The organism is Clostridioides sp. ES-S-0001-03, assembly GCF_020676075.1.
GTDB lineage: Bacteria > Bacillota > Clostridia > Peptostreptococcales > Peptostreptococcaceae > Clostridioides.
The window spans coordinates 57672-115342 of record NZ_JACVWJ010000008.1 but is presented as its reverse complement, the minus strand read 5'-3'; the positions used below and the strand labels follow the sequence as shown (position 1 = coordinate 115342).

59 protein-coding genes, 1 pseudogene and 1 riboswitch (2 of these 61 cut by a window edge) are annotated in these 57671 nt (G+C 29.0%); of the genes and pseudogenes, 46 read left to right on the top strand and 14 right to left on the bottom strand.

Features of this window, described 5'->3' with window-relative positions:
• Positions 1–1942, bottom strand: the 5' portion of a protein-coding gene (locus IC174_RS16035; RefSeq protein ID WP_227483392.1) for an ABC transporter permease. It extends 635 nt beyond the left edge of the window; 1942 of the gene's 2577 nt are visible here — the first part of the coding sequence; the start codon lies at positions 1940–1942; its stop codon lies beyond the left edge, outside the window.
• Positions 1943–2150: 208 nt separating this feature from the next.
• On the opposite strand from IC174_RS16035, the gene IC174_RS16030 reads away from it, so the two are divergent.
• From IC174_RS16030 to IC174_RS16020, 3 genes are read left to right on the top strand one after another with little or no spacing between them, the layout of a single operon-like run.
• A complete protein-coding gene (locus tag IC174_RS16030; RefSeq protein WP_227483391.1) occupies positions 2151–3086 on the top strand; it encodes a GHKL domain-containing protein in 936 nt (311 codons plus the stop codon).
• Positions 3087–3104: 18 nt separating this feature from the next.
• Positions 3105–3677 (top strand): LytR/AlgR family response regulator transcription factor, encoded by a 573-nt coding sequence (locus IC174_RS16025; RefSeq protein WP_227483390.1) that lies wholly within the window; start codon positions 3105–3107, stop codon positions 3675–3677.
• Positions 3674–3841, top strand: a complete 168-nt coding sequence (locus IC174_RS16020) for a hypothetical protein (RefSeq protein WP_255625525.1) — start codon at positions 3674–3676, stop codon at positions 3839–3841. The genes IC174_RS16025 and IC174_RS16020 overlap by 4 nt, the downstream gene beginning before the upstream one ends.
• Positions 3842–4019: 178 nt before the next feature.
• On the opposite strand, the gene IC174_RS16015 is transcribed toward IC174_RS16020, so the two are convergent.
• The 3 genes from IC174_RS16015 to IC174_RS16005 all read right to left on the bottom strand — a co-directional run bounded on the left by IC174_RS16015 (position 4020) and on the right by IC174_RS16005 (position 10012).
• Complete coding sequence (locus IC174_RS16015; RefSeq protein WP_227483389.1) at positions 4020–9086, bottom strand: DUF4132 domain-containing protein; 5067 nt, start codon at positions 9084–9086, stop codon at positions 4020–4022.
• 24 nt (positions 9087–9110) lie between these two features.
• On the bottom strand, positions 9111–9530 hold the full coding sequence (locus IC174_RS16010; RefSeq protein WP_227483388.1) for a hypothetical protein: 420 nt from the start codon (positions 9528–9530) through the stop codon (positions 9111–9113).
• A gap of 230 nt (positions 9531–9760) precedes the next feature.
• Positions 9761–10012 carry a hypothetical protein gene (locus tag IC174_RS16005; protein ID WP_227435489.1) on the bottom strand — a complete coding sequence of 84 codons (252 nt, stop codon included), beginning with the start codon at positions 10010–10012 and terminating at the stop codon, positions 9761–9763.
• A gap of 88 nt (positions 10013–10100) precedes the next feature.
• Here IC174_RS16005 and IC174_RS16000 point away from each other — a divergent pair, with 88 nt between their 5' ends.
• From IC174_RS16000 to IC174_RS15950, 11 genes are all read left to right on the top strand, one after another.
• Entirely contained in the window at positions 10101–10847 is a 747-nt protein-coding gene (locus IC174_RS16000) for a YkgJ family cysteine cluster protein (protein WP_227435487.1), read from the top strand.
• 44 nt (positions 10848–10891) lie between these two features.
• Positions 10892–11803: an MBL fold metallo-hydrolase gene (locus tag IC174_RS15995; RefSeq protein WP_413927200.1), complete on the top strand. Its 912-nt coding sequence runs from the start codon at positions 10892–10894 to the stop codon at positions 11801–11803.
• A gap of 50 nt (positions 11804–11853) precedes the next feature.
• The gene (locus IC174_RS15990; protein ID WP_227435483.1) at positions 11854–12666 is read left to right on the top strand and encodes a GTP pyrophosphokinase family protein; all 813 of its coding nucleotides are present in this window, start codon (positions 11854–11856) and stop codon (positions 12664–12666) included.
• A 109-nt stretch (positions 12667–12775) separates the two neighbouring features.
• The gene (locus IC174_RS15985; protein WP_227483386.1) at positions 12776–13468 is read left to right on the top strand and encodes a metallophosphoesterase; all 693 of its coding nucleotides are present in this window, start codon (positions 12776–12778) and stop codon (positions 13466–13468) included.
• An 86-nt stretch (positions 13469–13554) separates the two neighbouring features.
• Positions 13555–14490 carry an MSCRAMM family adhesin SdrC gene (locus IC174_RS15980; RefSeq protein WP_227483385.1) on the top strand — a complete coding sequence of 312 codons (936 nt, stop codon included), beginning with the start codon at positions 13555–13557 and terminating at the stop codon, positions 14488–14490.
• A 33-nt stretch (positions 14491–14523) separates the two neighbouring features.
• A complete protein-coding gene (locus IC174_RS15975) occupies positions 14524–15681 on the top strand; it encodes a class I SAM-dependent methyltransferase (RefSeq protein WP_227435477.1) in 1158 nt (385 codons plus the stop codon).
• A 151-nt stretch (positions 15682–15832) separates the two neighbouring features.
• Positions 15833–16393, top strand: a complete 561-nt coding sequence (locus tag IC174_RS15970; RefSeq protein ID WP_227483384.1) for a 5' nucleotidase, NT5C type — start codon at positions 15833–15835, stop codon at positions 16391–16393.
• A gap of 28 nt (positions 16394–16421) precedes the next feature.
• Positions 16422–16913, top strand: a complete 492-nt coding sequence (locus tag IC174_RS15965; protein WP_054272357.1) for a hypothetical protein — start codon at positions 16422–16424, stop codon at positions 16911–16913.
• Positions 16914–17147: 234 nt separating this feature from the next.
• Positions 17148–17699, top strand: a complete 552-nt coding sequence (locus IC174_RS15960) for a helix-turn-helix domain-containing protein (protein ID WP_227435472.1) — start codon at positions 17148–17150, stop codon at positions 17697–17699.
• Positions 17700–17784: 85 nt separating this feature from the next.
• Complete coding sequence (locus IC174_RS15955; protein ID WP_227435470.1) at positions 17785–18717, top strand: D-aminoacyl-tRNA deacylase; 933 nt, start codon at positions 17785–17787, stop codon at positions 18715–18717.
• 71 nt (positions 18718–18788) lie between these two features.
• Positions 18789–19652: an EamA family transporter gene (locus IC174_RS15950; RefSeq protein ID WP_227435468.1), complete on the top strand. Its 864-nt coding sequence runs from the start codon at positions 18789–18791 to the stop codon at positions 19650–19652.
• A gap of 484 nt (positions 19653–20136) precedes the next feature.
• Here IC174_RS15950 and IC174_RS15945 read toward each other — a convergent pair whose 3' ends face one another.
• The 3 genes from IC174_RS15945 to IC174_RS15935 form a co-directional block, all read right to left on the bottom strand.
• A complete protein-coding gene (locus IC174_RS15945; protein ID WP_227435467.1) occupies positions 20137–20733 on the bottom strand; it encodes a TIGR04100 family radical SAM protein in 597 nt (198 codons plus the stop codon).
• A 26-nt stretch (positions 20734–20759) separates the two neighbouring features.
• Positions 20760–21287, bottom strand: coding sequence for a TIGR04002 family protein (locus tag IC174_RS15940; RefSeq protein WP_227435465.1), 528 nt, complete (start codon positions 21285–21287; stop codon positions 20760–20762).
• Positions 21288–21658: 371 nt separating this feature from the next.
• Complete coding sequence (locus tag IC174_RS15935) at positions 21659–22657, bottom strand: D-2-hydroxyacid dehydrogenase (RefSeq protein WP_227435461.1); 999 nt, start codon at positions 22655–22657, stop codon at positions 21659–21661.
• Positions 22658–23345: 688 nt separating this feature from the next.
• Between IC174_RS15935 and hadA the strand changes: the two genes are divergently transcribed.
• The 8 genes from hadA to IC174_RS15895 all read left to right on the top strand — a co-directional run bounded on the left by hadA (position 23346) and on the right by IC174_RS15895 (position 32916).
• A complete protein-coding gene (gene hadA, locus IC174_RS15930) occupies positions 23346–24545 on the top strand; it encodes an isocaprenoyl-CoA:2-hydroxyisocaproate CoA-transferase HadA (protein WP_227435459.1) in 1200 nt (399 codons plus the stop codon).
• A gap of 38 nt (positions 24546–24583) precedes the next feature.
• Positions 24584–25384, top strand: a complete 801-nt coding sequence (gene hadI, locus IC174_RS15925) for a 2-hydroxyisocaproyl-CoA dehydratase activator HadI (protein ID WP_227435457.1) — start codon at positions 24584–24586, stop codon at positions 25382–25384.
• 14 nt (positions 25385–25398) lie between these two features.
• A complete protein-coding gene (gene hadB / locus IC174_RS15920) occupies positions 25399–26625 on the top strand; it encodes a (R)-2-hydroxyisocaproyl-CoA dehydratase subunit HadB (RefSeq protein ID WP_169468259.1) in 1227 nt (408 codons plus the stop codon).
• Positions 26625–27752, top strand: a complete 1128-nt coding sequence (gene hadC / locus IC174_RS15915) for a (R)-2-hydroxyisocaproyl-CoA dehydratase subunit beta (protein WP_227483383.1) — start codon at positions 26625–26627, stop codon at positions 27750–27752. Before hadB ends, hadC begins: the two co-directional genes overlap by 1 nt.
• Positions 27753–27799: 47 nt before the next feature.
• Positions 27800–28933 carry a putative isocaproyl-CoA dehydrogenase AcdB gene (acdB, locus tag IC174_RS15910; protein ID WP_227435447.1) on the top strand — a complete coding sequence of 378 codons (1134 nt, stop codon included), beginning with the start codon at positions 27800–27802 and terminating at the stop codon, positions 28931–28933.
• A gap of 32 nt (positions 28934–28965) precedes the next feature.
• Complete coding sequence (gene etfB / locus IC174_RS15905) at positions 28966–29751, top strand: electron transfer flavoprotein subunit beta (RefSeq protein ID WP_227435445.1); 786 nt, start codon at positions 28966–28968, stop codon at positions 29749–29751.
• Positions 29752–29769: 18 nt separating this feature from the next.
• Entirely contained in the window at positions 29770–30807 is a 1038-nt protein-coding gene (locus tag IC174_RS15900) for an electron transfer flavoprotein subunit alpha/FixB family protein (RefSeq protein WP_227435443.1), read from the top strand.
• Positions 30808–31284: 477 nt separating this feature from the next.
• Positions 31285–32916, top strand: a complete 1632-nt coding sequence (locus IC174_RS15895; protein ID WP_227435441.1) for a sigma-54 interaction domain-containing protein — start codon at positions 31285–31287, stop codon at positions 32914–32916.
• 147 nt (positions 32917–33063) lie between these two features.
• Here IC174_RS15895 and fba read toward each other — a convergent pair whose 3' ends face one another.
• Positions 33064–33990, bottom strand: a complete 927-nt coding sequence (gene fba / locus IC174_RS15890; protein ID WP_227483382.1) for a class II fructose-1,6-bisphosphate aldolase — start codon at positions 33988–33990, stop codon at positions 33064–33066.
• 203 nt (positions 33991–34193) lie between these two features.
• Between fba and IC174_RS15885 the strand changes: the two genes are divergently transcribed.
• The 3 genes from IC174_RS15885 to rlmD are packed head-to-tail and all read left to right on the top strand — an operon-like array spanning position 34194 to position 36633.
• Entirely contained in the window at positions 34194–34523 is a 330-nt protein-coding gene (locus IC174_RS15885; protein WP_227435437.1) for a DUF1904 domain-containing protein, read from the top strand.
• Positions 34523–35245 carry a pseudouridine synthase gene (locus IC174_RS15880; protein WP_227435435.1) on the top strand — a complete coding sequence of 241 codons (723 nt, stop codon included), beginning with the start codon at positions 34523–34525 and terminating at the stop codon, positions 35243–35245. The genes IC174_RS15885 and IC174_RS15880 overlap by 1 nt, the downstream gene beginning before the upstream one ends.
• 32 nt (positions 35246–35277) lie before the next feature.
• Positions 35278–36633, top strand: coding sequence for a 23S rRNA (uracil(1939)-C(5))-methyltransferase RlmD (gene rlmD / locus IC174_RS15875; protein ID WP_227483381.1), 1356 nt, complete (start codon positions 35278–35280; stop codon positions 36631–36633).
• An 81-nt stretch (positions 36634–36714) separates the two neighbouring features.
• On the opposite strand, the gene IC174_RS21450 is transcribed toward rlmD, so the two are convergent.
• Together IC174_RS21450 and IC174_RS21445 are read right to left on the bottom strand one after the other, a co-directional pair.
• Entirely contained in the window at positions 36715–36969 is a 255-nt protein-coding gene (locus IC174_RS21450) for a tyrosine-type recombinase/integrase (protein WP_413927199.1), read from the bottom strand.
• Between the two features lie 113 nt (positions 36970–37082).
• On the bottom strand, positions 37083–37598 hold the full coding sequence (locus IC174_RS21445) for an Arm DNA-binding domain-containing protein (RefSeq protein WP_413927198.1): 516 nt from the start codon (positions 37596–37598) through the stop codon (positions 37083–37085).
• Positions 37599–37905: 307 nt separating this feature from the next.
• On the opposite strand from IC174_RS21445, the gene IC174_RS15865 reads away from it, so the two are divergent.
• From IC174_RS15865 to IC174_RS15830, 7 genes and pseudogenes are all read left to right on the top strand, one after another.
• Positions 37906–38148, top strand: a complete 243-nt coding sequence (locus tag IC174_RS15865) for a hemolysin XhlA family protein (RefSeq protein ID WP_227435432.1) — start codon at positions 37906–37908, stop codon at positions 38146–38148.
• Positions 38149–38151: 3 nt separating this feature from the next.
• Positions 38152–38965 (top strand): annotated as a pseudogene (locus tag IC174_RS21440) (N-acetylmuramoyl-L-alanine amidase).
• Positions 38966–39173: 208 nt separating this feature from the next.
• Entirely contained in the window at positions 39174–40013 is an 840-nt protein-coding gene (locus IC174_RS15850) for a DUF6765 family protein (protein WP_227483379.1), read from the top strand.
• Complete coding sequence (locus IC174_RS15845; RefSeq protein ID WP_227483378.1) at positions 39998–40486, top strand: hypothetical protein; 489 nt, start codon at positions 39998–40000, stop codon at positions 40484–40486. Before IC174_RS15850 ends, IC174_RS15845 begins: the two co-directional genes overlap by 16 nt.
• Positions 40487–40498: 12 nt before the next feature.
• The gene (locus tag IC174_RS15840; RefSeq protein WP_227483377.1) at positions 40499–40801 is read left to right on the top strand and encodes a hypothetical protein; all 303 of its coding nucleotides are present in this window, start codon (positions 40499–40501) and stop codon (positions 40799–40801) included.
• Positions 40802–41095: 294 nt separating this feature from the next.
• Positions 41096–41395: a hypothetical protein gene (locus IC174_RS15835; RefSeq protein WP_219674377.1), complete on the top strand. Its 300-nt coding sequence runs from the start codon at positions 41096–41098 to the stop codon at positions 41393–41395.
• A 32-nt stretch (positions 41396–41427) separates the two neighbouring features.
• Positions 41428–41727, top strand: coding sequence for a hypothetical protein (locus tag IC174_RS15830; protein WP_227435422.1), 300 nt, complete (start codon positions 41428–41430; stop codon positions 41725–41727).
• 245 nt (positions 41728–41972) lie between these two features.
• Here IC174_RS15830 and IC174_RS15825 read toward each other — a convergent pair whose 3' ends face one another.
• Positions 41973–42173, bottom strand: a complete 201-nt coding sequence (locus IC174_RS15825) for a cold-shock protein (protein WP_021384215.1) — start codon at positions 42171–42173, stop codon at positions 41973–41975.
• A gap of 226 nt (positions 42174–42399) precedes the next feature.
• Entirely contained in the window at positions 42400–42576 is a 177-nt protein-coding gene (locus IC174_RS15820) for a hypothetical protein (protein ID WP_227435413.1), read from the bottom strand.
• A 52-nt stretch (positions 42577–42628) separates the two neighbouring features.
• Positions 42629–42725, bottom strand: a riboswitch (cyclic di-GMP riboswitch).
• A gap of 208 nt (positions 42726–42933) precedes the next feature.
• On the opposite strand from IC174_RS15820, the gene IC174_RS15815 reads away from it, so the two are divergent.
• From IC174_RS15815 to IC174_RS15765, 11 genes are all read left to right on the top strand, one after another.
• Positions 42934–43311 (top strand): BlaI/MecI/CopY family transcriptional regulator, encoded by a 378-nt coding sequence (locus tag IC174_RS15815; RefSeq protein ID WP_227435410.1) that lies wholly within the window; start codon positions 42934–42936, stop codon positions 43309–43311.
• Positions 43312–43417: 106 nt separating this feature from the next.
• Complete coding sequence (locus IC174_RS15810; RefSeq protein WP_227435400.1) at positions 43418–43585, top strand: BlaI/MecI/CopY family transcriptional regulator; 168 nt, start codon at positions 43418–43420, stop codon at positions 43583–43585.
• A 661-nt stretch (positions 43586–44246) separates the two neighbouring features.
• Complete coding sequence (vanR, locus tag IC174_RS15805; protein ID WP_227435395.1) at positions 44247–44942, top strand: VanR-ABDEGLN family response regulator transcription factor; 696 nt, start codon at positions 44247–44249, stop codon at positions 44940–44942.
• A 35-nt stretch (positions 44943–44977) separates the two neighbouring features.
• A complete protein-coding gene (locus tag IC174_RS15800; RefSeq protein ID WP_227483376.1) occupies positions 44978–45493 on the top strand; it encodes a VanZ family protein in 516 nt (171 codons plus the stop codon).
• Between the two features lie 28 nt (positions 45494–45521).
• Complete coding sequence (locus IC174_RS15795; RefSeq protein WP_227435390.1) at positions 45522–46580, top strand: sensor histidine kinase; 1059 nt, start codon at positions 45522–45524, stop codon at positions 46578–46580.
• A 133-nt stretch (positions 46581–46713) separates the two neighbouring features.
• On the top strand, positions 46714–47601 hold the full coding sequence (locus IC174_RS15790; protein WP_227435388.1) for an ABC transporter ATP-binding protein: 888 nt from the start codon (positions 46714–46716) through the stop codon (positions 47599–47601).
• On the top strand, positions 47602–48849 hold the full coding sequence (locus IC174_RS15785) for an ABC transporter permease (RefSeq protein WP_255619087.1): 1248 nt from the start codon (positions 47602–47604) through the stop codon (positions 48847–48849).
• A 339-nt stretch (positions 48850–49188) separates the two neighbouring features.
• On the top strand, positions 49189–49560 hold the full coding sequence (locus IC174_RS15780; protein WP_227435386.1) for a DUF2089 domain-containing protein: 372 nt from the start codon (positions 49189–49191) through the stop codon (positions 49558–49560).
• Between the two features lie 61 nt (positions 49561–49621).
• The gene (locus IC174_RS15775; RefSeq protein ID WP_227435384.1) at positions 49622–50083 is read left to right on the top strand and encodes an SHOCT-like domain-containing protein; all 462 of its coding nucleotides are present in this window, start codon (positions 49622–49624) and stop codon (positions 50081–50083) included.
• An 18-nt stretch (positions 50084–50101) separates the two neighbouring features.
• Complete coding sequence (locus tag IC174_RS15770) at positions 50102–50365, top strand: hypothetical protein (RefSeq protein WP_227483375.1); 264 nt, start codon at positions 50102–50104, stop codon at positions 50363–50365.
• 163 nt (positions 50366–50528) lie between these two features.
• Positions 50529–50993, top strand: coding sequence for a VOC family protein (locus tag IC174_RS15765; RefSeq protein ID WP_227483374.1), 465 nt, complete (start codon positions 50529–50531; stop codon positions 50991–50993).
• A gap of 416 nt (positions 50994–51409) precedes the next feature.
• Here IC174_RS15765 and IC174_RS15760 read toward each other — a convergent pair whose 3' ends face one another.
• Positions 51410–52102, bottom strand: coding sequence for a FadR/GntR family transcriptional regulator (locus IC174_RS15760; RefSeq protein ID WP_227435378.1), 693 nt, complete (start codon positions 52100–52102; stop codon positions 51410–51412).
• Between the two features lie 24 nt (positions 52103–52126).
• Positions 52127–53314 (bottom strand): MFS transporter, encoded by a 1188-nt coding sequence (locus IC174_RS15755; RefSeq protein WP_227435376.1) that lies wholly within the window; start codon positions 53312–53314, stop codon positions 52127–52129.
• 341 nt (positions 53315–53655) lie between these two features.
• On the opposite strand from IC174_RS15755, the gene IC174_RS15750 reads away from it, so the two are divergent.
• The 3 genes from IC174_RS15750 to IC174_RS15740 all read left to right on the top strand — a co-directional run.
• Entirely contained in the window at positions 53656–55527 is a 1872-nt protein-coding gene (locus IC174_RS15750) for a beta-glucoside-specific PTS transporter subunit IIABC (protein ID WP_227483373.1), read from the top strand.
• Positions 55528–55612: 85 nt separating this feature from the next.
• On the top strand, positions 55613–57019 hold the full coding sequence (locus IC174_RS15745; protein WP_227483372.1) for a glycoside hydrolase family 1 protein: 1407 nt from the start codon (positions 55613–55615) through the stop codon (positions 57017–57019).
• 24 nt (positions 57020–57043) lie between these two features.
• Positions 57044–57671, top strand: partial view of a PRD domain-containing protein gene (locus IC174_RS15740; RefSeq protein ID WP_227483371.1) — the 5' portion only. 221 nt of this gene lie beyond the right edge of the window; 628 of the gene's 849 nt are visible here — the first part of the coding sequence; the start codon lies at positions 57044–57046; its stop codon lies off the right edge, out of view.

Genomic DNA, 57671 nt, shown 5'->3' with positions numbered 1-57671 from the left:
CAAAAGGATAACTTACAATAGCTCCAACTTTAAAGTCATATTCTAGATATTCATAATTATCTTTTTGACTTTCATAAAGTCCTGTATCTATTCCAACTTTTGGATATTTGACCTTTATAGTATCGCCTACTTTTATATCTACAGCTGGTGTGCCTGCGCCAGGAGTAAAAGTCTTTGAATATTTCTGTGTTTTAGAAATTTCTGGTACATATACTATAGACAAGTTTTCTTTTTTCATTTTTTTCAAATTTATACTTCCACTTACTAAGTATTTTTCTAATGATTTTATCATCTCATCATCATAACCTCTTAACTTTTGTTTTAGTGTATATTTTCCGGTAGTCTTATTTTTTGTGAATAGAGGAAATTTCTTATAATAAGGAGCTGAATTTATAGCTTCGTAGTAATCTAATCTATTTATTGTATCTACCTCTATTCTCGTGTTCAATATGCTAGCAGTTTTGATTTTGCCAATTCCATCTATATTTTTTATTTTGTCTATCTGATTATCATTAAAACCCTTTATATCCTTGAAAGAAGTGCTGTTGCCAGTTTCATTTAGAAAAACATTTGATAGAATAAAATCTGCATTCATATATGTTTGCTCTTGACTACTTTTGTTTTGGACATCTAAAAAAGAAGATTTATAATTGTCTTTTATGATGATTATACCTCCTATGCTCATAGATAATATAATTACAATGAAGCCCTTTTTATTTCTAAAGATGTTTTTCGCAGATATAGATTTTGTTACTGATATATTTAAAGTTAATTTGGATATTAAAGAATTAACTTTGGTTACATTTTTATCAGTTCCAAAAGTTTTTCTGATAGCATCAATAGGGGAAATTCTTCTTATTTTTAAGTATGTAAAGAAACTTATAATCAGTATTGTTAGTATTGTACATGCAATTGATAAGAGGATTATTTTATCTGGAATAACAAAAGGTGTAACATTTATATTTCCTTCAAATTTAATATTTCCTGCAGACCTATTAAATATTTGTGCTCCCCCCATACCTGTACATATACCTATAGGCATTGCTATCAAAGCAAGTATGAAAAGTTCATAAAACATAAATTTGAAAATCCTAAAATTAGTGGCTCCAATTGCTCTTAAGACACCATATTCCTGTACTCTTTGGTATATTGATATAACATAGATACTATATATTACAATACCAGCAAATAGACTCATAGCAATTGCAACGAATTTACTTGAATCATCTAAAATACCATTTTCCATAGTAGAGTCTATAAGCATTGAGTTTTTTCCTATACTATTCTCATTCAACATAGCATTTTTTGCTATATTGTCTATGTTTGTATTTATATCACTGCCCTCATTAAATTCAACATAAGCTGTAAACTTATCCAATTTTGATTGATTGAGATTCAAAAAAATTTCACATTTTCCCTTGCTTTTTTCTATATATCTATCTTCAAGTATTCCTACAACTTTAAAAGTCTCTGGATTTTCTTTTTGATATAATTTAAAAGTAAGGTCTTGATTTATCTCTGGTTTTAAACCCATACTATTTAAGACCCATTTCTCTACTACCACCTCATTGCTAGCTTTTGGAAAGCTACCTTTTATAAGTTTAGAATGGCTAGTCAAGTAATTTTTATTTGCATATTCTATGTTTATAGGTAATTTTTCATTAACATCTGTGGATGCATAGTAAGATGTTATACCCAAATTTTTAATATCTTTACTAGATTTTATGGATTCTAATTGATTTATCTTTATATCTTTAAAGTATGCATGGTCAGTTCCAAGTTCTCTTCTCAATCTATCTACATCTGCTTGCTGAGAACTTCTTGAGAGGGTACCAATACCGACAATGAGTGATGTGGCAAGAATTATACTCACAGCAATTGCTAAAGACCTAGCTTTATAACTTTTTATATACCTTAGTACTATTTTCAAATTATCTTTCATGTTTACCACCTTCCTTTCTTAACTAAATCAATTATATATTTATCTAAAATATATAGCAAAGTAAGTATTTTCAAATTTTAATCAGTTAATTGTACAAATTTATATGTGTTTTTACAAGTTTAGTTAATCTATATGTAAATTTTGACTTTTTACATAATTTTTTTAAAATGATATAATTTTCATATAAATTGTAGATGGGAGGGAAATTATGGAGAATAACTTTATATTTCCTATAGTAATACTAACCTTATTTATATTTAGTAACCTTATAATGAATAAGTATAGGTTTTACAAAGAATTAGACATATTAAAAAGAGGACTACTAACATTTTTTTTATCATGTTTTGTATGGATTTTATTCATGGAGAGTATTCAATATATACAATTAAGTTTAGGATATAATTCTTTACTTGAAGGAGTATTAAACATTATATTTTTTCTAATTTTAATTATTTTAAGTTGTTATATAGGTTTTAAATTTATAAGATTGATAAATAATAACAATGAACAAGAATCCAAGTTACAAAAGCTAGATAGTAAAATAAATCATAAGGATAATATAATCGTCAAATTAAGAAGTCAAAAACATGACTATTTGAAACATTTGCAAGTAGTGTATTCTCTATTAAATGCTGGGTTAGATGAAGATGCTAAAGGATATATAATGAATATATCAAATAACTTTAAATCAAAAAACTCAAGGTATGGGAAAGTATCTTATTTAGATGCTATAGCTTCATTAAAATATGAGGAATGCCTTGAAAAGAATATATCTTTTGATGTCTATATTCAAGATTTTATGGATAATTTAGAGATTGAACCTAACGACATGAGTTCAGTACTATTAAATATAATAGACAATGCAATAGAGTCTTTGTCTGCTATAAAAAAGGAAAAGAAGTATATAAGATTGCATGCATATGAAGATGAATTTCAGTATATTGTAGCCATAAAAAATAATGGTCCTAAAATACATAATGTTGAAAGTATATTTTTGGATGGGTTTAGCACTAAAGAAGGACAAGATAGAGGTTTTGGGTTATATCTAGTTAAAAATATATTAGATAAGTATGATTATAGTATACTTGTAAATAGTGATGATTTTTTAACTGAATTTGTAATCTTAATACCAAAATATTATTAGTTAGGAGGAGAGAAGTCTATGATAAAAGTTTTGATTTGTGATGATGATAAAATTGTAAGAGATGATATAGCAAATATAGTTAAAGAGTCTGGATATGTAGATTATGTTAAGAAAGTCAAGGATGGTATAGAAGCAATTAAATTTATAAAAAGTGAGAAAATAGACTTATTGATTATTGACATTGATATGCCATATAAAAATGGTATTGATTCTGCTAAAGAAATTCTTTCTATAGATAAAGATATACATATAGTTTTTGTAACAGGTTTTGCTGACTATAGTCTTGAGAGCTTTAAAGTACATCCTATAGATTTTATAGTTAAGCCGTTTAAAAAAGAAAAAATAATTGATTCAATTAATATAGCAATAGACCACATTAACTCTCATAAAATTGCAAAAAATAATTTTATAGAAGATACTCTTTTTGTATATAAAATAAGGAAACAGATACATATGATTAATTTTGATGATATAGTCATGTTTGAGAAAAATTCAAGAGCTATTAATTTATATACTAGAGATGAAGATACGATAAAATTTTATGAGAACTTTGATGATTTAAAAAACGCCTACCTCCTAATTTCTTTATGACTCATAAACAATACATAGTAAATTTAAGGCTTATACATAAGGTTATACCTATAAATAAATCTTCCTTGGAGATAAGGTTTATAAATTTTCAAGAAAATGCCATATTAAATAAATCTCTAGAAAAAGACTTTCTATATAGATTTTATAGAATTAAAAGATTCTAGTGAAAAGAGAGAAACAAATTCCATTATACAATAAGTATTATAAAGATGATATATAAGAAAAGTTTATATAAAAATTATTTATAATTATGAGTAAATTTATATAAGTTATAGTGTAAAATATATTGGACTTTCTTTAAAAAATTAGAAAGTCCAATATATTTTAGAGATAGTTTTATATTTATAAATTGCTTAAGATACTAGGGTCTTTAATCTTATTATCTTCAGCAAGTAATAATATTTTAGACATAATCTCAGCAGTCTTAGGGTCTTCATCAGCAAATGGAAGGAATATCTTACCTCTACTTTGAGAATGTACAGGAAGTATATTTAAAGCACCCATTCCTTTTTTATGTACAATACCAGAACCCATATGTACAGAATAATCACCTAAATTACCTGATATAAGAGCATGAGAGCCTTCAAAATTGACGTTCTTAATCTTTAATAGCAATAGTAGTTCTTTAGCAATAGCTATACGCATCTCTACAGTAGAGTGGCTTGTCTCAGGGTCAACACCACCAGCATGAGCAACACTTACAACAAGGTCTATATCACGCATAACTTCAGAGAAAAGAATTGGCGGTATATAAGCTAGCTCTAAGCTTTTATAAGTCTTTCTATTAAAGAATTCTACTGTTTCAATAGTTGGAGGTTCAATGTCTGCTGGTGAAAACCAATCTGCAAGTGCAAACATCTTTGCTACTATATTTTCTTTGTAGAATACTTTTTGTAAACCTTCCTCATAGTCAACAGTCCAAAGTTGATTTCTAAGAAGTGCTACAGTTTTCTTTGGCTGGATTTGATGGCCAGCATATCTACGAGATATAGTTTTTTCAGATAATTCGTCAGCATTTATTCTATAATATTCACGGAACACTTGCTTAAATGGTTGAACAATTTGCTTATCAAATAAGTCATGTTGGAATTCACTCCATTTACCAGATTCAAACAGATGAACTGGATGTGCAAGCTTTAATTTATTTTTTGCAGTTAATCTATAAGGTTCACCAGTTGTATCACAAATAAAGAACTTAGACTTATCATTATATATATATCCGATAGTATCATCACATAGCCAAACTAGATTTTTAACTAAAGGACAAATAACTGGGTTTTTATAAATATTGGAGATTTCCTTAACTGTAAATACTGTTTCATTTTTCATAGCTTGCTCTAAACTTTGTTTTGCACGAGAATACTGACTTTTTAAATCTCTTTGTACTGATTTAAGTTCAAGTACATATGGATGTTTTGCAAGAGCTTTTGGTACACTTTTTAAAGTCTTATCACCTTTTTGGACTTTTATAGATGTTTTTCCTTTTTCATCAACATCTATCCAAAGTGAAGTTCCATCAATATTCTTTGGTTTAAATATATGAGCAACCTCATTTAGTTTTTCCGTTTCAAGAGCCCACATCATACGATTGATATCTTCAAAACCAGCACTTCTAGCTAAGTTTTCCATTGCTATAGCACAAGCCTTTGATTCACTTTCACGACGTTGTGCACCAAATTGTTTACTTTCTTTAGCAAACTTTTGAATAAATTCATAACGGAAAGTTGCTTCTTTAAGGTCTCCTTTTTTCATAGGAAGTAAAGAGAAACTTCTCAATTTATCTTGATTTCTATTTGTTTCAATTTCTTTCATCAGCATATCTTTATCAAGTTTTCCAAGTGTAGCATCAGCATAAAGTTGTGCACGTCTGTGAGAGTTTCCACCACTAGTTATGTATTTAGCTGATTTGTAAAGGAGATTGAATCTTTCTTCTCCAATAGTTTTATATGAATCTAAAAACCAATCCACATCAAATGCTCCATCCATGAAACTCTGTGGTGATATAGGAGAGAATAGAGCAACTTCTGATTCTTTTTGAGCAGAGAAGCCTTCATTTATATGTGCATGGAAATACCAAATTGTACTCTTTAAACCTTTCCAGTTTAAACATTTTTCAATTATATTTACCCATTGAGGAGCATACATAGCAGCTTCTATTAATCTTAATTCAGTAATATCAGTAGTTTTAAGTAATTTTTTTAATTCTTTAGAATTATCTTCTTTAGTAGGATAACAATTTTTAAGTAGAGAACTCAAAACATCTTTTTTTGAATAATTACTACCATATGAATATCCTCTTTGGAAAGTTTCTTTACCAAGAGCAACTAAGATATTTACGAAATAATTCATACCCTCAAAATGTTGTATATTATCAGCTAGATGAGAAACTTCTGTTGGCATATCACCCCTACGTGATTCGATTTCTATAATTCTACTTGTAACTGTTTTTATATTGTTTTCAAGCCATGGATATTTTTCTAATGTATCACCACCCCATCTAGGATTTGTCAAAATTCGTATTATATTTGTTGCATTGTATCCAGTTACAATTTCTCGATTGATTTGTTCCTCAGTCATTAATCCCAATTCATATGCACGAGCAAATATATCTATATTAGTATAAAATGGGAATTTATATTCTAAAAGTTGATAATTTGCAAATGTAGTATAGAAGAACTTAGTAAAAGAAATATCATCATAAATAAATGAATGTGCTTTTCCAAGCCAATAGTTTAAAATTGGTGCATCTAAAGCAGGGCAGTATTCATTTTGTCTATAGTAGTTTTTAGTAAACTCAACTCTTTGCTTTTTACATTGTTCAGTAGTTAATAGGTTTCTAAGTTTGTAGTATGTATCTAAACAGTATTCAAACATTTCTTTCTGGTCAAATTCATTTAGTAATACTGCAAGTATTTTTCTTGTAAGAACATCAAATTTTAATTTATCTAATTTTGTATATAATTTTTTTTGTTTTTTTTCATCAAGGACATTTGAGTATATAGATGAAAACCAACTTTTTTCTATTTCATGATAAGAGCATGAGCGTATGCTATAAAATAAAATATCAAGGATTATTTTATAATCTAAATTAAGTTTCTTACTAGTTTCTCTCCAAAGTTCAGCTAATGGATAATTATCAATAGTATCCTTATTATTTCCAGTTATATGTTTAATAGGAGTTAGATTATATGTAGAGTAACCTAAAAGTATTTTATCCATATTACCTGACCATCTCTCAACCTCATACTCATAATCTGCATTTTCAATAATAAGTTCATCAAATTTTTCATATACTTTTAATATTTTATTTATATCTACATCGAGAATCTTCTTAGCTTCTTTTTTAGTTGATATAGAAACAGAATCCTCATTAGAAGATAAGCTTAAATTGGAAATAATCTTATTAAGTTTTGATGGAGTAGAGGAATCGTATTTAAAATCAAATTGTTTAGGAATTTGAACCTTATTTTCAGGATTGTATATCCCAAATCCATTTTCTTTACAATAATCATTTTTTGCTTTACCTAATAAATTATCAATTAATATCTGAACTTGAGATGTATTCTTTTTAGACTTATCAACACTTTCCACTAATGAAATAAGTTTATTGTATAGTTCTTGTCTATCAGTATTGTCTTTTAATAAGTTTACAATTTCAAGTCCTCCAAGACATTTTTGCGAATTTGAAGATTTTATTAGAGAAGAAGCAATATTTTCTAGTTTTAAATCATCTTGTTCAAGTAAAATCTTTATTACTGTTTGTCTGATAGAGCTTGTTTTTAAAGTAAGTAAGTTGTTTATTCTGTCTAACTCTACATCTGATAAGTCAAGTTCTTTAAGTAAACTTAATACAATTTCTCTATTAGAAACACTCTTATCGCTCAAACATTCTAATAAGAAACTACGTTGTTTATCTGTTTTTGGCTCATTTATAAAATTAGCTATAAATGAAGCTCTTAAATCAGAACTCATAAGAAGATAGTTGTCCATTAGAACATCCATAAATTGAGTATTCATATCATATGCTGTTAATGTCATCATGCATCTAAGGATACTGTAAGAAGAAATTTCGACCCAAGACCATGGAAATACACTGCCAGAAAATTCCTTAGTTTTTGAATTTAAAAGTTCTAAAGTATGTTTTAGATTTTCAAATTGTTCCTTTCTAGCATCAAAGTCCTCATCAATAGGAGAATTTGATAAGTCAAAATCAACTTTTTGGTTTTGCCAATTATAGTAGTAACCAACAGAACTTTCTACATAGAAATTTCTAACTACCCATGCAAGTATCTCTAAATCGTCGCCTTTAATATTTTTAGATGCAACAGAGTGTTTAAAATATGTACTTTCTGTATTTGATAAGAAGTAAAGAGCTACAAGTTTTTTGTACTTTTCATCATATGAAAGCAATTTTTCAATAAGAGTGTATGAATCATAGATATTGTAAGTTGCAGCTGCCCATAAACTAAAATAAATTTCAAGGTTATCCTTACTGTTAATTGATTCTATACGAAACTCTTCATCAGTCAATGATTTATATGAAAGTTCTAAGCACTTACTAATTATTCCAGGTTTTTGGTCTGAAAAACCAAGCCCTGTCCATGTATCTAAAGCTCTTATAACAGAACTAAATCTTTCTAAATTGTTGTCTAGGATAGTTTTTAACATATAGACAGATGCAGGAATTGTACCTTCATCTAGGCTTTCTACAATTTGTTGTCTAAGACCTTCTTGTTGCTTAGCAGCCAAAAGAAGTTTAGAAAGCATTTCATAGCATTTTTCACTATGACTTTTCATAATACCAATTATCATTTGTCTAGTAAGTAGGGCAGTTTGATTTTCTCCAAAAATTACTTCTTCTAAAGCATTGATTACATCATCATTTCCATTATCTATTTCTAATGCGATTTTATCACTCATTATATAATCATATTGAAGAACTTTATCTGGAAGTGTAAGATAATCTAATACAGAAAAATCGTAATATATCAAACTCACATAATGTGAAATAAGCCTAATTATACTTCTAAAATAATCTTTAAGTTTATTTGAGCGATACCCTTTACGATAGTATCCTCCTGAATATGTATAATTCATTTTTCTTTTAATTAATTGACAAAGTTCTTCTACTTGCTCAGAAGTAAACATTAATTCTAAAGCATTTTTTAAAGGGCCAGAAAGTAATGTGTCTACACTTTCAATTTCATAGTAATAACAATTATAGTATTTTTTTATCATATCTAAGAATTTATTTTCATCTTTTACATCATAATAGTATGATTCGTCTTTTACACAATCCCAAAGAGCTTCAGTTAAATCGTAATATGGTTTTGAAGAAGATTTAGTAAGATTGTTTTTAAAATCTTCAATTATTTTAGGATTTTTTTCTACTCTAGTACGTTCTGACATTTATGTACCTCCAATTTATTTATTTTAAAACATCCTTCCAGCAAGTAGAGTGAGTCTTATAAAAGTGAATATATCACTATCTTTTAAATTTATAGGAGAATTGAGTTCTTCAATAACATCTTCGTTTATAAGAACTTTATAGATTCCATCTTCAAATGCTTGTAGTGCAACTTCTATAGCTTTTTCTATAGATTGTTTGTTTTCATTGTAGATAGAGCCGAATCCAACTTTTCCAATAGTAGCTTGAGACTCAATATCTTCACTAGTTAAAAAGCTTATTATTGATTTTTCTGGGGTCTTTTCATTATATTCAAGAACATTTTTAGATACAATTTCAGAGATAGCCTCTTTTAGGCAATTGATGTTGTCAGATAAATCAAAGGGGGTAAGTTCTAGCATAGGTCTACGTTTGCTAACAGCTTTAACTCTAAAATAAATTTGCATAAAATCACCTCGCAAAATATTAAGTATTAAGAAACTTAAAAAATTTATCTATTTGTTATATTATATCATTTTGTGAAATATTAGTGTGTATTATGGAATTATTTTACAAAAAATAGAAAAAAAGCTATCTTAAAGTCTAAAAAAGAGATAAAAGATAACTTTTAATTATGAAAGCATATAATAATAACTTGTAGTTATTAAAATTTAATTTAGATGTTTAGTTTTAATAACTATCTTTTTTTATTTATAAATTTTACTCCTAAGTATTTTTTGATATCTTCTTCAGGAGAAAAATCGTCAATAAGGATTTCTTTGCCAGTATCTTCAAATACTACTAGAACTTCACAGTCACCTTGTAAGAAAAATTTTCTGACAGTATCCTCTTTAACTTCTCTAACTTTTATTACATTCTTTTTTTCTTTTTCAAAGTCTTTTGTATAGTAACTTCCCATCATATTAATGATTTTTGTATATCTATTCATAAAACGCCTCCTCATGCGATTAAATTTAAAAAATATGTTATAATAATTGTTTGTATTAACTTAATAATTATAACAAGGAGTAATAATAATGACTAGTATAAAAAATAAAGATATTTTAAATTGTATAGATTATTCCACTAAAAATAAGCTCTTTAATAAATTAAATGATGTATATGAATCTTTACCAACTGGAAATTGTTCTGGTTGTGGTAATTGTTGTATGGAATCGGTAGGTATAAATTTAATTGAGTTTTTGAATATATTTTGTTATCTTGAAGATAGAGCGGATTTAAGAAGAAGATGTATAATTAAAATAGTAGACTATTATTTTGAAGAGTATTCTAAAAAAAATTCATGTCCATTCAAAGATGATAATAATAGGTGTTTAATATATGAAGTCAGACCACTAAATTGTAGATTATTTGGACATTGGAAGAAAGAGGACTATAACAAAAATCTAGATAATGTGACTAAGAAAAATAATGCTTATAAAGACTTGATGAAGAGACAACATGGATTTGAAATAAATGATGAAGTGGTAAATTATAGAATAGATTATTGTGAAAGCTTTATTCCAAGTAAAGATTATTTGAGTAAATCTGAGAGATTAAGCTTTTTTGATGAACTTATGATACTAGATTCAAAACTATATTCTAATAGCATTATAGATATAGATTTTAAGGATAGAGGCATAGTTGAATATCTTATAGAATCGCTATTTTACAGAGATTTAGCATATAATGTAAAAATAAGGATATCTAAAGAACCGAAAATAAAAAAAAGAACTATTAATAGAATAAAAAGACTTATTCTACTAGAGTCTTATATTAAATAAATAATAACTTGTAGTATAAATATTGTCAAAATGAGGTGAAGATGGTGAATCTAACAAAAGTAAAAGGAAATACTTTTTTTATAAAAGGTGGTACAAATACAGGAATATATGTGTTTGAGGATAATACAGCACTTATGATAGACCCAGGATTATGTGGTTCGAGGCCAAGAAGAGTAACCAAAGTATTAGATGAAAATAAAATACAAGTTAGATATATTATAAACACTCATGGTCATGATGACCACTATGGGGCATGTAATCAATTTAAAGAATACTATAAAGATGTGTGCGTAATGTCATCAAAATACGATAAGTTATATATAGAAAACCCAGAATTATTTTCAAAGTATATTGTTGGGGGGAAAAGCAATATATTTATGGATAGTATTTTAAAAAGTAAAATGTTAGATGATATAGAAATAGATAAAACTATAGATGCAGGTAGGCTTGAATTAAATAATGAAATGTTTGATATAATTGAATTTCAGGGACATACACCTGGAAGTATAGCTGTTTTAACTAAAGATAAGGTGATTTTTGTGGGAGGCCTTTTGATAGGAGATGAAATTCTATCAAAATTCGATTTCTTATTTTTATATGATATACAAGAGCAAATGAACTCGTTAGAAAAGTTAAAAGGTATAGATTTTGAGTATTTGGTTTTGGGACATGGAAAACAAGTGATATCAAAAGAAGATGCTTATAAATTAATAGAAAAGCATTTGAATGCTTTAGAGAAATATTTATACCAAATAAGACAATTACTTGAAAAACCAAAATCTTTAGAAATTTTACTAAAAAATATTATAAATAACAATAATTTAAGCAATAATTATAAAGAGTATCATTTTTTTAAATCTTCATTGATATCTGTTATAAGTTACCTAATTGATTTAGACGAAATAGGGTATATCTTAGAAGATGGAGAATTGCTTTACTATACAAAAACAAAATAAATTATGATAAAATAAAGAAGGTCATAAAAAACAAATAAAGGGTGAGCAATATGGAATACGAAAAATGGAATGAAATACTAGCACCTTATGAACATGCAGTAGAAGAATTGAAAATAAAATTTAAAAATATAAGAAAAGAATACTTAGCAAAAGGCGAGTATTCTCCCATAGAATTTGTCACAGGAAGGACAAAAAAAATATCTTCCATAATATCTAAGTTAAAAAGGCTAAATGCGAAAGATATAGAAACTGAAATTGATGATATTGCTGGTATAAGAATAATGTGCCAGTTTGTTGAAGATATATATTATATAGTTGATTTGATAAAAGTAAGAAATGATATGACTATAATAGGAGAAAAAGATTATATTACAAACTACAAAGATAGTGGTTATAGAAGCTATCATGTTATAATAAAATATCCTATAAACTCAATTGCGGGCTCAAAAGAAATTATATGTGAAATACAAATAAGAACTCTTGCAATGAATTTCTGGGCTACAATAGAACATTCATTAAAATATAAATATGACCATTACATACCTGAGACTCTAGCAGAAAGACTTAGAAGAGCATCTGATGCTGCGTTTCTCTTAGACCAAGAAATGAGTGAAATAAGAGAGGATATAATGAAAGCTCAGGCTATGTATCAAATGAAGTCCATAGCAATTAGAGACACTCTAAATAGAATACAAGAGTTATATGACTTAGGTGATACACATAAAGCTATGCAGTATCAAAGAAAGTTGGATAGAACTGAAACAGACAAAAACATAACCGAAATTTTAGAATTAAAACAAGAAATAGATATGTTATTAGAGCAATATAAGGATAACAAGGTAGATGATAGAGTGGTTCAATAAAGCTACTTATAGAGAAAATTTACTAAATATTAATGGGGCTGCCTCTTAATGGAAAATAATTTCTAAGAAGAGACAGCCTATTTAGTTTAATCAAGGAAGGAATGATGTTATGAGTTTATATGCAATAGGTGATTTACATTTTTCAACATCAGTAAATAAGCCAATGAATATCTTTGGCAGTAATTGGGATGGTCATGAAAAAAAGATTATAGATAATTGGAAAGAGGTTGTTACAGAAGAAGATGTAGTATTAGTATTAGGAGATACATCTTGGGGAATTAATTTATCAGAAGCTAAAAAAGACTTAGATATAATAAATGAACTTCCAGGTAAAAAAATACTTATAAAGGGAAATCATGACTATTGGTGGACAACAGTTACAAGTTTGAATAAGCTATATGAAAATATGCGTTTTATTCAAACAAATTTCTATGAATATAGAGAGTATGCAATTTGTGGAGGTAGAGGTTGGATATGTCCCAATGATGTTAAATTTGATGAGACGGATGAAAAAGTTTATAGAAGAGAAGAAAATAGATTAAGGCTGTCATTAGAGTCTGCCCGTAAAAAAGGTTATTCCAAAATAATAGTAATCACTCATTATCCTCCTACAAATGATAGATTAGAGGAGTCTTTATTTACAAAATTATTTGAAGAATATAATGTTGAAAAGGTGATTTATGGTCACTTGCATGGTAAAGAGTCTTTTAAAATGGGTCTAAAAGGAATTCGAAATGGAATTGAATATATATTAGCATCTTGTGATTATACAGAATTTAATTTAATAAAAGTTCACGATTAAAAAACATAAATTGGTAAATACTATAAGATACATGATTAAAAATAAATATTTGAGGGATTTCGGTTTTGAGAAAGGAGACACGATTTATGAGGTGGATATTAGTTTTTATATTTTTATATCTTATTCCTTTGATAGTGATATTCAGAAATTACAAGAATTTTAAGAGGTCTTGTATCTACAGTAGTATTTATGTAGTATTAGCTACAACAATAATGATAAGTAACATCTATATGAGTGGACTTAATAAGATAAAAGAATCTATGTATTATCATAATTATATTTCTGATGAGACATATGATGAGAAATATGTATCAAATTTTAATGAAAAAGAAGAAGAAGATTTAAAACAAGATAAAAAAAATAGCAAAGAATCAAACAATAAAAAAGTAGATAATAAGCAAGAGAAAAATACACAAAGTACAGAAAATAATAAAGAAGAAAATCAAAAAGATGTAACAAAGAATAATGATTTAGAAAGAAATACTTCAACAAATAGTGAATCAGAAAAACAAGTAAATACTGGAGAAAACAAAGATACTTATACAAGTAAAGAAAATGATAGTGAAGATATAAAAAAAATAGACCTAGAAAGTATAGGAATTTTCAAGAAAGAAATTTATAATATAGAAAGAGTAGCTTTAGTACCAATGAGAGAATGTATACCTTATACTAAGGATATTGCAAAAAATATAACTAAATTATCTAGTATAAAAAAAGATGTTACAAATGCTAGAAATAAATGTAAAGAAGTTATAGAAGAATATGATAATATGCAAATCCCAGAACTTTCTAAGGATGAATATACAAAGGTATTAAGTAGTGCTAGAGATGATGTAAAAAAGGCGTATGAACTTAGACAAAAGTCCATGGATAGTGCCTTAAAATTAATAAATACTAAAAGTCCTAAATATATAGGCAAGATAACTGAGTATCTTGATTTATCAGATAAGCAGATAGAAAGTTTTAAAAATAGATTGAATGATTTAAATGAAGAAATAGATGGGTCAAATACTATTGATTAAGAGTTAAAGAGATAAGTTAAAAGGGAGATTGGTATGAATAAGCAGAGTATAGGAAAACTAAATATGTTTTTTATGGGGATTACTCAGAGAAACCTTGAAAATGAAGATTTTTTTATTGAATTAGAAGTAGTTTTTAAATCAGGAAGAAAAGAATTTAAAGGAATTGCAATAGAAGAAGAAGGTAAGTACAAATTTAATTTTAAAGGCAAGTCAGAGTTACATACATTTAGTGAATTGTTAAAAAATATATCTAAAGAAGCGGAAAATTATGATGGGCTAGTATTTAGATATATTGAAAGAGGTACTATTGTCGTAATAGAAGGAGACAATAAAAAAGTAAATGTAAAGTATCTAGATAATAAAGAAGAAGTACCGAAAATAGATGAATTTACAGCATCTCAAATAAAAAACAGAGAGTACTATGTAAAAGTAGGACAAGCAAATGCACTTTTAAAAGAAATTGGAGTACTTACAAAAGATGGTAAAATAAAAAATGATAAAATAAGAAAGTATAATCAAATAGACCACTTTGTGGAGCTTATAGACAATATTTTAAAAGAAATAAAAGACAAAGACTGTATAACAATATTAGATTGTGCTTGTGGTAAATCATATCTAAGTTTTGTACTAAATTTCTATATAAAAGAAGTATTAAAGAAAAACTGTTATTTTATAGGAATAGATTATTCAGATGTAGTTATAGAAGCGTCAAAGAAGATGGCTAAAAACTTAGGCTATAAAAATATGTCATTTATAAAAGAGGATTTAACTAATTATACACCTAATAGAGATGTTGACCTTGTAATAAGCTTACATGCTTGTGATACAGCAACAGATATGGCTATAGGATTAGGAATTAGAGCAAAATCAGAAGCTATAGTAGTAGTACCATGCTGTCATAAGGAGTTATTAGGACAATATAAATATGAAGCTATGGAACCAATATTAAAACATGGAGTATTTAAAGCTAGATTTGCAGACTTAATAACTGATGGTTTAAGAACGTTATTGCTAGAAGGAAATGGATACGATACTTCTGTGGTAGAATACATATCCCCATTAGATACACCAAAAAATTTAATGATAAGAGCAATAAAAACTAAAACAAATAATGAAAAAGCATTAAATGAATATAGAGAACTAAAAACACAATTTGGAGTAGAACCAACTTTAGAAAAACTTATATATTAGTTGAAAATGTAAAATTTACAAAAAGCTTGCTTAAATATGCAAGCTTTTTGGTATTATATAGGTATAGTCATATATATGATTTTGATTTATAATTAAAGCTGTGCTATAATATTTGATTAATAAAATCAATAAATGTTACATGGAGGTAAAAATGAACAAATTAAATATATGTATTGATATAGATGGAACAATAACTAGCCCTTATCATTTTCTTCCATACCTAAATGATATATTCAATAAAAACATTACAGAGTCAGAGTGTATAACTCACAATTGGGAAGAATTATATGGTTCAGGAATAAGGGATGTATATGCAGAATTTAATGATAAGTATGTACATTCATATGATGAAGCAGAAATTGTAGAAGGAGCTATTGAAGTAATAGAGGAATTATCTAAGGGGCATAATTTATCTTTTGTAACAGCTAGACATGAGTGTTTAACTGATGTAACTAAAAACTGGTTAATTAGACAAGGAATTTTAGATATAGATGTTTACTTATTAGGAAGTGATTATAAAGTTGAAAAGGCAAGAGAACTGAGTTGTGATATATTTATAGAAGATAACCCTTTAAACTCAGTCCAATTGGCTGATGCAGGTGTTAAAGTAATACTTTTAGATACTAACTATAATAAAGATATTGAACACCAAAACGTAATTAGAGTTAATAACTGGATAGATATTAAAAAGATTATAGAAGAAAGTAATTAAAAGACTTATAATTTGAAAGGGGGAGCATATGATAGATTTAAAACTAGAAAACAGAAAAGGAAAAATTCATGTAAAGAGTAGTGAGATAAAAGACATTTTAGAATTACGTCCAGACTTTGAATATGTACAAGATATATCAAATACTATAAATCAGGAGAATATATTGGTGTTTGATTGTCAATTGACAGGAAATTCTTTTGATATGGATGATTTAGATATAGAAGAAATATTAGAAGAATTGGGTGAGGAAATAGATGAGTCTTATTTCAATGTCTTATTTGAAGATGTAAGAGCATATTTAAAAGATGCTACTGATGAAATAGAAGCAGATTTGCAAGAAAATTACCTATTTGATAATTTGAGATGCTATTTTGATATATATAATATAAATCAAGAATTCACTGATTTTAAGTTTGTATTTTTAGTTTCTTTTAAGGATATAAAAATATCTTCATTAGCTAATCTAGCTAAGATTGTTTCCAAAAGACAACTGATAGGAGCATCTAAGTTTTATAGTTAAAATACAATTTTATGATAGCAAAAGCTAGTAGTCTTGTAAAAACATAGACTTCTAGCTTTTTTATTTGCTTATTTTTAAAGAAAACTTTAGAATAGTATTTACATTCTTAAAAAAGTATTATATATTAAACATAATGTACAGTATATTGTCTAGAATGTTTTAAAATAAGTTACTGTCTTTAGATAAAATAATTAAATATGCTTATGATTGTATAAGTATAGTCGAGGTGAATTTATGCAGAATTTAAATGAAATAATTGCTGAAAACTTAAAAAAAATAAGGAAAGAAAAACATCTTAGCTTAGATAAAATTTCTCAACTTAGTGGAGTAAGTAAGAGTATGTTGTCTCAAATTGAAAAATGTGAAGTGAATCCAACTATATCTACTATCAAGAAAATAACGAATGGATTAAAAATATCATTTACATCATTGATGGAAAGACAAGAAAGTGAGATAGAATTGGTTGATAAAAAGGATGTAGACCATTTTATTGAAGATGATGGAAAATATGTAAGTTATCCTATATTTCCATTTGATTCCAAGAGAAGATTTGAAATATTTATGATTGAGATAGAAGAGGGTGGAACGTTGGATTCAAATGCGGAACTTCCAGGAACTCAAGAGTTTATTACAGTTTTTAGTGGTGAAATAACTATTAAAATAAATGGAGAGGATTATATTGTATCTAGTGGGAATTCTATAAGATTTAAAGCTGATGTATCACATGTATATAGAAACTCAGGGAGAGGTGTAGCTAAAATAAGTATGGTAGTATATTATGTATAATAATTGAATGGAGTATATAGTAATATTTAGATGATTTTAAGTAGGAGAGTATATAATATTTAAATAATAGGAGTGTGATTTATAGATGAATAACAAAAAAGCAGTTTTCTTCTTTTGTAATAATTTAGATAAAGACCCAGTGGCTAAAAATGTAATTAACTGTTGTGAGGAAGTAATGGATTTAAAGCAGACTGATATTATTGTTGATGATAACTTTGTATTAGAATTTATAGATGAAAACAATAACTTATTCCAGTTTGTAAAAACGGAAAATGTAATAAGTCATGATTATAAATATTATCTGCCAATTTTAAATAAGTATTTCAAAGATTTTGATTTTGCAGGAGTTGTGAATTGGCATGAAGGAGAGAATGCTCCAGAAAATATTCTAACAGCTCATACTATTGGAGATGTACCAACAGGCGAGTTTGGAAATTCAAATCCAAAATATTTTAGAAACTTAATTAATGCAATTGAAGATATAAAAAATGAAAACTCCCTTGATGAATTCACTACATTAACAGAAGCAACTCACTGGTCTGGAACTACATATGGTGAAGTAGCTAAATTAATTACAGAATATTCTGTACCTATGTTAGATATTGAGATAGGAAGTAATAGTAATAGTTTTAATAATAAGACAGCAATACAAGTATTATCGAAGTCTCTAATTAGAGTATTTGATAGTGATGAGCCTATAAAAACTTTACTGTGTGTAGGAGGAGTTCACTTTGAAAATTCTTTTTCAGACATTATAAAAAATGGAGAATACAATATATCAATTGGGCATGTATTACCAAATCAATGGATTGTAAGTGGAATGTATGATAATGAAGATGGATTTGAAAAATTAGAAAAGTGTGTAGACAGTATTGATGGTGGAATTGATGGTATAGTTTTTCATGATAAATTAAAGGGGACTTATAAAGAACAATGTCGTAAGTTAGGGGAAAAGCTTAAGGTACCTGTATTTAAACATAAGATATTGAAAAACCCAAAAGATTTGCCTATATGGTAGATTTGATTTATAATAATGAGATTTAGTAAGTATATTCAGTAATTCAGATTAATTTTTAAGTGAGGTCAAAAATGATAATATCTTATTTTGCACTATTAATTAGAGTAGTGCTGTTAGCCTTTGAAAGAGTAGTTGTAAGATTATTAGGTGATGAGGAAGGCGATATTTATAAAAATATAGCTTCATCATTTTTATTTTTCTTTATAGGTGGAGTATGTTTACTACCATTTAGTATAATGAGTAAGGTTGGAGATTGGTCTTTTTTAATACCATGCTATATAAGTAGCTTAGTTTATTCGATTGGGTCAGTAGCATATGTAACATCTCTAGCAACTGGTGAAGTTTCACTTGTAACTCCAATAAACAGTTTAAACTCACTATTTCTATTGCTTTTATCAGTTGTATTTTTAGGCGAAAGTTTTAGTTTAGCAAAAGTTGCAGGAATTATAATTATGATAGGTGGAGTATTTATATTAAAAAATGTAAGTTCTTTATTAAAAAATGCATCTGCCATTCTAAATAATCTACCATGTAGATTGATGTTTTTGTACATATTTTTTCAATCAGTAGGAAGGGTATTAGATAAGGCATTTTATGTTCAAGTATCTCCTATACTATATTCAACGATACTTTACTTTTTTGTTGGATTAAATCTATTTGTCTTTTTAGCATTTAAAAAGAAACAAAGAGTAATCTATGAAATATTTAGTAATAAGAAGGGACTTTCAATTTTAAGTGGTGCTATTAATGGATATTCTTATCTAGCATTATTAATTGCTTTAAATAATTTAGAACTCAGTATAGCAGAACCATTTTCTCAAGTTTCTATGATAATAACCTTAATACTTGCTCACTTTATATTTAAAGAAAATATCAAGGAGAAAATACCAGGTTCAATTCTTATATTAATTGGTGGATGGTTGTTATTGCTTTAATTGATAAATCAGAGAGATGATGGAAGTCTATAAAGGGCTAGATAAACAGAAACATGATGGGGTAAAACATGTTGTAGCTGGTGCAGAGAATTTGCACCAGCTCAGACTTTAGACAAACTATATATTAATATTTTCTGACTTTTCATTGTGCTTATTATTCAATGCTTCAGACTATAATTTCCATACCATCATAGGGAAAGGAAATATTATCAAGTTTTTTCTCTAATTCACTACTTTCTATTTTTTCTATTTTTTATGTATTTTCTTAAAAAGTTTTCTGGTCTTGTTAGACATAGTCATATTTCTTCTGACTTACATGTGGGTTATAGCAAAGAATGATTCTGTTATCAAGAAAGGTATTAAAAGTAATAAAACATTAACTAAATAGATAATATTTTATTACGTTATTTTAAAGACCCACCTATAGTTAACTATTTTCATATGTCAACTTTGTATTAAGGTTTTAAATACTAATTTATAATTGTTAGTTTTTATGTCTAACTCTAAGTGGTATATCAAGTTCTTTTGCTAATTGTTTAGATTCTTCTATTTCCTCTGGAGATATTTCATCTACTACTGAAAAGGCAACTTCTTTTATATATTCTTTGCAATCTTTTGCAAAATCTAACATGTAGTCAAATGATTTTTCTCCAAACTTTGGTTGAGTAACTCTATTATAAGCTTCTTTATTTGGAGCATTAAGACTTATTGATACTGCATCTATCACATCTTTTAACATAATAGCAGTTTTTTTATTGTGTATTAAATCACTTAGACCATTTGTATTTATTCTTGTTTTGATATTACTTTTCCCTTTTACAAATTTAGCAACTTCTATTAATTCATTTATTCTCATTAGTGGTTCACCATATCCACAAAATACAATTTCATCATATTCATCTAAATTATATTTGTCAAAGGCTTCTTTTACTTCATTAATACTTGGTTCGTGTTCTAACCATAAGCTACCACTATTTGCTACTTCATCTTTTTCATTTCTTATGCAAAACACACAGCTACATGGACATGTATTAGTTATATTTACATAGATACTGTTTTCAATTGTATATAAGATATTCATAATTTTCCCTCCATAAATTTAAGTTTTTAGTTAAAATAACGTCTTTTAAAATCAAGTTTATCAAGTGCTATCCCTAGAAGTACAAACACAATAAAGCTTCCTATTGGCTGTAACAAACCAAGTAAACTCATTACAAAAGCACTTGTAAAGCTTCCAATAATTATTCCCTCAGCAAACATATATAAAACTAGACCTACTATGCCTGCTACAAATGAAGCAATTATATTTCGTTTATTTATTATCTTGTCACTTTTAGAAGTGAAAAATAATACGAGTATTGGCTTTATAATTATAGTTGGTATTACCCATATTGCAGCTCCTGTAGATAAATCAGCTAGACCAGCGCCTATTGCAGAGGCTGCTATAGCATAGTTTGTTGGTAAAATAGTTGCAGCTAGATAAATAAAGGCATCTCCTATATGAACATATCCATTGTTTCCACCAACTGGAATATGTAATATATAAGCTATTGTCAAACATATTATAGACGCAAATAGCGCTGAAGTGACGATACAGGTCGTCTTTTTAGAAGTAGCTTTATTCATTTTTTCCAATATAATCCCTCCTCAAAAATCCCAAACTAGTATTCTTGTAATGTTTTCTTATAAATATATTAATATTAATCATACAATTTTCATAGTTTGTTTGGTATTTTTCTGGTAAAAAGTGAATTGTACCCATTCAAAGTCTTTTGATGGAAAAGTAGATTGTAATTAGGATAATTTAATAGGATAATTAGAAAGGTTGTTGTAAATTTGATATAAAATATAACAAATAGTAGGTGTATACAAATAATATAAAATAAGAAAAATAATATAAGAGAGTCATACTCAATGTATATTGAATAGACTCTCTTATATTTGGGAAATTAAAGGCTATTTTGTTAGATAATAGCTAATTAATGAAAAAATATATTTATAAAATACTAATTTACTCTATTAGCAGCAGTTCCTGTGCTTATAACATCTACAGCACTACTTAAACTAGAATAAACTATATTTTCTATCGCTGTACTAGTGAAGAATCCAAGGTGATGAGTAAATATAACTTGCTCCATAGAAAGAAGTTTGTTGATTTCTGGGTCAGTTAATTCACCTGGGTTCATTTTTTTATTTAAGAATAATCCTTCAGTTTCAAATGTATCAAGGGCAGCAGCTCTTATTTTTCCAGCTTCTAGTGCTTCTATTAAGTCCCCTGTCTTAATTAAACCACCACGACCAGTATTTACTATGTAAGCGCCATCCTTCATTATAGCTAAAGTATCTTTATTTATCATATGTTTTGTTCCTTCAAGTAAAGGAGTATGTAATGTTATAAGGTCAGCTTCTTTAAGAAGGTCTTCTAAAGAATCTTTATAAGTTAATATATCATTTAAATCTTTATTTGGATATTGGTCAAATGCAATTACATTAGCTCCTAAGCCTTTGAATAATTTGGCAGAAGTAGCACCTATTTTTCCTGTACCTATAACACCAACTGTAATAGATCTAACTTCTGTTCCAAGAAGTTCAGCTATCCAACGATAGTCACCTTCACAGACTTTTTTCTTTACTAAAGGAGTCTTTCTTAAAAGGTTCATAGCTTGAGTAACAGCTAATTCAGCTATTGCATTAGGTGAATAAGAAGGAACATTTGTAACAATAAGTCCATTTTCATTAACTAAACCAAAATGTATCATGTCCATCCCTGCAGTTCTTGAAGCTATAACTTTAACCCCAGCATCTTTTAAAGTTTCATAAATATAAGGGTTATCTATATAGTTAGTTTGTTGTATAGATATACCATCATATCCTTTAGCTTTTACTACATTTTCTTCAGTCATGTTTTCAGGATAAATATCCACTTGAACATCCTTATGTTCTTCAGACCATTGTTTTATTACTGGTTCTTCATAATCGCGTGCTCCAAATACTAGTATTTTCATATCAATACCCTCCTGTAATTATTAAATTATATGGTAATTTTTCATTTAGAAATAATATGTAGCAATATAAGGTTATATTTTTATACAAAATTTTTAAGGTTAAAAATTTAGTTTTGAAATTGTTTTCCCTGTGTTATTTTGATATTTAGTTATTTTTTATTTAAGATAATAATTGCTCTAAACATTTATCAAAGAAATTGTTATTTTTTAGATTAAATATTATTAAAAAATTATCTAAGTTTTAAATTAGTTAACTAATCAATTGATTAATTACAATGATAGCATGTGTTTTTGAGTTTAGCAATGAAAATTTTTTTTGAAAAGTCAAGCTTTTTCATAAAAAAATATATAAAAAAAACTTTTAAAGGCATAAAAAAAATGGCAAAATGCTATGGAGAGTTGCATGATGCCACGATATGAAATTAATAATGCAATTGTATATTGTTAAAAAACATTCAAATCAAGCGATATTTTGCTTAAATATAAAGTTGGCACGATAAATGCTTAACAATATAGGTGTAAGACAATAAAAAATATAAAAAATAATCATTTATAACTTTTAATAATTTTATAAGTTATCTCAATAAGATTAGGAACTTTGACATCAAATAGTTAATATCAGAAAAAAGTACTTTATATGTGATTTAATTGAATTTTTATAATTGATACTATTAAGGAGGAAAACGTTATGCTTTTAGAAGGAGTTAAGGTAGTAGAACTTTCAAGTTTCATCGCAGCACCATGTTGTGCAAAAATGTTAGGTGACTGGGGTGCAGATGTTATTAAAGTTGAGCCTATAGAAGGTGATGGAATAAGAGTTATGGGTGGAACATTTAAATCTCCAGCATCAGATGATGAAAACCCTATGTTTGAATTAGAAAATGGAAATAAGAAGGGTGTAAGTATTAATATAAAATCAAAAGAAGGAATAGAAATATTACATAAATTAATATCAGAAGCAGACATATTTGTAACTAATGTTAGAGTTCAAGCATTAGAAAAAATGGGTATAGCTTATGACCAAATAAAAGATAAGTATCCAGGACTAATATTTGCTCAAATATTAGGATATGGTGAAAAAGGACCTTTAAAAGATAAACCAGGATTTGACTATACTGCATACTTTGCAAGAGGAGGAGTTAGCCAATCTGTAATGGAAAAAGGAACATCTCCAGCAAATACAGCAGCAGGATTTGGTGACCACTATGCAGGTCTAGCATTAGCAGCAGGAAGTTTAGCAGCATTACATAAAAAAGGAAAAACTGGTGTAGGTGAAAGAGTAACAGTAAGTCTTTTCCATACAGCTATATATGGAATGGGAACAATGATAACAACAGCACAATATGGAAATGAAATGCCTTTATCAAGAGAAAATCCAAACAGCCCATTAATGACTACATATAAATGTAAAGATGGAAGATGGATTCAATTAGCTTTAATACAATACAATAAGTGGTTAGGCAAATTCTGTAAGGTTATAAATAGAGAATATATATTAGAAGATGATAGATACAACAACATAGATTCAATGGTTAATCACATTGAAGATTTAGTTAAGATAGTTGGAGAAGCTATGTTAGAAAAAACATTAGATGAGTGGTCAGTTTTATTAGAAGAAGCAGACTTACCATTTGAAAAAATCCAAAGCTGTGAAGATTTACTAGATGATGAACAAGCTTGGGCAAATGACTTCTTATTTAAGAAGACATATGATAGTGGAAATACAGGTGTTTTAGTTAATACTCCAGTTATGTTTAGAAATGAAGGAATAAAAGATTATACACCAGCACCAAAAGTAGGGGAACATACTATAGAAGTATTAAAAACTTTAGGATATGACGAATCAAAAATAAATAACTTAAAAGAAGATAAAGTTGTAAGATACTAATTAGTATTTCTAGATTTTGGGAAAGGAGAATACTAAAGATGTATACAATGGGATTAGATATAGGTTCAACTGCATCAAAGGGAGTAATTTTAAAAGATGGAGAGGATATTGTGGCTTCAGCTACGATATCTTCTGGTACTGGGACTACTGGACCATCAAGAGTTTTGGAAAAATTATACAGTGAGTCAGGTCTTGGAAGAGAAGACATTGAAAAAATAGTAGTTACAGGATATGGGAGAATGAAATATTCTGATGCTGACAAACAGATAAGTGAGTTAAGTTGTCATGCTAGAGGAGTAAACTTCATAATTCCAGAAACAAGAACCATTATTGATATAGGTGGTCAAGATGCTAAAGTACTAAAGCTAGATAAGAATGGAAGATTACTAAACTTTCTTATGAATGACAAATGTGCTGCAGGTACAGGAAGATTTTTAGATGTAATGGCAAAAATAATAGAGGTTGATGTATCTGAACTCGGAAGTATATCCATGAATTCTCAAAATGAAGTATCAATAAGTAGTACATGCACAGTGTTTGCAGAATCTGAAGTTATATCACACTTATCAGAAAATGCAAAAATTGAAGATATAGTAGCAGGTATTCACACTTCAGTAGCAAAGAGAGTTTCTAGCCTAGCAAAAAGAATAGGAGTACAAAGAAACGTAGTAATGGTTGGTGGAGTTGCCAGAAATAGTGGAATTGTAAGAGCTATGGCAAGAGAAATCAATACAGAAATTATTGTACCTGATATACCTCAATTAACTGGTGCTTTAGGAGCAGCATTATATGCTTTTGATGAAGCAAAAGAATCACAAAAAGAAGTGAAAAATATATAAAAAGAGGGATGACAATGTCTGAAAAAAAAGAAGCTAGAGTAGTAATAAACGATTTATTAGCTGAACAATATGCAAATGCATTTAAAGCTAAAGAAGAAGGAAGACCTGTAGGTTGGTCAACATCAGTATTTCCTCAAGAGTTAGCAGAAGTATTTGACTTAAATGTATTATATCCAGAAAATCAAGCAGCTGGGGTAGCGGCTAAAAAAGGTTCTTTAGAATTATGTGAAATGGCTGAATCTAAAGGATATTCTATCGACCTATGTGCATATGCAAGAACAAACTTTGGTCTTTTAGAAAATGGTGGATGTGAAGCTTTAGATATGCCAGCTCCAGATTTCCTACTTTGCTGTAATAATATATGTAATCAAGTTATAAAATGGTATGAAAATATTTCAAGAGAATTAGATATACCTTTAATAATGATTGATACAACTTTCAATAATGAAGATGAAGTAACTCAATCTAGAATAGACTATATAAAAGCTCAATTTGAAGAGGCTATAAAACAGTTAGAAATTATATCAGGAAAGAAATTTGACCCTAAGAAATTTGAAGAAGTAATGAAAGTATCAGCTGAGAACGGAAGACTATGGAAATATTCTATGAGTTTACCAGCAGATTCTTCTCCTTCACCAATGAATGGATTTGATTTATTTACTTATATGGCTGTAATAGTTTGTGCTAGAGGTAAAAAAGAAACTACAGAAGCATTTAAATTACTTATAGAAGAGTTAGAAGATAATATGAAAACTGGAAAATCTTCTTTCAGAGGAGAAGAAAAGTATAGAATAATGATGGAAGGTATACCTTGCTGGCCATATATTGGATATAAAATGAAAACATTAGCTAAATTTGGAGTTAATATGACAGGTAGTGTTTATCCACATGCTTGGGCATTACAATATGAAGTTAATGATTTAGATGGAATGGCAGTAGCATACAGTACTATGTTTAACAATGTAAACTTAGACCGTATGACAAAATATAGAGTTGATTCTTTAGTAGAGGGTAAATGTGATGGAGCATTCTATCATATGAACAGAAGCTGTAAACTTATGAGTTTAATACAATATGAAATGCAAAGAAGAGCAGCTGAAGAAACTGGATTACCATATGCTGGATTTGATGGTGACCAAGCTGACCCTAGAGCCTTTACTAATGCTCAATTTGAAACAAGAATTCAAGGTTTAGTTGAAGTAATGGAAGAAAGAAAAAAACTTAATAGAGGTGAGATATAATGGAAGCTATTTTATCTAAAATGAAAGAAGTAGTTGAAAATCCAAATAAGGCTGTAAAAGAATATAAAAATGCAACTGGTAAAAAAGCTATAGGTTGTTTCCCAGTTTATTGCCCAGAAGAAATTATACATGCAGCTGGAATGCTTCCAGTTGGTATATGGGGAGGACAAACAGAATTAGATTTAGCTAAACAATATTTCCCTGCATTTGCATGTTCAATAATGCAATCATGTCTAGAGTATGGATTAAAAGGTGCATATGATGAATTATCTGGAGTTATCATACCAGGTATGTGTGACACATTAATTTGTTTAGGACAAAACTGGAAATCAGCAGTACCTCACATAAAATATATATCATTAGTACACCCACAAAACAGAAAACTTGAAGCTGGTGTAAAATACCTAATCAGTGAATACAAAGGTGTAAAAAGAGAACTTGAAGAAATATGTGGTTATGAAATAGAAGAAGCAAAAATTCATGAAAGTATAGAAATTTACAATGAACATAGAAAAACTATGAGAGACTTTGTTGAAGTAGTTTATAAACATTCTAATACTATAAAACCATCAATAAGAAGCTTAGTAATTAAAAGTGGATTCTTTATGAGAAAAGAAGAACACACTAAATTAGTAAAAGATTTAATAGCAAAATTAAACACAATGCCAGAAGAAGTCTGTTCTGGAAAGAAAGTTTTATTGACAGGTATATTAGCAGATTCTAAAGATATATTAGATATTTTAGAAGACAATAATATAGCAGTAGTAGCTGATGATTTAGCTCAAGAAACAAGACAATTCAGAACAGATGTGCCTGCAGGTGATGATGCATTAGAAAGATTAGCAAGACAATGGTCAAACATAGAAGGTTGTTCATTAGCTTATGACCCTAAGAAAAAACGTGGGTCACTTATAGTAGATGAAGTTAAAAAGAAAGATGTAGATGGTGTTATCTTCTGTATGATGAAATTCTGTGACCCAGAAGAATACGATTATCCTTTAGTTAAGAAAGATATAGAAGATAGTGGAATACCTACTTTATATGTTGAAATCGACCAACAAACTCAGAATAATGAACAAGCAAGAACTCGTATTCAAACTTTTGCTGAGATGATGAGTTTAGCTTAAGTTCATTAAAATAAATTTACTATAAAATATGAAAATTGGAGGAAGCTATGTTATATAACAAAGAGCAAGAACTTTTAAGAAAAGCAGTAAGAGATTTTGTTAGTAAAGAATTAGATACTTTACCAGCAGAAATGGATAAAACAGGTGTAATGCCTAAGGAATTAATCAAAAAATTAGCTGAAACAAAATTTATAAGCAGTAATATCCCAGAAGAATATGGTGGTGGGGGAGCAGGATATGTTTCTTACGCTATCATAATGGAAGAAATAGCTAGAAGATGTGCTTCAACAGCTACTTTCGTTACAGCTGGTTCTTCTCTTGCTACATTACCAATACTTTACAATGGTACTGAAGAGCAAAAACAAAAATACTTAAGAGGTTTAGCAACAGGTGAGTTAATAGGAGCATTTGGTTTAACTGAGCCAGGAGCTGGTTCTGATGCTGGTGGACAACAAACTACAGCAGAATTAGTAGGAGACCACTACATATTAAATGGTAGAAAAACTTTTATAACTAATGGACCATTCTGCGATATAGCTATAGTAATAGCAGTTACAGATAGATCTAAAGGTCTTAGAGGAACATCAGCATTTATAGTAGAAAGCAAATGGGATGGTTTCTCAACAGGAGCTCATGAAGATAAGATGGGTATAAGAGGAACTGAAACTTCTGACTTAATATTTGAAAATGTTAAAGTTCCAAAAGAAAACCTTATAGGAAAAGAAGGTAATGGATTTAAAATAGCAATGGGTACTTTAGAAGTAGGTAGAATAGGTGTTGCTGCCTTAGCTCTAGGAATTGCTCAAGGTGCTTTAGATGAAGCTGTTAAATATACAAAACAAAGAGTTCAATTTGGTAAGCCTATAGCTAAATTCCAAAATACTCAATTTACTATAGCTGATATGGAAACAAAAGTTTGTGCAGCTAGAGGATTAGTTTATGATGCAGCACAAAAGAGAGATGCAGGAATGAGAGTTGCTCAAGAATCTGCAATGGCTAAATACTATGCAGCAGAAGTTGCAAATGAAGTTGCTTATAAAGCATTACAACTTCACGGTGGATATGGATTCATAAAAGATTATGAAATCGAAAGAATGTACAGAGATGCTAGAATCGTATCAATATACGAAGGAACATCAGAAGTTCAAAAAATGGTAATTTCATCAAACGTATTAAAATAATAAATAATCTAATGAAATTGGAGGTATAGACTTTGAAAATATTAGTTTGCGTAAAACAAGTTCCAGATACTAACGAAGTAAGAATAAATAAAGAAACAGGTACTCTTATAAGAGATGGAGTTCCAAGTATATTAAACCCAGATGATGCAAATGCATTAGAAGAAGCATTAAAAATTAAAGATGAGCATGATGATGTAACTATAACAGTTATAACAATGGGACCTCCTCAAGCAGATTTTATGCTAAGAGAGTGTTTAGCTATGGGGGCTGATGATGCAATATTATTAAGTGATAGAGCATTTGGAGGAGCTGATACTTGGGCTACATCAAATACTATCGCAGCAGGAATATCTAAAATAGGCGACTATGATATAATATTTGCAGGAAGACAAGCAATAGATGGAGATACTGCACAAGTTGGACCACAAATTGCAGAAAAATTAAACATTCCTCAAGTTACATATGTACAAGACTTCAAAATAGAAGGAAAAGACATAATAGTTCAAAGACAATTAGAAGATGGATATGAATTAATTAAAGTAAGTACACCTGTACTTTTAACAGCAGTAAAAGAATTAAATGCACCTAGATATATGTCTGTTGATAAAATAGTTAAAGCATATAAACATGATGTAAAAGTTTGGACAATTGATGATTTAGACGTAAATAAAGAAGAAGTTGGCTTAAAAGCATCACCAACTAAAGTATTTAGATCATTTACTCCTGAGCCAAGAGGAAAAGGAGAAATCTTAGAAGGTAAAGCTGACGAAATAGCTAACAAAATAATAATAGGTCTAAAACAAAAGCACATTATATAAGTTGGAGGAGTACAAACTATGAATGATATAAAAGATTTAAGTTCTTATAAAAACGTATGGATATTTGCAGAGCAAAGAGATGGAAAAATAACTCCAGTAGTTATCGAATTATTAGGAGAAGGAAGAAAATTAGCTAAAGAAGTAGATGCAGAACTTTGTGCAGTATTATTAGGAAAAGATGTTGATGGATTAGCTAAAGAATTAATTTCTTATGGAGCTGATAAAGTTTATGTTGCAGACGATGCTCTTTTAGAAAAATATACAACTGATGCATATACAAAAGTAATAAAAGATGCAATAGATGAAATAAAACCAGAAATAATGCTTTTCGGAGCAACTCATATAGGTAGAGACTTAGCACCTAGAATAGCTTCAAGAGTAGGAACTGGATTAACAGCAGACTGTACTAAACTAGAAATAGACCCAGAAGATAAGAAAATAAAACAAACTCGTCCAGCATTTGGTGGAAACATAATGGCTACAATCATTTGTCCAAACCATAGACCTCAAATGTCTACAGTTAGACCTGGAGTTATGGATAAAGCTGAAAAAGACGAAACAAGAACTGGTGAAGTTATAGCATTAGATTACAAAATAACTCAAGATGATATAAGAACTACTGTTTTAGAAACAGTTAAGAGTAAAAAAGATTTAGTATCTCTTACAGATGCAAATGTTATAGTATCAGGTGGTCTAGGATTAGGTGGACCTGAAGGATTTGAAATGCTTAAACAATTAGCTGACAAATTAGGTGGAGTAGTTGGTTCTTCTCGTGCAGCTGTAGATGCTGGATGGATAGACCATTCTCACCAAGTAGGTCAAACAGGAACTACTGTTAAACCAAACCTATACATAGCTTGTGGTATATCAGGAGCAATACAACATTTAGCAGGTATGCAATCATCAGATTTCATAATTGCTATAAACAAAAACCCAGCAGCTCCAATATTAGAAATTGCTGATTATGGAGTAGTTGGTGACTTACATGAAATAGTTCCAATGCTTATAGATAAATTAGATAGCGTTGATGATTTATTAGAAGCTATAAAAGCTTAATAGGTAACAAGTACCTAAATATTACTGATGAAATAAGCCTTATTAGTTAGTAACATAAATATTATTACATAATATGGTTATTACTAAATTGTATTTGTCAGTTATTAAAAAGTCTGTTTGAATAAAATTTTATAATACAAGATATCTAGATAATCCTTATATGTATATTACTTACAAAATGTGAGTCATATTCTATAAGGATTATCTTTATTTTCAAAAATAAGCACTAATTTTAATTAAATTGTGTTAAACAGACAAATAATTACCGAATATGTGATAAAATACAATTAAAAGCAAAATGAAATTTTTAACAAACTATGACCATTAAAATTATCTGTAAGTTGTATTTTAATGAAGCAAGATATTAAAAAAAGACAAATAAGGAGTTGGTTGTATGTGCTAATAGTATTTATTGTAAGCAAACAATAAATTTTGTATGTAGTTCAATAAATTACTTAATGAAAGGTGCGAATATTGATGGATAATAATTTGATAGGGCTTATAGAACATGTAGAAAATCCAGTTATTTTATGCAAAGAGTCAGGCGAAATAATATACTGTAATCATCTAATAGATAATATTTTTAGCTTTCTCGATATAAAAAGACCTAAAAATATAAATGAATTAGATTCAAATTTTGACAAAAAAGATATACTGGTGAATAATAAAAAGAAAATAGCTTTTAGAGAATTAAGAATGACTGCACATATTTATAATATGAAAGATAATGATAATGAAAATAACATAGTTTATTTATTTGAGAAGTCTGTAATATCTGACAAAATAGTTGAGGATATAATAGAACATATAGATGAAGTTGTCGTTGTATTTAACAAAGATGGGGTAATTGAAAAGATGAATACTGTCAGTGATGAGATTTTACCTTTTAAAAGAACTGAAGTACTTGGTAGAAATATAACAGATCTTGTCAGACAGGGGTTAGTTGAAGAACCAATAATATTAAATATGCTTAAGGTAAAGAAAAAGATTTATAGAAATATTGTTTATCCTGATGGAAAGCTTATCGCTTATACAGCCGTTCCAATATGGGACTCAAAAGGAAAACTTACAGGAGGAGTACTTACAGGTAGAGATATATCAAGGGTTATTAAACTTGAATCTCAGATAAGATATAGTGATGTATCAGAAGATACAGAGTATATAAGTCAAAGTAAGACTATGGACAATATAAAAAAAGTTGTCAAAAGAGCTGCAGCATCAGATTCTTCTATATTTATAAATGGAGAATCAGGCGTAGGAAAAGAAATTATAGCTAGGACAATATATAAGTATAGTTCAAGAAGGGAAAAGCCTTTTATAGCTATAAACTGTGGGGCTATACCAAATGAATTATTAGAATCAGAGTTTTTTGGATATGAAGAAGGTTCTTTTACTGGAGCTAAGAAAAAGGGTAAAAAAGGACTTTTTGAAGAAGCAAATGGTGGAACTATATTCTTGGATGAAATAGGTGAATTGCCAATGCAAATGCAAAAAAAATTACTTAGAGTTATACAAGAAAACACAATTACTAGAATTGGTGGGAGTAAACCTATAAAGATAGATGTTAGATATATAAGTGCCACTAATATTTCTCATGAGGACCTTAGAAACAACCTTAAATTTAGACAAGATTTATACTATAGATTGAGTGTTATTCCAGTAAAGATACCACCACTTAGAGAGAGAAAAGAAGATATAGTTCCATTAGTGGACTACTTCCTAAAACTTTATAATGATAAGTACAATAGAGAAGTAGAAGTTTCACCTAAGGTTATTGAATTATTGGAAGAATACTCTTGGCCAGGAAATATAAGAGAGTTAAAAAATATTATTGAAAGATTTGTAGTATTATCAGCCAAAAACGTAATTGGAGAAGATGAATTTAATATGCTTATAAATCTGGATATGATTGATAACGAATCAAATGATTTATCACCAATAGTGGTAAATGGAATTATGAATCTGAATGATGCATATAAAATGGTAGACCAAATAATGATAAGTAAGGCTATAAATAAATATGGTTCAATAACAAAGGCAGCCGAAGTGATAGGCATATATCCTTCTACAATACATAGAAAGATAAAAAGCGGATATATTCGTGTTTAGTAGATAATTATATGCTATATTAATTAATTTTATAAAAAAATATATTTTTAAATACATAACCTATATACAACTTAAAAGAGATGGCTTAGAAATAAATTTAATTACTCTAAGTCATCTCTTTTCTTTTATAAATATTTAAAAGTTATATTAGTTTATAGAGTTAGCAGAACCTAAAACATCATCTATTTTACTTTCAACTACAGCTTGTATAGCATCTCTACCAGCACCAATGTATTTTCTTGGGTCAAATTCTTTTGGATTTTCAGCTAAGAATTTTCTAACAGCAGCAGTCATAGCTAGTCTTAAGTCAGTATCCATGTTTATTTTACAAACAGCCATAGAAGATGCTTTTCTTAACATGTCTACAGGTACACCTTTAGCTCCAGCTATATTTCCACCAAATTCATTACATGTAGCAACAGCGTTTTGGTCAACAGCAGATGCACCATGAAGAACTATTGGGAAACCTGGTAATTTGCTTTGGATTTCTTCTAGTATATCGAATCTTAATTTAGCTTCTCCTTTGAATTTGAAAGCACCATGAGAAGTTCCTATAGCTATTGCTAATGAATCAACTCCTGTTCTTTCAACAAATTCAACTGCTTCAGCAGGTTGAGTATATTTATGAACATCAGAAGTAACATCATCTTCTGTTCCAGCTAAAACACCAAGTTCTGCTTCAACAACAACACCTTTAGAGTGTGCATATTCAACAGCTTCTTTAGTTATTTTAACATTTTCTTCAAAGTCAAAATGAGATCCATCTATCATAACTGAAGAGAAACCAGCATCAATACAAGTTTTAATAGCATCCATATTTGGACCATGATCTAAGTGAAGAGCTACATCTACACCTATTTCATCAGAAGCAGCTTTAACCATCTCAACTAAAGTATGAGGTCCAGCATATTTAACAGCTGACATAGAAGCTTGTATCATAACATAAGAATTTTTAGCTTTAGCAGCTTTTAAAACACCTTGTAATTGTTCTAAGTCACTTATGTTAAATGCACCTATAGCAAATCCACCTTCGTAAGCTTTTTTAAACATTTCTTTTGTATTAATTAATGCCATTTTAAACTCCTCCTATTAACTTTTAAAATTTACCCATCACTTATATTATAACGTTAAATCAAAAAAAGTACATAGTAAATTGTAATAACTATAAATTACAAGTATAATGTTAAATAGAAGATAATAGGATTAGGCAGAATAATAAAGAATAGAAACAATTTAGGAAGAATTAAAATAAAGAAGGGTTAAATAAAGGAGTCAATATGCCACAGATAAAGATAAGAGGAATTCATGAAAATGATATATGTAAAATAAGTGAAAAAATGATAGATGCTTTAGTTGAAGCTGTAAAATGTCCAAGAGATTACTTTGAGATAGAATGTATAAAATCAGTTGCAATAAGAGATGGTAAAATAGCAGAAGTGTATCCTTTTGTTGAGATAGCATGGTTTGATAGAGGACAAGAAGTACAAGATACAGTAGCAAGAATAATAACTGATAGTATAAGAAATAATTTAGATGTTGAAAGTATGGATTTAGCATTTACATTATTTGAAAAAGAAAAATATTATGAGAATGGAGAACATTTTTAATGGCTAAGAAGCAACGTATAGATAAAATTCTTTCAAACTTAGGTTATGGAAGTAGAAGTGAGATAAAGAAATATTGTAAGCAAGGTTCTGTAGTAGTAAATGGAAGTGAAGTTTCAAACCCAGGGACTCAAGTGGATACTGAAAACGATGAAATATTATTCAATGGAGAAGAAGTTTTCTATAGAGAATATATATATTTAATGATGAATAAACCAGATGGATATATATCAGCAACTACAGATAAATACGACCCAACAGTTTTAGATTTGATTGATGTATCATACTTAGCATTTGAGCCATTTCCTGTTGGAAGATTAGACAAAGACACAGAGGGATTGTTAGTTTTAACTAATGATGGGAAGCTTTCTCACAGAGTTTTATCGCCTAAGAAGCATGTGCCTAAGACTTATTATGCAAAAATTGATGGGATAGTGACTGAAAAAGATGTAGAAGCTTTTGCAGAAGGAGTAGTACTTGATGATGGGTACAAAACTATGGCATCTCAGTTAAAAATATTAAAGAGTGATGAGGAATCAGAGATAGAACTTACAATACATGAAGGTAAATTTCACCAAGTTAAAAGAATGTTTGAAAGCGTAGATAAAAAAGTAGTATACTTAAAAAGATTGTCTATGGGTAATTTAAAGTTGGATGAAAGTTTAGAGTTAGGCGAATATAGAGAGTTAACAGATGAAGAAGTAAAATTGATTGAAGAAAGATAATAAAGATACTATAGTAAATTGGAGGAGAATTTGTGAAGAAAAAGGATATTATAGAATTTGAAGTAGATAAAATGGAGTTTGGAGGCACATCCTTAAGCCAAGTTGGAGATAGAGTTATCCATATGAAGGGCGGAATAAGTGGTCAAAAGGTAAAAGCTGCTGTTAAAAAAGTTAGAAGCAAAAAAGCAGAAGTTAAGATGATGGAGTTACTTGAATATTCACCTCTTGAAACCGAAACACCTTGTAAGCACTTTAGAGAATGTGGAGGATGTACATTACTATCAGTGCCATATGAAAAGCAATTAGAAATAAAAGAAAAACAAGTTATGGATTTATTTTTAAAGCAAGACTTATTTGGGTTTCAGTTTTTGGGAATAGAAGGAAGTCCTGAAAACAAGTACTATAGAAATAAAATGGAATATACTTTTGGAGATGAAGTAAAAAATGGACCTTTAACATTAGGACTTCATAAAAAAGGAAAGCATATAGATATACAAACTGTTGAAGAATGTATGTTAGTTGATGAAGACTTCTCAAAAGTATTAGTATCTAGTGTAGAATTTTTCAATGAAAAAAATCTTCCTTATTATAGAACAATGAATCACAAGGGATATTTAAGACATCTTGTAGTTAGAAAAGGGATTTATACTAATGAGATTATGGTTAATATAGTTACTTCTTCTCAGGAAGATTTTAATATGAATGAATTTAAGGACATGCTTTTAGAACTTAATTTAAAAGCTGAGTTGGTAGGTGTACTTCACACTATTAATGATGGTCTAGCAGATGCTGTTCAATGTGATGAGTTAAGAGTTTTATATGGAAGAGATTATATACAAGAGGAAATTTTAGGGCTTAAATTTAAGATTTCTCCATTTTCATTTTTCCAAACCAATACTAAAGGAGCAGAGGTTCTTTATAGTATTGCCAGAGATTTTATTGGAAATTACAATGATAAGGTTGTATTTGATTTATATAGTGGGACTGGCTCTATTGGACAGGTTATGGCTGGTGCAGCTAAGAAGGTGTATGGTATTGAAATAGTTGAAGAAGCTGTTGCTGCGGCTAATGAGAATGCCAAGTTAAATGGACTTACTAATTGTGAGTTTATTGCTGGAGATGTTGCTAAGGTTGTTAAAGATTTAAAGGATAAGCCTGATTTAATTATTGTTGACCCTCCTAGACCAGGGATTCATAAGGATGCTATTAGGGATATTTGTGGATTTGGTGCGGAGGAGATTGTTTATATTTCTTGTAATCCTAAGTCTTTGGTTGTTGATTTGGTTGATTTTAAGAGTTATGGTTATGAGATTAAATTGGTCAAGTGTATGGATATGTTCCCAAATACTCCACATTGCGAAACTGTAGTTAAACTTATTAGAGAATAACAGGGTTATAGCTGTTTATATGATGTTATAAAGGTGGATTTGCCACCGATTTGCCACCGTAATTCTATTTCGGTGGCAAATTTATTCTACAATACCTTCAAAAATATCTACAGTTTGATTTCTCATCTTGTTAGTAACATGAGAATATGTATCCATAGTAGTAGCTATTTTAGCATGTCCTAATCTATGTTGTATATCTTTTATATTAGCCCCGTTTTCCAATAACATAGTAGCATGTGTATGTCTTAAACTATGAAAATTAAAATCTATGCCAAGTTCGTAATTCACGACTCTGCTCAAATATTTTAAACTGTTTGTTGTTACATGCTCACCCATTACTTCGCCACCACGCATTCCAGTATTAAATGCTATTTGTAAAGGAATGTAGAAACTAGAGCCTTGTGGGAATCTTTCTAAGATTTTATTAAAATCTTTTAAACTTATAATTTTTAAATCATTTTTTTATTTTCTTGCATTTTAGGCATATGTACGTATTGCATAGGATTTTCTTTTATAAATTTAAATGGATATACGGCTGATTTTAGAGCTCCACTTAAAGCACCATAAAAATTATTGATAGAATTTTTGCTAAGACCAAATTTTGACTTATCATTTAAAAATTTCTGCAATATAGCAGGATTAAGATTTTTTAGTTTGTATTTTCCTAAATCCTGTTTTAAATGATTTTTTATAATTTTTCCATAGTTTTTTTGTGTACCATATTTACAATTTAATAAAACATATTCTTTGTACCAAAAAACTAAGAAGTCAGAGAAGCTCATTTCATTATCTGAAAATAATTGACTTTCATTTTCAAACTCGCTTAGAGCATCTCTTAACGCTTTTTCGGCTTCTTTTTTAGTTTTGCCACCAACTCTTTCTATCTTTTTTCTTTTACCATTAATAGTCCCTAAGTCAAAGTAATAATACCATTTTTCACCACGTTTTCTTATTCCACCTTTCATAATTTTTTCTCCTCTCAAAATTAAATACTCTAACTATATTAGATCAATTAAATATATTCTAAAAAATATATATTTGAATTGTTCATTGTATTTTAACTAGCATAAATTTTTCTTATTTCTTTTCTCCATTTCTTTTTTACCATAAATATCACATAAGTAAGTAGTATATAGAGTCTATAAATCTAGCAACTAAAGAACTAGTAATAAAGATATGCCAGTCAATTTAAGCAATGAAGAACCAGTGATATTAAAAAAGGACTTAATTAAACCTAAGTCTTTTTTTTATATAAAAAATAAAGAGGCTTACATGAATGAAGAACTTTTCAACGCAGATTTAAAAAGACATGAAACAAGAATAAATAAACATGGTGAAGAAATAGACGAATTAAAGATAGCGAATATAGAATCTAAAGCAGAGTTAAAAGCATTGTGTGAGAACTTAAACTCACTTACAAGTATGTTAAAGTGGTTGATTGGGACAATGATTACAACACTTGTAGGGTTCTTTATATTTGCAATACAGAAAGGAATATCTTTAGGAGGAAAATAAATAATGAAAATATGTATTACAGTAGGACACAGTATTTTAAAAAGTGGCGCATGTACTTCTGCTGATGGAGTAGTTAACGAGTATCAATATAATAAATCTCTTGCACCAGTATTAGCAGATACATTCAGAAAAGAAGGACATAAGGTGGATGTAATAATCTGCCCCGAAAAGCAGTTTAAAACTAAAACAGAAGAAAAGTCGTATAAAATGGGGGATATGACTTACTCATAGAGTTACATCTAAATGCAAGTGATGGTCAAGGAAAAGGTTCAGAGGTGCTATATTATAGTAATAAAGGTCTAGAGTATGCAACTAGAATATGTAAGAAACTAGGCACAGTATTCAAAAATAGAGGTGCTAAATTAGACAAAGGATTATATATTTTAAATAGCTCCAAGCCTACAGCCATATTAATTGAAAGTTTCTTCTGTGACAATAAAGAGGATTATGAGAAGGCTAAGAAACTTGGGGATGAAGGAATGGCCAAATTAATTGTAGAAGGCGTATTGAATAAAACTATAAATAATGTAGAGGTGGGCAAAATGTATAAACACACAATAGTGTACAGTGGTGATGATAAGGTATCAGCAGACATCTTAGGACTATATTACAAGAGGTCAAAGGAAAGTATTTAGTAGTAGACATAAAAGACTATAAGCCGCATCAAACACAAAATTTGCATGTAATTGGTGGAGTAACTTGCAATAAGATGAAAGAAATGAGTAAGACCACAGGAGAAAAGTTTACTCAGATATATGACAATGATGTGTGGTCTACAATGGATAAGGCTAGAGAGTTTGTAAAAGAAATATTGTAAGTTTTAAATATTTATTTAAACATGTGTGAGGATAAAAAGAATGTATATCAAAGTTCTTTTTATCTGCTTTTATTATAAATGTATTTATTAAAATTATAAGAATATGTTTTTGGCTATTTATACGCTTTTAATGACCAGTTATGCAAAAAAATATTGAATATTTATAATATTTTCTATATTTTTAAAAATAAAATTAAGAGGTGATTTTATGAATTTAGATTTTCATTATTATGGGACATATCTTGCAGCCAAGATAGCAGGTTATGATGATAATGAGTCAAAGACAATCGCTTATGCTGCACAATATGTAGATGAATCGAGTAAAAGTATGATTCTTGATGATGTAAACTTTACATTTCCTACAATACAGACTAATTCAGAATTTGAAAAATATTATGCAGATTTTACTTCATGGGGTTATAAATGGAATATTGACAGTTTGAATGAAATAAAGAGAGTGTGGATACCATTTCATTTTTTACCTGGGAATTTAAATGAACAATACAACTATAATGGTGTTAAGGAAAGCAAAGGTCTTACAACAAACTGGAAGTTTAAAGATGGAGATGAACAGAAATTTAGATTGATGTGTTTGCTAAATAGTGAAACTGTGTCAGCTATTATAAATGACCTAATCTATTTTCATAATACTGAAGAATATAAGTTACAATTTATTGGTATGAGAATGCATGTACTTGCTGATACATGGGCACATATGTATTTTATTGGTAAGCCAGAATGGTATATTAATGATGTTAAAGAATTTATTGCTGAAGAGAGCAAATACATAGAAGAAACTAAATGGACTAAAGCAGAAGAGTATCGTAATAATGGTTGGCATTCTATTAATTTCACAGGAACTCCTGATGTTGGTGGATATGAAGGAATTGCATATCTTGGGCATGGAAGAATGGGTCATATACCAGATTATGGATATCTTAATTACAGATATATTCCAAATTGGAGTTGTACTGATGATAAAGTGAAGATACAAAAAATAATCAAGATAATTTCTTTAAAGCATTTTGTCAAATGGTATATGCACTAAAGTGTATTAAGAATGGTACTGATTTTAGTCTAAATCAATATGAGAGTTTAACAGAAAATCAGAAAACAGAAGTTACAAAAGTAATAATAACTAGAAAAGATGACCAGTCAGATGCATGGGAAAAAGCAATAAAAGCTTTAGGATATAGTTATTTAGATAAATTTGATAAGAATAAATGGAAAAATGAATTTATAAAATCTTCTAATAAAGAAAAGACAGATTATTATTATTTTAATTTGCTTGCAAAAAAACATGTAGACTATGTAATTGACTTTTTAGAGGAAAAAGAAATACCGTTAGAAGAAATGTGTAGTAAATATTGTGAATTTAAAACTTTTGATGATACCCAATTTGCTAAAAATAAAAATAGAGTAACAAAAATTATACTTAGAGGAGCTTATATAGCTGATTCTATACAATTTGTATATGATGGAAAATATAAGACGCCAGTACACGGAGAAGCATTAGGATGAAATGAAACATCTATGGTTTTAGATGCTGATGACTATATAATTAAGATAAGTGGTTCAGTAGGATTATATGAAGGTGGAGAACCGTATCCTAATTCACCAACTAGAACAATCGGAAAAATAACTTTTTTAACCAAAAAAGGAAAAACGATAACAGCAGGGTGTGAAACTATGTTTAAATCATATGGGACTTTTACTCTAGAACCACCTGCAGGTAAACAAATTTTTGCGCTTCAAGGTTCATATTTAATACGTAAATTAGAATCAGAAACTAACAAGCGATATTTAGATTGTTTGGGAATTGCAAGTACAAAATAACTACAGATTAATTAACTGTTGTTATTTTATACTTAAGAAAATAACATAATATTTTACATTTATAATGAGAGTGTTTCCTATATGAGGGTAAATATAAAAATATTACATATATTAGAGTTCTTGTAAGTAATTCATCAAATAAAAAATATAAATATTTTTGTTGTTTTTTTATATAAATAGCATCTATTTGTCCACTTATGCCTTTTCAATGACTAGTTATACAAAAGTATTGAAAATTATGAATATTAATATTATTATGAATATAAGTCGAATATACATATTAGGAGGTTTTTTATGAATACTTTGTGTGGTGGATGGTCAGATTTTAAAGTAGTAGAAAAAGAAAATTTAGAAATATTTAACGAGGCTATAGGAATGTTAAAAGGTGTTGATTATGAACCGCTTATTGTTTCTACTCAAATTGTAGCTGGGATGAATTATAGCTTTATTTGTAATGCTACTTTAGTTACCAAAAATCCAAGAAGTTTTTTAGCAGAGATTGTTGTTTTTAAACCTCTATCTTGCGAAGAAAACAATAAAGCAATAATTACTCATATTAATGAGATACATAATTATACACATACACACAGATAATAAAAAATATTAATCTAGTGAGGAGTCACAAAATGAGACTAAATATAACTCAACAAAATACTATAGAGGTTGAAAATAGTAAAAAAGAAGATGTATATTTTGTAATAGTTGGCGAGGTTTTTTTTGAACGCCATGGTAATACATTCAATAATATCACAAACAACAATGTAGATAATTATGAAGTTGAAGTGTTGCCAACTGATAATATTAATTTAGAACTTAAAATAACATCCTCAAGAAATACAAATCGTGTTTATGTAATTGTTGAGGACAAGCAATACAATCATGGTGCAGTATTTTTAAATCCGACATTAAAAGAGGAAGATAAATAGATTAAATTAAAGTAACTGTGTCTGTAAAATGTAAATTTTATTAATACAGTTACTTTTATGTGATATAATAAAAAAAATAGAAGTGTACTACCAATACACTTCTATAGCTGCAATTAAGCACTCTCATGTTGGGGAGTGCTTTTTTCATTTCTCCAAATAACCTTGTTTTTTTCATCAATAATTATCTTATATATACTAGCAATAAAAAAAGACCCTAAAAGAGTCTTTCCCGAAAAATCTATATATTATAATATAGTTATATTTTCTGCTTGAGGACCTCTAGCACCTTTAACTATATCAAAGCTTACTTGTTGACCTTCTTCTAATGATTTAAATCCTGAAGTTTGTATAGCTGAGAAATGAGCAAATACATCATCTCCACCTTCTATTGATATAAAACCAAATCCTTTTTCATTATTAAACCATTTCACTATTCCATTATTCATTAAAAATACTCCTATTAACCTATATCAAGATATACTTGATTTAATTGTGTATTAACACAAATACTATTATATCATAGATTAATAGAAATGTCTACTTAATTATATTTTTTAGTTAACATTTTTGGTTATTTTTAATATTAAAAATATATTTGAGCGTTTTATATTGGTATATATTAATAGAAATGTAGATAAAACTAAAAAGGGTTCTCTAGAAAACAAAATCTATTTAATTATACTTACTTACCAATACCATCACTTGATGTAAGCAATTTTCTACTACATTTTCTCCATACTCTAATATAAAATCATCTAACTGTGTATCTATAAAATCACAATAATCATATGAACTACCAATATATGCAGTCAACATGTGTGTACATCTATCCATTTTATCTCTAAACATATATTATTATCCCCCTAAAAAACTTTCATAAAAACAAAAAGAACAATATCTTTTTGGTAACTGGCTGACATAACTTATAAGATATTTTACAAGTCTTAGCCCCTATAGCTTTGCGTCACTAAATTTCTCTAGTTTTGCCTATTTAGTTTTATTCTACAATTTAATAATACAATGTAATTAGTTATTATTCAACATATGTGTTTGAAAATTGAATAAGTTTATAAATATGAATAGTATTTTTTATATATAAAAACAAACTAAAATAGTAGAATATATGTAAAATTTTACCTGTAGTTTTTGTATTAAAAAGCTTCTATTATTAGTTTAAGTTAGACTGAACGAGGGAGCGACATTAAGATGGAAGAAGAAATGTTAATAGAAAAATTATTAAGAGCCGAACTAATAGTAATGGAGTATTTATGGAAAAAAGATTCTGAAATGTCTAAAAAAGAAATTGTAAAAGATATAAAACAGATGTATGTATGGCATAAAAGTACAATAAAAACACTACTAAAAAGATTGGTTGACAAAGGTTATTTGGTTAGAGATATTATAAAGTTTCAATCTCATTATAAAATAATAATAGATAACAAAGAATATTACGCTTTTAAGAAAAAAGTACTAAAATCTAGTAAAAGTAGAAAAATAATGCGTTCACTTACTACTACACATAAAACCGTAAGTAAAGAAAAGTTAGATTCACTAGAAGAGTATTATAAAAACTTAAAAGAATAATATGGTAAATTTTGGATGAGAGTATTTGGATAAATTCTCTTGTTTTGAAAACTTTATTGAGATAGAATTTATTTATACATAAGTTGGTAATGGAGGGGTATATAATATGAAAATTAGTAAATTACCAGAAGCAGAGTTAAAAGTTATGAGATATATTTGGGAATCAGATAGAATATTAACATCAAGAGAAATTGTTGAAGCTATGGAAGAAAAATATAAATGGAAAGATACTACTACATTTACAGTATTAAAAAGATTACAAAGAAGAGTTTAGAAACTTAAAAGATGAGGAATAAAAAATGGTGGCAAATTATGTTTTGCCACCATTTTGCCACCGTTTCAAAATAACTTGTTTTTTATTAAAAAGTTTAATATAGTATTATACAGTGCAGTAGTTTCAATTACTGTAAAAATAAGATAGGTTAGATAGTTTCAAGAAATATGCAATAGTTTCAACGTTTCAAGAAACTCTATATTGCGAGACTTTAGTATTGATACAACGAGTTGATATGTAGAAATTCTATGTTTTAGGCAATTTTGCAAGTATATCGTCTTCACAGGTGATGCTGATAAAATCAGAAATAAGGTCATTAAAAACTATATCAATGTTTCTGTGGTGTTGATATAGAGTGTGAGGATACAACGAAATAAAGATGGAGAATCAAAGGAGTACTGTGAAAATGGTACTCCTTTTCTCGGAGGATTTCAGAGCGCAGGGTACAAAAACTTTGTAAAGAAAATGAATACCAAGTATTATACATTTTAGTCGTATCTGGTGGATATAAAAAGAAGCAGAAAAACCGAAAGATAATCGTAAAAAGTTGTAGAGTTAGGAAATTCTTAATAATTTCTTATGCAGGAAATCATAAATAGTAAAGATTCTTTTGATACAATAATAAAATATCTTGTATATGCGCGAAAGGAGGAAAACAGTTATGAATGATAAAATTCTTGTAGTAGATGATGAACATGATATAGCGGACTTAATAGAGGTCTATCTGCAAAATGAAAACTATATCGTATTTAAGTATTATTCAGCTAAGGAAGCTCTTGCTTGTATAGAAAATACAGAGCTTGACCTTGCTATTTTGGATATTATGATGCCTGATGTAAATGGATTTGATATTTGTCGAAAAATACGTGAGAAGTACAATTTTCCAGTTATTATGCTAACTGCAAAAGATGAGGAAACTGACAAAATCACAGGATTAACTTTAGGAGCTGACGATTATGTCACAAAACCTTTTCGTCCCCTTGAATTAATTGCTAGAGTAAAGGCACAGCTGCGTAGATATAAAAAATACAATCCTATACAAGAAGAATCTGATACAAGTTCTGTTTTATGTTATTTAGGTTTAGAAATTAATACTAAGACATATGATTGTCTAATTGACGGAAATCCTATTTCACTTACACCAACGGAGTATTCCATACTTTGTATTTTGCTACAGAACAAGGGAACTGTTGTTAGTTCAGAGGAATTATTTTATAAAATATGGCAAGATGAGTATTATAGCAAAAGTAACAATACAATCACTGTTCATATACGACATTTGCGTGAAAAAATGGGTGATACTATTGAAAAACCTAAATATATCAAAACTATATGGGGAGTCGGTTATAAAATTTAACTACAACTCACTATGAGGAGAGGAAAAATTACGCTATGAATAAAAAAAAGAAACATTTAAAAATAATTAGTTGTGTATTATTCATACTTTATTTAATTTTATTAGTATGGATTATATTGTTTAAACTACAATTCAGAATAAGCTATATAGGTTACACAAGGAGTATCAACTTGATTCCATTTCATTACTCTACTTCTGTTGGAGAACAGTTTCATTTTGAGGAAGTGAGAGATAATATTTTAATTTTTATTCCTTTCGGAGTTTTACTTTCCATGTTGTCATCAAGAATGAAACTACAAAATAAAGTTCTTATTATTTTTGGAAGCAGTTTTATCCTTGAAATGATTCAGTATATTCTTGCTATCGGAAGTACAGATATTACAGACTTAATCACCAATATGTTTGGTGGAATAATTGGTATTGGTCTATATGCATTACTGCTGAAAATACTAAAAGATAAGCAAAAAACAGATATAGTAATTTCAACTCTAGCTGGAATCTTTGCAGTTCTTTTTTTAGCACTGATGACAGTTCTTCTGTTATCCAATTAATAAATGTATAGATATGGAGGTGATAGCAATGACAAATATTGGTACAGAAAAGAAATTACGTATGAAACTATTTATAAGCTTAATTATATATACCTTAGCTGGGTATATTTTGGTAATATTATTCGATTATGGATTCAGTAGATTTTCAAACACATTTTTTCCGTGGCTACATCTTAGAATTGACTTAATTTATTTTCTATATTTGATTATAGGTTTTTTCTGTATTTTTTATCATTACTGGAAAAAACCATGGGGATATTTGCAGGAAGTCATGAATGCCACTAAAGTAATATATCAACTAAATGACAGCACCATTGAATTATCTGAACCACTCAAAGATATGGAAAAGCAGATGAACCAAATAAAAATGGCTGTTCTACTTAGCCAGCAAGCTGTAAAAGAAGCTGAAAACAAAAAGAATGAATTAGTCATGTATTTAGCTCATGATATTCGCACACCTCTTACCTCTGTAATAGGTTATTTAAGTCTGCTGGATGAAGCACCTGACATGCCTATAGAACAGAAAGCAAAATATGTTGGAATTGCTTTGAAGAAGTCTATGCGTCTGGAAAAGCTTATTGATGAATTTTTTGAAATCACAAGGTACAATACACAGCAAATTCAACTAACAAAAACAAATGTAGATTTATACTATATGCTTGTGCAACTCATTGATGAGTTTTATCCTGTATTATCTGCTAAAGGAAATTCTGTTATACTCAACGCAAATGAGAATTTGATGGTTTATGCTGATTCTGAGAAACTAGCTAGAGTGTTTAACAACATGCTCAAAAATGCTGTTGCATACAGTTATCCTAATACAGAAATTCTTATTTACGTTCAAAAGGAACAGGATAAGATTAAAATTAAATTTGAAAACCAAGGACATACTATTCCACCAGAACAATTATCTACAATTTTTGAAAAATTTAACCGTTTAGATGATGCTCGTAAATCGGACAGTGGTGGTGCAGGTCTTGGGCTTTCTATTGCCAATGAAATTATTCTTTTACATGGTGGAGAAATTTTGGCTCAAAGTGAAAATGATAGGATTATTTTTATTGTATTACTTCCAATTCAATCTTAGGAAAACATTAATTAGATATTAGGATTTTCTTAGGAATTTATCCTGTTAATATTAAAGTTTAAAACGTCCTTGTTTAGTAAAATAAAACTGAACAAGGACGTTTGTCTTTGTATTACAAAAAAGGAGAAAAGACATGGAATTAACAATTACAAATCTTAAAAAAAATTTTAAGAATAAAACCGCAGTTGATGATGTTTGTTTAAATCTTACACCTGGTGTGTGGGGGCTTCTTGGAGCTAATGGTGCTGGTAAGACTACGCTTATGAAAATGATTGCGAATATTCTAAAACCAACTAGTGGAAAAATTGTTTTTGATGGTAAGGATATTCATTCAATGGGAGAAGAATACAGAAATCTATTCGGTTTCTTGCCACAGGATTTTGGTTTCTTTCAAGATTTTACAGTAAAGGACTATTTGGAGTATGTGTCTGCATTAAAGGACGTTCCTGCTAGAGAAACAAGAAAAAAGATTGACAGTCTGCTGCATACACTTACCTTGACTGATGTCAAAAATAAAAAAATTATCAAGTTATCTGGTGGAATGAAACGTCGAGTGGGAATTGCACAAGCAATGTTAAATGACCCGAAACTTCTAATAATGGATGAACCAACAGCTGGACTTGACCCTGGAGAGCGAGTTCGTTTCCGAAACTTTATTTCAGAGTTCTCTCATGACAGGATTGTCCTTATTTCAACTCATATCGTATCTGATATTGAGTATATTGCTACTCAAAATGCCATTATGAAATCAGGAAGAATTCTTGATGTAGGGACAACAGATGAATTGGTCAAACAAGTTACAGGTAAAGTTTGGAATTGTATCATACCTGCTGAAAAGATGCCTATGTATGAAATGCAGCTTCGTATTATTAATCAACGTAGTGAAGGTAATAATCAGGTATCAGTTCGTTATTTGGCAGATGAAGCCAAAACAAGTGACTCAATAATGGCTTCGCCCCGTTTGGAGGACTTATATTTATGGTTATTTCCGCAAGAGGAAATAAGTGAGGAGGGAAAGTAAATGATTCGTATTTATCGTCTTGAAATAAAACGTGTGTTGAAATCACGTCGTTCTATCATTTTATTACTTATTTCACTATTCATGTCTGTTGTGATGGCTTGGCTTCCGGTATTGTATGAGGACATCAATCAATATGATAAAAACGGCAACAAGGTAGCAGAATTAAATGGTCTGGAAGCAATTGCCTATAAAAAATCACTTCGCTCTGAAAATAATGGAGAAGTTACTATGGAAAAACTCAAAGAAGCTTTGAATATCTATCAAAGTGTAGTTTTGCCATATGGAGAAGACAGCCTTAGTAGTGGTGAATTCCCTACAGATATTTATATAAAAAAGGTATTTCCCATTCAATCTCTATTGGCAAGACTGCCAGAAGCCTATTCTAATCCAAAGACTGGTCAGGGAATAAGCTTAATGGATATTTCTCCTAATAAATTAGATGGTTTTTATGAGCAGACTACGCAACATCTTAAAGATATCATGCAGATGGAGCAAAAGAAATATCCAACCGCACAGAAACATGCGATACAAAAATATGTAGAAGTAAATACGCCTTTTCAGCTTTATACTGGATATTCAAGAGATGCATTTGATTATATTATTCTATTTATTTTTCTCCTAGTCATTCTTTGTACAGCGGCTGTGACCCCTACGTTTTCTAATGAATACCAAACGGGTTCAGATAGTATTTTGCGCTGTACAAAACATGGACATTCTCGATTGGCAATTGCAAAGATTATGGCTGCACTTACTATTTTTACTGTAGCATTTGTCATATGTATTTCAATTCATTTGACAATTTCAAATCTAGCATTTGGAACTGAGTGTATGAAAACATCTATGCAGATGCTATTTTCAGTTATCAGTCTGCCTGCACTTAATTTAGGGCAGCTTCAGATTACTTTGGCAATAGGAGGGCTTATTTCACTGCTGGCAACTGTCAGTTTCACACTGTTTTTATCAGCTAAATGCAAGGATTCACTCTCTGTTATCCTAATTGCTATTGTAACATGTTTACTTCCAATATTTACGTATTCGGCTGGAGCCAATTGGCTTACTTTTATCTTACCATCAGCAGGAATAGGTATGCAAAATAGTTTACTGTACCAATTGACTAGCTTTAATTATCTGCATATTGGACAGGCAAGCATCTGGTCACCCTATGTCATAATAGTGGCATCAATAATTGAAATTCCTGTATTTCTTCTTCTTGCTATACGGGCTTATAACAAACATCAGGTTATATAAATCAACATTCTGTGAACAACTGTTTAGTAGTTAAAAACCTTTGTTTAGGAATAGAAATGTTTCATCTTAAATATAGGTGTTAGTAAAATGGTGGCTCTGAAATAAAATCAAAGTAGCCATTTTCTAATGTGTATTTAAAACATATTATCAATGATACAAAAATTAATCGAAAATGAATAGTTCCTCAATTGGTACATCTACTATTCTTGATATATCTATTGCTGATTTTAGATATGTATTAATTATTTTAATATAAATATTAATTATTTTAATGTATATATTGACTTTATTAATTTTTTGATTTATATTGTAAACATTAGATAGAAAGAAGGTGATGTGATGTATCAAGTTATCAGCCGCTGTCCTGTCTGCGGAAGAAAACTTAAAGTTGTCAAGCTACAATGTGAAAACTGTGATACAGTGATTGAAAATGATTTCTGCCTCAGTGCATTTGACTATCTATCTGCAGATGATTTATTCTTTGCAGAAACATTTTTAAAATGTCGTGGTAATATAAAAGAAGTGGAAAAAGAACTAAAGATTTCTTATCCAACTGTTCGTTCTAGGTTAGATGATATTATCCAAAAACTAGACGGAAAATCTAATGTGACATCTTCTTCTGATTCACATAAAAAGGAGATTTTAGATGCACTGGAAAAAGGAGAAATCACTCCAGCAGAGGCATTAGAACAAATAAAAGAAAATAAATGAAGCTCTATCTCTATTTCTGACAGTAGTCAGGAGTAGTGACCAAAATATGAGGCTATTTCTGTTGGAATGGATACAGAAGAGCAGAAATGAGGAAAATAATATGGATGAAAAAATGAGGATTTTAACAATGGTAGAGGAGGGAAAGCTTTCTGCCAAAGAGGCAATTGACTTGATTGATGCATTAGATAAAACTACATCTCAAGAGGAGTATACGAATTATTCAGAAGACTTTGATAGTCAAGCTTTTACTAAACAAAGCAGTACTTCATATGAAAATAAGATGTTGAAGATTATTGTGGACACTCCAGATGGTGATAAAGTAAATGTGCAACTTCCTGTAAAGATTATACGTCAAGTGTTGAAAATGACAGGTAAGTTGCCAATTAAGAGTGAAGATTTGCAAGGTATAGACCTAGATGCTCTTACTACCTCTATTCTTGAATGTCTGGATAATGAAACACTTGGCAATATCATAGAGGTTGACTCTGCTGATGGCACTACAGTTAAAGTTTTTATAAAATAATACTAGGAGAATAGGTTTATGCGCATTATTGTCCGCTCAAAAGAAACAAATTTGTGGCTACCCATACCATTGTTTCTAGCAAATACTGCAGTTCTTTTGTTGCCAGAATCGGTTATTGAAGAGATTAAAAAATCACTTCCAGAGCCATATCAGGAAGTCATTAACAAAAAATTTCTACAGGAACTCGTTCGAGAATGTCAGTCTGTTCTTAAGCAGTACAAGGGACTTGAGATTGTTCATGTGGAAACTCAGGATGGCACTTTTGTATCCATTCGCTTATAAAGTAGTGTTTATTTTGTATATTACTATTATTTAGAGAACTTACATTTACTGAGAACACTTATATTTATTGACTTAAAAATGACGAAAACATGTCCGTTTTTTACAATATTTTTTTCTAGTACTAATGTTATAATCTATTTACTAATGTTGATGGAGGTAACTTATGAAATATGCAGGTTGTTTATTTGCAGTAAAAGATATTCAAATTGCTCGTAAATTCTATGAAGAATTATTTGATTTAAAAGTTATTGTTGACTATGGAAAAAACATTGTATTTGAGGGTGGATTGTCATTGCAACAAGATTTTGATTGGTTGACAGGAATCTCGAAAGAAGATATGAAAGACAAAGAGAATAATTGTGAAATATTCTTTGAAGCAGAGTCTTTTGAAGAGTTTCTATCAAAACTAAATGTAAGAAATGATGTTACTTTACTTCGTGATGTAGAAGAAGCACCATGGGGGCAAAAGGTAGTTCGAATTTATGACTTGGATAATCATTTAATTGAAATAGGTGAGTCTATGAAATCAGTAGTTAATAGATTCCAAGAACAAGGTATGAATCTTACAGAAGTGGCGACGAGAATGGATATAACTATTGATGATGTTAATCAAATTTTACAAGGCTAAATTATGGCTGATTAAGTAAATCTCAATATCAAACTAAGTAATTCTAAATATCAAAATATAAAACAGTAAATTCTCATGATTTGCTGTTTTTTATATGCATAATTAAAAAAATGATATGATAATCATTAAAAATACCTAAACTAGGAAAAAAGAAGGCTACCAAATAATGCTTTATAATTGTTTATATTACAGTCAATTTTATTTTTAAGTAACGATTATATACAATCTAATATTAATTATAATACTTAATAAAATAATCTATGAATAGTAAAACAGAGCTTATTTGGACACTATATTTAGTAGTATATTAAAATAAGCTCTTTATAGTACATATTATAAATATTTAGTTCTCATAAGTCTGAACTATTAGACCTATAATTCTCACGAGTTTAACTATAAGACCTACAAATAGAAGTTTAATCACGCTGAAATAACTGAATAACTCCCTCTAAATGGTTATACATTGATGTATAACCCAAATTAGCATCTTTACTATCAAAAGCCATCATTATCTCATTGTGATGACTAATCATATCTTGTAGTGAATTTCTATATTTAAAGCCAAAGTGTTGATTAGAAGACACAGTTTTAGGTATTAATTCATAATACTTTATAAAAATTGGATTATGAGAAGCTAAAATTATTTCTTTGTGAAATTGCAGGTCAGCGTCATAACATTCTTCTATTAAGCCTTGTGAAACTTTGTCTAGTTCTTCTACAGATTTCAAGTAAGCATATCTTATTCTCTGAAGTTCTTCAGAAGTAGCATTTAAAATGGCTAACTTAGTAGCTTCACTTTCTATAAGTTGTCTTGCTCTTAAAGATTCAACGTAAAATTCTTGTATATTATGATTTTTATAAACTTCATTATCAGAAAAAAGGTCAACTTTTTTAAATCCTTCAACTATGGGGCTTGAATAGGGAATAGACCTAAGTATTCCTTCTTTACAAAGTTTGTCTATAGCATTCCTTACAGGAATTCTACTTATATTAAATAGTTCAGCAATCTTTCTTTCACTTGGCAATTTACTATTAATTTTAAAATTTCCATTTAGAATATTTACTTTAATATAATCAATAATTTGTTCAGTGGCACTTAAATTTGTCATAAAAACTCCTAAACATATAATTTTTTATGAGTGTATTATATCACAATTAAGAGGTAAATTTAATTTTTTATAGTATGTATAAGATAATATGGAAGCAATTATAGCAATAAAAGCTAAAGTAAAATAACCATATTGTATTGAAATATAATCTGATATTTTACCCACTAGCATTGGAAATATAGACATTCCTATAGCATAAACTGCTTGAAAAAATCCCATTGCAGTAGATTTTTGATATTTTGGTATATTTTTCATAGACTCACTAGTAAGGTAAGAAAGAAGTATACCTGTAGATATTCCTGGTAACGATTGTAGCATAAATATTATATTAATACTTTTTACTGTTGGAACTAGAAAGCAATAAACTGAAATCAAAAAAAACACTGAGGGAATCCAAAATTTTGGTCCATGCTTTGTACAAAATTTAGTAGAAGCAAATCCAGAAGATACAACAGCACATACCATGTAAAATATAGAAGATAAGCCTATAATGGTAGAGCTAGAGCCTAGTTCTTTAAGAATTTGAGTAGTAAATGACATTGTTGTAGACATTTGGATTCCTTGTTGAATCAATGCCATAAAAGAAAAAAATACAAGTCTTTTGTCTTTGCATATAGATAAATAATTTTTAAATGGGATTTTTTCGGTTATTTTTCCTGAGTGATGATTTTTTACATTTAAGGCTAGAAGTGTACCAATGATTGAAGATATTACACTCATAATACACAAATTTACCATTCCTAATTTTTCATAAAATAAGGTACTCATGACAAATCCAATTAACATTCCTAGGTTGTTTACCAAAATTATTGTACTTGTAGCTTTTTGTTGATGTTCTATGGAAAAAAAATCAGTGTAGTGAACCATGTAAGAAATCCAAGTTGATGATGCTATTCCAGATAAGATATTAGCTATAAGAAATCCTTCTCCTCCAGGAGAAATAACTCTTATAAGAGATGCCAAACCAGCAAATAAAATTCCACATAGTATAAATATTTTATGTTTGTTTATAGAATCTGCAAAAACCCCAATAGGAAGTCTTAGTAAGCATTGTGAGATTCCATATGAGCCTATTATTATACCAATCATGTTTGTAGATACGTGACATATACTTAAATATGGATTTTGAAAAGGTATGTATACGTATTGTGAAAACCAGAAAAATACAACAATAGAGAGTAAAAGTAATTTTTGATTAAATATTTTTTTCATATTATCCTCCAAATGGTATGTTTATAATGGAAATAATATACCATTTTGTTTAGTAAATCAAGTATTTTAAAATTTTAAAAATAAATTTCGATATAACAATAAGAATTATTTGTTGAAAAATTATATTTTATAGTTGAATTAAGAAAACGCTTATGTTACTATAAAGTTAACAAATTTGAATATTACAGTAGACGTGTTACTGGTGATGCAGGCAAGATCGAATCAATTTTTATAGGTTACCTATATAGTACTATGGGTATAATCTATTTATTTGGTTCGATTTTTTTGTTTAATTGGCCATAAAAACAAAAAGCCTATAATTAAAGATGGAGGATTTATATATGGATTATAAAAAAGTAGCTCAAGAAATTCTACAAAATGTAGGTGGAAAAGAGAATATAAATGAAGTTACTCACTGTATGACGAGACTTAGATTCAAAGTTAAAATTACCTCTAAGGTTAATAAGGATAAGTTAGCCAGAACTGAAGGAGTAATAACTGTTGTAGAGAGTATGGGTCAGATACAAGTTGTAATTGGTAATAAAGTAAAAAAAGTGTATGATGAGATTGTAAAAATGGTACCTCAATCAAGTGAAATAGATAATAAAAATGGAAATGAAGAAAAACAAGGTATCATGAACTCTATATTATCTGCTGTAGCTGGAATATTTACACCTACAATACCTGCTATAGCAGGGGTTGGTATGATTAAAGGTATTTTATCAGTTCTTGCTATGTACTATATGAATAAAAATGGAGTAGATATAAAAGAGACTCAAAGTTATATTATTCTAAATGCTATGGCTGATTCTATATTCTATTTTATGCCTATCATACTAGGATATACTGCGGCTAAAGTGTTTAATGCAAATAAAATAATATCTATGGTATTAGGGGCAACACTTTGTTATCCAGCCTTTACAGCTTTGATGGCAGGGGAAGAAACAGTTAGATTTTTAGGATTAGCAGTAACAAAGGCCACATATACATCATCTGTTATTCCAATAATTATTGCTATATGGGCTCTTTCATATGTTGAAAAAATACTGGAAAAGTATATGCCTGAAGTAATTAAAATAATAATGGTTCCAACTTTATCATTAGTTATAATCTTACCTGCAACATTGTTTTTATTTGGACCAATTGGGATATATATAGGAAATGTTATAAACTTTGTTTACAAGTATATTTATGAACTAAGCCCTGCATTGTGTGGAGCATTCATAGGTGGATTATGGTGCGTATTAGTTATATTTAGTGCACATAGAGCACTACTACCAATAGGTATAAGTGATGTTGCTCAAACTGGAAGACAGAATTTATTGGCTTTTGCAGGAGCCGCAAACTTCTCGCAAGCAGGAGCGGCTCTAGGGGTATTCTTTAAAACTAAAAATCAAGGATTAAAGACAATCTCTATGTCTGCAACTATAACGGCACTATTTGGTATAACTGAGCCTGCAATATATGGAGCTAATCTTAGGTTAAAAAAACCAATGGTATGTGCTGTAATATGTGGTGCAATTGGAGGTGGCATAATGGGAATGGGTGGCTCTTATGGTAACGCATTCGCAAACCAAGGTGTTTTAACTATACCTGTATATGCTGAAGCAGGAACGTTAGGTTTTTTAAGTTATCTAGGAGGTTGTGCTATAGCATTTTTTGGTTCAGCTATTTTAACTTATCTAGTTGGGTTTGAAGATTTAGAAGAGTCTTTTAAAGGAAATAGCTCTACTATAAAAGTAGAAACAAAAGAGGGCATTGTTGATATAACTTCACCTGTGGAAGGAGATTGTATAGAATTATCAGAAGTAAAAGATGATGTATTTGCATCAAAAGCTATGGGAGAAGGTATAGCTGTATTACCTACAAAAGGCGTAATAATAGCTCCTACTGATTGTGAAGTAGCTTCTTTATTTCCAACACTACATGCAATAGGATTAAAGCTAGATAATGGAGCAGAAATGTTGATACATGTTGGAATTAATACAGTAGAGTTAAATGGAAAACACTTTGTAAAACATGTTAATCAAGGAGATTTAGTGAAAAAAGGTTCTAAACTGATAACTTTCGATATAGATGAAATAAAAAAAGCTGGATATGATGTAACTACACCAGTTATAGTAAATAATACATTTGATTTTGCACAGGTGATTTCTTGTAAATCCAGTCATGTATCTACAAATGATAAAATAATTTCATTAGTTAATAATTAAATTGATTAGAACTATAAAAATTAGCTTAGTGCAATAAAGCAACAAATAAAACGATTAAAACATTAATATAAAAGGAGTGACACTTATGAATACAGGATTTCCAAAAGATTTTTTATGGGGAGCATCATCTTCAGCATTTCAAGTGGAAGGAGCTTGGGATAAAGATAATAAAGGAAAAACAGTGGCTGATTACAATTCTTTTAAAAAGTCTCACTTGCAAGCAGACACTAAAGTAGCATCAGATTTTTATCATAATTATGAAGAAGATATTGAACTGATGAAAGAATTAGGAATGAAAACTTATCGTTTCTCAATTTCATGGGCAAGGCTAATTCCAGATGGGGAAGGAGAAATAAACCAAAAGGGAATAGATTTTTATAATAAAGTAATAGATAAATTAATAGAGTGTGACATTGAGCCATTTGTAACTTTATATCACTTTGACCTACCTTTTGCACTAGTGGAGAAGTATAATGGTTGGGAAGGTAGAGAGACTGTTTATGCCTTTGAAAGATTTGCCAAAGTATGCTTTGAGCATTTTGGAGATAGAGTGAAATATTGGCAACCTCATAATGAACAGAATTTAATAGTTAGAGTAGAAGAGAGAATTAATATATATAATGAAACAGACCCATGGAAGATAGATAAAATGCGTGCTCAAATGGATTATAATCTTTGTTTAGCCCATGCATTGGCAGTTAATGCATGCCATGGAATGGTAGAAGGAAGCAAGATTGGAGCAGCAGTATCATCATCTGTAACATATCCTCTTACATCTAAACCAGAAGATGTATATGCAGCAAGAATGAATGACAACTTTAAAGTGTACTACATGCTTGATATGCATTATTATGGAGAGTATCCAGGGTATTATATGAATTATCTTGAGAAAAGAAATATAGTCCCTCATATGGAAAATGAAGATAAAGAAGTACTTAAAAAAGCTAAAATGGATTTCATAGCTGTAAATTATTATAGAACAAACTGTGCAGAGGCCTTACCTGAGGATTCACAACATCCATTTGGACTAAGAGAAGGAACCGTTGACTTTAGTATGTATGGATTATTTAAGATGTCAATGAATCCTAATCTAAAGGCTTCAGAGTATGGAGCATCAATAGATTCATCAGGACTTAGAGTTGCATTGAATGAATATTGGCAAAGGTATCACTTACCTGTTATAATAACGGAGAATGGTCTTGGAGCTAAAGATGTCCTTGAAGATGGTAAAATTCATGATGACTATCGTATAGATTATTTAAATACTCATATAAATGCATGTAAATTAGCTATTGAAGATGGTGTAGAAATGATGGGATATTGTCTATGGTCATTTACAGACCTTTTAAGTTCTTCACAAGGTTTCAACAAACGTTATGGGCTTGTTTACATAAACAGAACAGACCATGAAACCTTAGATTTAAAAAGAATAAAGAAAGATAGTTTTTATTGGTATAAAGAAGTCATAAATAGTAATGGAATAACAAAATAAATATAATATATTGAGGTTTTTAGTATGTACATTACAAAGGTATTAAATAATTCGTTGCTACTTGCAAAGGATGATAATGACGAAGAGATAATATTGATGGGAAAAGGAATTGGTCATAATTATAAGATTGGGTCTGAGTTAAATAAAGAAGATATAGAAAAAACTTTCGTTCTTCATGATGAAAATATAAAAAAGAGTATTGTACAACTTGCATCAGAAATAGATGCAGAATACTTTGGTATAGCTCAAATGATAATCTCATATGGAATAGAAAAGTATAATTTAAAACTTATGAACCATATATACTTGGTTTTAACTGACCACATCGCCTTTGCAGTGAGACGCTTTAAAGAAGGTATAATGATTGAGAATTACTATTTGTTTGAAATTAAAGAATTTAATCCAAAAGAATATGATATAGGAAAATATGCGATTACTGTTTTTAAGGAGGTTCTTGGTCTAGACCTACCAGAAGAGGAAATTGGTAATATAGCAGGCCATTTTATAAATGCACAACAAGACAATCCTTATAGTGATAGAAATAAGAGAAGTGCTAAAATTGTGAATGCCATTTTACAAATAGTTCATTATCACTTTTCTATTGTATATAATAAAGAATCATTTTATTATATGAGATTTGTAATGCATCTAA

What these genes read in the sequence shown, in the direction of transcription:
- IC174_RS16030 (WP_227483391.1), top strand. Translation starts at nt 2,151, where the DNA reads ATGGAGAATAACTTTATATTTCCTATAGTAATACTAACCTTATTTATA.
- IC174_RS16025 (WP_227483390.1), top strand. Translation starts at nt 3,105, where the DNA reads ATGATAAAAGTTTTGATTTGTGATGATGATAAAATTGTAAGAGATGAT.
- IC174_RS16020 (WP_255625525.1), top strand. Translation starts at nt 3,674, where the DNA reads ATGACTCATAAACAATACATAGTAAATTTAAGGCTTATACATAAGGTT.
- IC174_RS16015 (WP_227483389.1), bottom strand. Translation starts at nt 9,086, where the DNA reads ATGTCAGAACGTACTAGAGTAGAAAAAAATCCTAAAATAATTGAAGAT.
- IC174_RS16010 (WP_227483388.1), bottom strand. Translation starts at nt 9,530, where the DNA reads ATGCAAATTTATTTTAGAGTTAAAGCTGTTAGCAAACGTAGACCTATG.
- IC174_RS16005 (WP_227435489.1), bottom strand. Translation starts at nt 10,012, where the DNA reads ATGAATAGATATACAAAAATCATTAATATGATGGGAAGTTACTATACA.
- IC174_RS16000 (WP_227435487.1), top strand. Translation starts at nt 10,101, where the DNA reads ATGACTAGTATAAAAAATAAAGATATTTTAAATTGTATAGATTATTCC.
- IC174_RS15990 (WP_227435483.1), top strand. Translation starts at nt 11,854, where the DNA reads ATGGAATACGAAAAATGGAATGAAATACTAGCACCTTATGAACATGCA.
- IC174_RS15985 (WP_227483386.1), top strand. Translation starts at nt 12,776, where the DNA reads ATGAGTTTATATGCAATAGGTGATTTACATTTTTCAACATCAGTAAAT.
- IC174_RS15980 (WP_227483385.1), top strand. Translation starts at nt 13,555, where the DNA reads ATGAGGTGGATATTAGTTTTTATATTTTTATATCTTATTCCTTTGATA.
- IC174_RS15975 (WP_227435477.1), top strand. Translation starts at nt 14,524, where the DNA reads ATGAATAAGCAGAGTATAGGAAAACTAAATATGTTTTTTATGGGGATT.
- IC174_RS15970 (WP_227483384.1), top strand. Translation starts at nt 15,833, where the DNA reads ATGAACAAATTAAATATATGTATTGATATAGATGGAACAATAACTAGC.
- IC174_RS15965 (WP_054272357.1), top strand. Translation starts at nt 16,422, where the DNA reads ATGATAGATTTAAAACTAGAAAACAGAAAAGGAAAAATTCATGTAAAG.
- IC174_RS15960 (WP_227435472.1), top strand. Translation starts at nt 17,148, where the DNA reads ATGCAGAATTTAAATGAAATAATTGCTGAAAACTTAAAAAAAATAAGG.
- IC174_RS15955 (WP_227435470.1), top strand. Translation starts at nt 17,785, where the DNA reads ATGAATAACAAAAAAGCAGTTTTCTTCTTTTGTAATAATTTAGATAAA.
- IC174_RS15950 (WP_227435468.1), top strand. Translation starts at nt 18,789, where the DNA reads ATGATAATATCTTATTTTGCACTATTAATTAGAGTAGTGCTGTTAGCC.
- IC174_RS15945 (WP_227435467.1), bottom strand. Translation starts at nt 20,733, where the DNA reads ATGAATATCTTATATACAATTGAAAACAGTATCTATGTAAATATAACT.
- IC174_RS15935 (WP_227435461.1), bottom strand. Translation starts at nt 22,657, where the DNA reads ATGAAAATACTAGTATTTGGAGCACGCGATTATGAAGAACCAGTAATA.
- hadA (WP_227435459.1), top strand. Translation starts at nt 23,346, where the DNA reads ATGCTTTTAGAAGGAGTTAAGGTAGTAGAACTTTCAAGTTTCATCGCA.
- hadI (WP_227435457.1), top strand. Translation starts at nt 24,584, where the DNA reads ATGTATACAATGGGATTAGATATAGGTTCAACTGCATCAAAGGGAGTA.
- hadB (WP_169468259.1), top strand. Translation starts at nt 25,399, where the DNA reads ATGTCTGAAAAAAAAGAAGCTAGAGTAGTAATAAACGATTTATTAGCT.
- hadC (WP_227483383.1), top strand. Translation starts at nt 26,625, where the DNA reads ATGGAAGCTATTTTATCTAAAATGAAAGAAGTAGTTGAAAATCCAAAT.
- acdB (WP_227435447.1), top strand. Translation starts at nt 27,800, where the DNA reads ATGTTATATAACAAAGAGCAAGAACTTTTAAGAAAAGCAGTAAGAGAT.
- IC174_RS15900 (WP_227435443.1), top strand. Translation starts at nt 29,770, where the DNA reads ATGAATGATATAAAAGATTTAAGTTCTTATAAAAACGTATGGATATTT.
- IC174_RS15895 (WP_227435441.1), top strand. Translation starts at nt 31,285, where the DNA reads ATGGATAATAATTTGATAGGGCTTATAGAACATGTAGAAAATCCAGTT.
- fba (WP_227483382.1), bottom strand. Translation starts at nt 33,990, where the DNA reads ATGGCATTAATTAATACAAAAGAAATGTTTAAAAAAGCTTACGAAGGT.
- IC174_RS15885 (WP_227435437.1), top strand. Translation starts at nt 34,194, where the DNA reads ATGCCACAGATAAAGATAAGAGGAATTCATGAAAATGATATATGTAAA.
- IC174_RS15880 (WP_227435435.1), top strand. Translation starts at nt 34,523, where the DNA reads ATGGCTAAGAAGCAACGTATAGATAAAATTCTTTCAAACTTAGGTTAT.
- IC174_RS21450 (WP_413927199.1), bottom strand. Translation starts at nt 36,969, where the DNA reads ATGGGTGAGCATGTAACAACAAACAGTTTAAAATATTTGAGCAGAGTC.
- IC174_RS21445 (WP_413927198.1), bottom strand. Translation starts at nt 37,598, where the DNA reads ATGAAAGGTGGAATAAGAAAACGTGGTGAAAAATGGTATTATTACTTT.
- IC174_RS15865 (WP_227435432.1), top strand. Translation starts at nt 37,906, where the DNA reads ATGAATGAAGAACTTTTCAACGCAGATTTAAAAAGACATGAAACAAGA.
- IC174_RS15850 (WP_227483379.1), top strand. Translation starts at nt 39,174, where the DNA reads ATGAATTTAGATTTTCATTATTATGGGACATATCTTGCAGCCAAGATA.
- IC174_RS15845 (WP_227483378.1), top strand. Translation starts at nt 39,998, where the DNA reads ATGGTATATGCACTAAAGTGTATTAAGAATGGTACTGATTTTAGTCTA.
- IC174_RS15840 (WP_227483377.1), top strand. Translation starts at nt 40,499, where the DNA reads ATGGTTTTAGATGCTGATGACTATATAATTAAGATAAGTGGTTCAGTA.
- IC174_RS15835 (WP_219674377.1), top strand. Translation starts at nt 41,096, where the DNA reads ATGAATACTTTGTGTGGTGGATGGTCAGATTTTAAAGTAGTAGAAAAA.
- IC174_RS15830 (WP_227435422.1), top strand. Translation starts at nt 41,428, where the DNA reads ATGAGACTAAATATAACTCAACAAAATACTATAGAGGTTGAAAATAGT.
- IC174_RS15825 (WP_021384215.1), bottom strand. Translation starts at nt 42,173, where the DNA reads ATGAATAATGGAATAGTGAAATGGTTTAATAATGAAAAAGGATTTGGT.
- IC174_RS15820 (WP_227435413.1), bottom strand. Translation starts at nt 42,576, where the DNA reads ATGTTTAGAGATAAAATGGATAGATGTACACACATGTTGACTGCATAT.
- IC174_RS15815 (WP_227435410.1), top strand. Translation starts at nt 42,934, where the DNA reads ATGGAAGAAGAAATGTTAATAGAAAAATTATTAAGAGCCGAACTAATA.
- IC174_RS15810 (WP_227435400.1), top strand. Translation starts at nt 43,418, where the DNA reads ATGAAAATTAGTAAATTACCAGAAGCAGAGTTAAAAGTTATGAGATAT.
- vanR (WP_227435395.1), top strand. Translation starts at nt 44,247, where the DNA reads ATGAATGATAAAATTCTTGTAGTAGATGATGAACATGATATAGCGGAC.
- IC174_RS15800 (WP_227483376.1), top strand. Translation starts at nt 44,978, where the DNA reads ATGAATAAAAAAAAGAAACATTTAAAAATAATTAGTTGTGTATTATTC.
- IC174_RS15795 (WP_227435390.1), top strand. Translation starts at nt 45,522, where the DNA reads ATGACAAATATTGGTACAGAAAAGAAATTACGTATGAAACTATTTATA.
- IC174_RS15790 (WP_227435388.1), top strand. Translation starts at nt 46,714, where the DNA reads ATGGAATTAACAATTACAAATCTTAAAAAAAATTTTAAGAATAAAACC.
- IC174_RS15785 (WP_255619087.1), top strand. Translation starts at nt 47,602, where the DNA reads ATGATTCGTATTTATCGTCTTGAAATAAAACGTGTGTTGAAATCACGT.
- IC174_RS15780 (WP_227435386.1), top strand. Translation starts at nt 49,189, where the DNA reads ATGTATCAAGTTATCAGCCGCTGTCCTGTCTGCGGAAGAAAACTTAAA.
- IC174_RS15770 (WP_227483375.1), top strand. Translation starts at nt 50,102, where the DNA reads ATGCGCATTATTGTCCGCTCAAAAGAAACAAATTTGTGGCTACCCATA.
- IC174_RS15765 (WP_227483374.1), top strand. Translation starts at nt 50,529, where the DNA reads ATGAAATATGCAGGTTGTTTATTTGCAGTAAAAGATATTCAAATTGCT.
- IC174_RS15760 (WP_227435378.1), bottom strand. Translation starts at nt 52,102, where the DNA reads ATGACAAATTTAAGTGCCACTGAACAAATTATTGATTATATTAAAGTA.
- IC174_RS15755 (WP_227435376.1), bottom strand. Translation starts at nt 53,314, where the DNA reads ATGAAAAAAATATTTAATCAAAAATTACTTTTACTCTCTATTGTTGTA.
- IC174_RS15750 (WP_227483373.1), top strand. Translation starts at nt 53,656, where the DNA reads ATGGATTATAAAAAAGTAGCTCAAGAAATTCTACAAAATGTAGGTGGA.
- IC174_RS15745 (WP_227483372.1), top strand. Translation starts at nt 55,613, where the DNA reads ATGAATACAGGATTTCCAAAAGATTTTTTATGGGGAGCATCATCTTCA.